Source organism: Variovorax sucrosi (assembly GCF_051216635.1).
Classification (GTDB): domain Bacteria; phylum Pseudomonadota; class Gammaproteobacteria; order Burkholderiales; family Burkholderiaceae_C; genus Variovorax.
Genome location: NZ_JBPJZU010000004.1, coordinates 280513 through 335231 on the forward strand (window position 1 = coordinate 280513; position 54719 = coordinate 335231).

At 68.4% G+C, this 54719-nt stretch carries 55 protein-coding genes (2 of these 55 only partly in view); 21 read left to right on the top strand and 34 right to left on the bottom strand.

Translation table 11 applies throughout. The features are described from left to right. The 3 genes in view from ACSFBE_RS10165 to ACSFBE_RS10175 are tightly spaced (at most 59 nt apart) and all read left to right on the top strand, a layout consistent with a single transcriptional unit that may run on beyond the window. A protein-coding gene (locus ACSFBE_RS10165; RefSeq protein ID WP_435490251.1) for a Bug family tripartite tricarboxylate transporter substrate binding protein crosses the window boundary here: on the top strand, window positions 1–690 show its 3' portion. The gene continues 270 nt to the left of window position 1, outside the view; the window shows 690 of its 960 coding nt (coding positions 271–960); the start codon falls outside the window, past its left edge; it ends in the stop codon at window positions 688–690. A gap of 59 nt (window positions 691–749) precedes the next feature. Next, a complete protein-coding gene (locus ACSFBE_RS10170; protein ID WP_435490252.1) occupies window positions 750–1418 on the top strand; it encodes a glutathione S-transferase family protein in 669 nt (222 codons plus the stop codon). Further along, window positions 1415–2797 carry a phospholipase D-like domain-containing protein gene (locus ACSFBE_RS10175; protein WP_435490253.1) on the top strand — a complete coding sequence of 461 codons (1383 nt, stop codon included), beginning with the start codon at window positions 1415–1417 and terminating at the stop codon, window positions 2795–2797. Before ACSFBE_RS10170 ends, ACSFBE_RS10175 begins: the two co-directional genes overlap by 4 nt. Before the next feature lie 14 nt (window positions 2798–2811). Here ACSFBE_RS10175 and ACSFBE_RS10180 read toward each other — a convergent pair whose 3' ends face one another. Further along, on the bottom strand, window positions 2812–3918 hold the full coding sequence (locus tag ACSFBE_RS10180) for an ROK family protein (RefSeq protein WP_435490254.1): 1107 nt from the start codon (window positions 3916–3918) through the stop codon (window positions 2812–2814). A gap of 156 nt (window positions 3919–4074) precedes the next feature. Here ACSFBE_RS10180 and ACSFBE_RS10185 point away from each other — a divergent pair, with 156 nt between their 5' ends. Continuing rightward, a complete protein-coding gene (locus ACSFBE_RS10185) occupies window positions 4075–5595 on the top strand; it encodes a glycine betaine ABC transporter substrate-binding protein (protein ID WP_435490255.1) in 1521 nt (506 codons plus the stop codon). Here ACSFBE_RS10185 and ACSFBE_RS10190 read toward each other — a convergent pair. The 5 genes from ACSFBE_RS10190 to ACSFBE_RS10210 are packed head-to-tail and all read right to left on the bottom strand — an operon-like array spanning window position 5592 to window position 9891. Then, window positions 5592–5924, bottom strand: coding sequence for a hypothetical protein (locus ACSFBE_RS10190; RefSeq protein WP_435490389.1), 333 nt, complete (start codon window positions 5922–5924; stop codon window positions 5592–5594). The two genes, ACSFBE_RS10185 and ACSFBE_RS10190, sit on opposite strands and share 4 nt — an antisense overlap. A gap of 33 nt (window positions 5925–5957) precedes the next feature. Further along, window positions 5958–6527 carry a cytochrome b/b6 domain-containing protein gene (locus tag ACSFBE_RS10195; protein ID WP_435490256.1) on the bottom strand — a complete coding sequence of 190 codons (570 nt, stop codon included), beginning with the start codon at window positions 6525–6527 and terminating at the stop codon, window positions 5958–5960. 2 nt (window positions 6528–6529) lie between these two features. After that, entirely contained in the window at window positions 6530–6838 is a 309-nt protein-coding gene (locus ACSFBE_RS10200; protein ID WP_435490257.1) for a PepSY domain-containing protein, read from the bottom strand. A gap of 35 nt (window positions 6839–6873) precedes the next feature. Continuing rightward, window positions 6874–7560, bottom strand: coding sequence for a Fe2+-dependent dioxygenase (locus ACSFBE_RS10205; protein ID WP_435490258.1), 687 nt, complete (start codon window positions 7558–7560; stop codon window positions 6874–6876). Window positions 7561–7578: 18 nt separating this feature from the next. Further along, complete coding sequence (locus tag ACSFBE_RS10210) at window positions 7579–9891, bottom strand: TonB-dependent receptor (protein ID WP_435490259.1); 2313 nt, start codon at window positions 9889–9891, stop codon at window positions 7579–7581. A 273-nt stretch (window positions 9892–10164) separates the two neighbouring features. Between ACSFBE_RS10210 and ACSFBE_RS10215 the strand changes: the two genes are divergently transcribed. Together ACSFBE_RS10215 and ACSFBE_RS10220 are read left to right on the top strand one after the other, a co-directional pair. After that, window positions 10165–10635 carry a transcriptional repressor gene (locus ACSFBE_RS10215; RefSeq protein WP_435490260.1) on the top strand — a complete coding sequence of 157 codons (471 nt, stop codon included), beginning with the start codon at window positions 10165–10167 and terminating at the stop codon, window positions 10633–10635. A gap of 98 nt (window positions 10636–10733) precedes the next feature. Then, a complete protein-coding gene (locus ACSFBE_RS10220) occupies window positions 10734–11492 on the top strand; it encodes a hypothetical protein (protein ID WP_435490261.1) in 759 nt (252 codons plus the stop codon). Between the two features lie 22 nt (window positions 11493–11514). Here the strand turns inward: ACSFBE_RS10220 and ACSFBE_RS10225 are convergent, their stop codons facing one another. The 6 genes from ACSFBE_RS10225 to ACSFBE_RS10250 form a co-directional block, all read right to left on the bottom strand. Next, the gene (locus ACSFBE_RS10225) at window positions 11515–12174 is read right to left on the bottom strand and encodes a glutathione S-transferase (RefSeq protein WP_435490262.1); all 660 of its coding nucleotides are present in this window, start codon (window positions 12172–12174) and stop codon (window positions 11515–11517) included. A gap of 88 nt (window positions 12175–12262) precedes the next feature. Then, complete coding sequence (locus ACSFBE_RS10230) at window positions 12263–13699, bottom strand: aldehyde dehydrogenase family protein (protein WP_435490263.1); 1437 nt, start codon at window positions 13697–13699, stop codon at window positions 12263–12265. A gap of 105 nt (window positions 13700–13804) precedes the next feature. After that, on the bottom strand, window positions 13805–14254 hold the full coding sequence (locus ACSFBE_RS10235; RefSeq protein ID WP_435490264.1) for a nuclear transport factor 2 family protein: 450 nt from the start codon (window positions 14252–14254) through the stop codon (window positions 13805–13807). 45 nt (window positions 14255–14299) lie between these two features. Next, the gene (gene kdgD / locus ACSFBE_RS10240) at window positions 14300–15211 is read right to left on the bottom strand and encodes a 5-dehydro-4-deoxyglucarate dehydratase (protein WP_435490041.1); all 912 of its coding nucleotides are present in this window, start codon (window positions 15209–15211) and stop codon (window positions 14300–14302) included. A 40-nt stretch (window positions 15212–15251) separates the two neighbouring features. Beyond that, window positions 15252–16235, bottom strand: coding sequence for a Bug family tripartite tricarboxylate transporter substrate binding protein (locus ACSFBE_RS10245; RefSeq protein ID WP_435490265.1), 984 nt, complete (start codon window positions 16233–16235; stop codon window positions 15252–15254). Between the two features lie 105 nt (window positions 16236–16340). Then, entirely contained in the window at window positions 16341–17123 is a 783-nt protein-coding gene (locus tag ACSFBE_RS10250) for a FadR/GntR family transcriptional regulator (RefSeq protein ID WP_435490266.1), read from the bottom strand. Window positions 17124–17216: 93 nt separating this feature from the next. Here ACSFBE_RS10250 and ACSFBE_RS10255 point away from each other — a divergent pair, with 93 nt between their 5' ends. The 10 genes from ACSFBE_RS10255 to ACSFBE_RS10300 all read left to right on the top strand — a co-directional run bounded on the left by ACSFBE_RS10255 (window position 17217) and on the right by ACSFBE_RS10300 (window position 27522). Then, entirely contained in the window at window positions 17217–18065 is an 849-nt protein-coding gene (locus tag ACSFBE_RS10255; RefSeq protein WP_435490267.1) for an NAD-dependent epimerase/dehydratase family protein, read from the top strand. A 16-nt stretch (window positions 18066–18081) separates the two neighbouring features. Beyond that, entirely contained in the window at window positions 18082–18981 is a 900-nt protein-coding gene (locus ACSFBE_RS10260; RefSeq protein ID WP_435490268.1) for an SMP-30/gluconolactonase/LRE family protein, read from the top strand. 42 nt (window positions 18982–19023) lie between these two features. Beyond that, window positions 19024–20001: a TRAP transporter substrate-binding protein gene (locus tag ACSFBE_RS10265; RefSeq protein WP_435490269.1), complete on the top strand. Its 978-nt coding sequence runs from the start codon at window positions 19024–19026 to the stop codon at window positions 19999–20001. A 135-nt stretch (window positions 20002–20136) separates the two neighbouring features. Further along, on the top strand, window positions 20137–20625 hold the full coding sequence (locus tag ACSFBE_RS10270; protein ID WP_435490270.1) for a TRAP transporter small permease: 489 nt from the start codon (window positions 20137–20139) through the stop codon (window positions 20623–20625). A gap of 5 nt (window positions 20626–20630) precedes the next feature. Then, on the top strand, window positions 20631–21926 hold the full coding sequence (locus ACSFBE_RS10275; protein ID WP_435490271.1) for a TRAP transporter large permease: 1296 nt from the start codon (window positions 20631–20633) through the stop codon (window positions 21924–21926). 22 nt (window positions 21927–21948) lie between these two features. Continuing rightward, on the top strand, window positions 21949–23049 hold the full coding sequence (locus ACSFBE_RS10280) for a lactonase family protein (RefSeq protein WP_435490272.1): 1101 nt from the start codon (window positions 21949–21951) through the stop codon (window positions 23047–23049). A gap of 34 nt (window positions 23050–23083) precedes the next feature. Beyond that, window positions 23084–24673, top strand: coding sequence for a galactarate dehydratase (gene garD / locus ACSFBE_RS10285; protein WP_435490273.1), 1590 nt, complete (start codon window positions 23084–23086; stop codon window positions 24671–24673). 16 nt (window positions 24674–24689) lie between these two features. After that, window positions 24690–25454: an SDR family NAD(P)-dependent oxidoreductase gene (locus ACSFBE_RS10290; RefSeq protein ID WP_435490274.1), complete on the top strand. Its 765-nt coding sequence runs from the start codon at window positions 24690–24692 to the stop codon at window positions 25452–25454. Window positions 25455–25516: 62 nt separating this feature from the next. Then, entirely contained in the window at window positions 25517–26494 is a 978-nt protein-coding gene (locus ACSFBE_RS10295) for a Bug family tripartite tricarboxylate transporter substrate binding protein (RefSeq protein ID WP_435490275.1), read from the top strand. Window positions 26495–26535: 41 nt separating this feature from the next. Then, on the top strand, window positions 26536–27522 hold the full coding sequence (locus tag ACSFBE_RS10300; RefSeq protein WP_435490276.1) for a Bug family tripartite tricarboxylate transporter substrate binding protein: 987 nt from the start codon (window positions 26536–26538) through the stop codon (window positions 27520–27522). Between the two features lie 20 nt (window positions 27523–27542). Here ACSFBE_RS10300 and ACSFBE_RS10305 read toward each other — a convergent pair whose 3' ends face one another. The 4 genes from ACSFBE_RS10305 to ACSFBE_RS10320 form a co-directional block, all read right to left on the bottom strand. Then, on the bottom strand, window positions 27543–27725 hold the full coding sequence (locus ACSFBE_RS10305; RefSeq protein ID WP_435490277.1) for a hypothetical protein: 183 nt from the start codon (window positions 27723–27725) through the stop codon (window positions 27543–27545). Then, the gene (locus ACSFBE_RS10310) at window positions 27722–28909 is read right to left on the bottom strand and encodes a PepSY-associated TM helix domain-containing protein (RefSeq protein WP_435490278.1); all 1188 of its coding nucleotides are present in this window, start codon (window positions 28907–28909) and stop codon (window positions 27722–27724) included. Before ACSFBE_RS10310 ends, ACSFBE_RS10305 begins: the two co-directional genes overlap by 4 nt. Window positions 28910–28947: 38 nt before the next feature. Continuing rightward, the gene (locus ACSFBE_RS10315) at window positions 28948–31032 is read right to left on the bottom strand and encodes a TonB-dependent siderophore receptor (protein ID WP_435490279.1); all 2085 of its coding nucleotides are present in this window, start codon (window positions 31030–31032) and stop codon (window positions 28948–28950) included. A gap of 121 nt (window positions 31033–31153) precedes the next feature. Next, window positions 31154–32461, bottom strand: a complete 1308-nt coding sequence (locus tag ACSFBE_RS10320; RefSeq protein WP_435490280.1) for a hemolysin family protein — start codon at window positions 32459–32461, stop codon at window positions 31154–31156. A 22-nt stretch (window positions 32462–32483) separates the two neighbouring features. On the opposite strand from ACSFBE_RS10320, the gene ACSFBE_RS10325 reads away from it, so the two are divergent. Then, complete coding sequence (locus ACSFBE_RS10325) at window positions 32484–33326, top strand: symmetrical bis(5'-nucleosyl)-tetraphosphatase (RefSeq protein ID WP_435490281.1); 843 nt, start codon at window positions 32484–32486, stop codon at window positions 33324–33326. 3 nt (window positions 33327–33329) lie between these two features. Here the strand turns inward: ACSFBE_RS10325 and ACSFBE_RS10330 are convergent, their stop codons facing one another. The 8 genes from ACSFBE_RS10330 to ACSFBE_RS10365 are packed head-to-tail and all read right to left on the bottom strand — an operon-like array spanning window position 33330 to window position 41378. Beyond that, entirely contained in the window at window positions 33330–34286 is a 957-nt protein-coding gene (locus tag ACSFBE_RS10330) for an ABC transporter substrate-binding protein (protein WP_435490282.1), read from the bottom strand. A gap of 24 nt (window positions 34287–34310) precedes the next feature. Further along, window positions 34311–35489 carry a c-type cytochrome gene (locus ACSFBE_RS10335; protein ID WP_435490283.1) on the bottom strand — a complete coding sequence of 393 codons (1179 nt, stop codon included), beginning with the start codon at window positions 35487–35489 and terminating at the stop codon, window positions 34311–34313. After that, complete coding sequence (locus ACSFBE_RS10340; protein ID WP_435490284.1) at window positions 35486–36292, bottom strand: ABC transporter ATP-binding protein; 807 nt, start codon at window positions 36290–36292, stop codon at window positions 35486–35488. Before ACSFBE_RS10340 ends, ACSFBE_RS10335 begins: the two co-directional genes overlap by 4 nt. Beyond that, window positions 36286–37359 carry an ABC transporter permease gene (locus ACSFBE_RS10345; RefSeq protein WP_435490285.1) on the bottom strand — a complete coding sequence of 358 codons (1074 nt, stop codon included), beginning with the start codon at window positions 37357–37359 and terminating at the stop codon, window positions 36286–36288. Before ACSFBE_RS10345 ends, ACSFBE_RS10340 begins: the two co-directional genes overlap by 7 nt. Continuing rightward, on the bottom strand, window positions 37356–38354 hold the full coding sequence (locus ACSFBE_RS10350) for an ABC transporter substrate-binding protein (protein ID WP_435490286.1): 999 nt from the start codon (window positions 38352–38354) through the stop codon (window positions 37356–37358). Before ACSFBE_RS10350 ends, ACSFBE_RS10345 begins: the two co-directional genes overlap by 4 nt. 20 nt (window positions 38355–38374) lie before the next feature. After that, a complete protein-coding gene (locus ACSFBE_RS10355) occupies window positions 38375–39193 on the bottom strand; it encodes a class II aldolase/adducin family protein (RefSeq protein WP_435490287.1) in 819 nt (272 codons plus the stop codon). Next, window positions 39190–40302: an LLM class flavin-dependent oxidoreductase gene (locus ACSFBE_RS10360; protein ID WP_435490288.1), complete on the bottom strand. Its 1113-nt coding sequence runs from the start codon at window positions 40300–40302 to the stop codon at window positions 39190–39192. The genes ACSFBE_RS10355 and ACSFBE_RS10360 overlap by 4 nt, the downstream gene beginning before the upstream one ends. A 41-nt stretch (window positions 40303–40343) precedes the next feature. Continuing rightward, on the bottom strand, window positions 40344–41378 hold the full coding sequence (locus ACSFBE_RS10365) for an ABC transporter substrate-binding protein (RefSeq protein ID WP_435490289.1): 1035 nt from the start codon (window positions 41376–41378) through the stop codon (window positions 40344–40346). A 140-nt stretch (window positions 41379–41518) separates the two neighbouring features. Here ACSFBE_RS10365 and ACSFBE_RS10370 point away from each other — a divergent pair, with 140 nt between their 5' ends. The 3 genes from ACSFBE_RS10370 to ACSFBE_RS10380 are packed head-to-tail and all read left to right on the top strand — an operon-like array spanning window position 41519 to window position 44638. Beyond that, window positions 41519–42751 (top strand): acyl-CoA dehydrogenase family protein, encoded by a 1233-nt coding sequence (locus ACSFBE_RS10370; protein ID WP_435490290.1) that lies wholly within the window; start codon window positions 41519–41521, stop codon window positions 42749–42751. 10 nt (window positions 42752–42761) lie between these two features. After that, on the top strand, window positions 42762–43376 hold the full coding sequence (locus ACSFBE_RS10375; protein WP_435490291.1) for a cysteine dioxygenase family protein: 615 nt from the start codon (window positions 42762–42764) through the stop codon (window positions 43374–43376). After that, window positions 43373–44638, top strand: a complete 1266-nt coding sequence (locus ACSFBE_RS10380; RefSeq protein ID WP_435490292.1) for a rhodanese-like domain-containing protein — start codon at window positions 43373–43375, stop codon at window positions 44636–44638. The genes ACSFBE_RS10375 and ACSFBE_RS10380 overlap by 4 nt, the downstream gene beginning before the upstream one ends. Window positions 44639–44688: 50 nt before the next feature. Here ACSFBE_RS10380 and ACSFBE_RS10385 read toward each other — a convergent pair whose 3' ends face one another. From ACSFBE_RS10385 to ACSFBE_RS10415, 7 genes are all read right to left on the bottom strand, one after another. Next, window positions 44689–46191 carry a DEAD/DEAH box helicase gene (locus ACSFBE_RS10385; RefSeq protein WP_435490293.1) on the bottom strand — a complete coding sequence of 501 codons (1503 nt, stop codon included), beginning with the start codon at window positions 46189–46191 and terminating at the stop codon, window positions 44689–44691. A gap of 103 nt (window positions 46192–46294) precedes the next feature. Beyond that, window positions 46295–47173 (bottom strand): KPN_02809 family neutral zinc metallopeptidase, encoded by an 879-nt coding sequence (ypfJ, locus tag ACSFBE_RS10390; protein ID WP_435490294.1) that lies wholly within the window; start codon window positions 47171–47173, stop codon window positions 46295–46297. A gap of 53 nt (window positions 47174–47226) precedes the next feature. After that, window positions 47227–47493, bottom strand: a complete 267-nt coding sequence (locus tag ACSFBE_RS10395; protein WP_435490295.1) for a hypothetical protein — start codon at window positions 47491–47493, stop codon at window positions 47227–47229. Window positions 47494–47643: 150 nt separating this feature from the next. After that, window positions 47644–48210, bottom strand: coding sequence for a dCTP deaminase (dcd, locus tag ACSFBE_RS10400; RefSeq protein ID WP_435490296.1), 567 nt, complete (start codon window positions 48208–48210; stop codon window positions 47644–47646). 54 nt (window positions 48211–48264) lie between these two features. Then, the gene (gene guaD / locus ACSFBE_RS10405) at window positions 48265–49557 is read right to left on the bottom strand and encodes a guanine deaminase (RefSeq protein ID WP_435490297.1); all 1293 of its coding nucleotides are present in this window, start codon (window positions 49555–49557) and stop codon (window positions 48265–48267) included. A gap of 76 nt (window positions 49558–49633) precedes the next feature. Then, window positions 49634–50614: an SMP-30/gluconolactonase/LRE family protein gene (locus ACSFBE_RS10410; RefSeq protein WP_435490298.1), complete on the bottom strand. Its 981-nt coding sequence runs from the start codon at window positions 50612–50614 to the stop codon at window positions 49634–49636. Then, window positions 50611–51231 (bottom strand): short chain dehydrogenase, encoded by a 621-nt coding sequence (locus tag ACSFBE_RS10415; protein WP_435490299.1) that lies wholly within the window; start codon window positions 51229–51231, stop codon window positions 50611–50613. Before ACSFBE_RS10415 ends, ACSFBE_RS10410 begins: the two co-directional genes overlap by 4 nt. 104 nt (window positions 51232–51335) lie before the next feature. Here ACSFBE_RS10415 and ACSFBE_RS10420 point away from each other — a divergent pair, with 104 nt between their 5' ends. Continuing rightward, complete coding sequence (locus ACSFBE_RS10420; protein ID WP_435490300.1) at window positions 51336–52217, top strand: LysR family transcriptional regulator; 882 nt, start codon at window positions 51336–51338, stop codon at window positions 52215–52217. Here the strand turns inward: ACSFBE_RS10420 and ACSFBE_RS10425 are convergent. The 3 genes from ACSFBE_RS10425 to ACSFBE_RS10435 form a co-directional block, all read right to left on the bottom strand. Next, on the bottom strand, window positions 52214–53308 hold the full coding sequence (locus ACSFBE_RS10425) for a BMP family ABC transporter substrate-binding protein (protein WP_435490301.1): 1095 nt from the start codon (window positions 53306–53308) through the stop codon (window positions 52214–52216). The genes ACSFBE_RS10420 and ACSFBE_RS10425 overlap by 4 nt on opposite strands. A 72-nt stretch (window positions 53309–53380) precedes the next feature. After that, entirely contained in the window at window positions 53381–54358 is a 978-nt protein-coding gene (locus tag ACSFBE_RS10430; RefSeq protein WP_435490302.1) for a fumarylacetoacetate hydrolase family protein, read from the bottom strand. 8 nt (window positions 54359–54366) lie between these two features. Continuing rightward, window positions 54367–54719, bottom strand: the 3' end of a protein-coding gene (locus ACSFBE_RS10435) for a tripartite tricarboxylate transporter substrate-binding protein (RefSeq protein ID WP_435490303.1). Its footprint extends 646 nt past the window's final position; 353 of the gene's 999 nt are visible here — the last part of the coding sequence; the start codon falls outside the window, past its right edge; its stop codon occupies window positions 54367–54369.

The window sequence follows — 54719 nt, forward strand, 5'->3', positions numbered from 1 at the left end:
ACGACGAACACCACGCAGTCGGCCAACCCGCACCTGCTCAAGAAGCTGAGCTACGACCCCATCAAGGATTTCGCGCCGGTGGCGCTGCTGGCCCGCGGCTATCTGGCCCTGGTGGTCAACCCCCAGGTCAAGGCCAACAACGTGGCCGAGCTGGTGGCCCTCGCCAAGAGCGCACCCGGCAAGCTCAACTACGGTTCGGGCAGTTCGTCGGCGCAGGTCGCGACCGAGCTGTTCCAGCAGGCCACCGGCACCAAGTTCACCTACGTGCCCTACAAGGCCAATCCGCCGGCGGTGCTGGACCTGGTGGGCGGCCAGATTGACCTGATGATCGTCGACCTGACCACCAGCCTGCCGCAGGTGCAGGCCGGCAAGCTGCGCGCTCTGGGCATCAGCAGCAGCACACCGTCTCCGCTGTTCCCAGGCGTGCCGACCATCGCCGCATCGCTGCCGGGCTACGAATTCGGTTACTGGAACGCGCTGTATGCGCCGGCCGGCACGCCGGCACCCGTCGTGCAGCGCCTGAGCGAACTGGTGCGCGATGCCCTTGCGACGCCGTCGGTGCGCCAGGCGATCGAAAAGACCGGGCAGGAGGCCGCCTACGCCCCGCCCGAGCAGCTGGCGAAGTTCCAGCTGGCCGAGCTGGACCGGTGGGGCCGCATCATCAAGGCCGCCGGGATCCAGCCGGAGTAGCCGGGCTTCGCAGTGGGCGGCGGCCCACGCTGGTAAAACACGGGGCAGGAGAAGACCCCATGCAACTGTTCACCGGTCCCCTCAGCATGTTCGGCGCCAAGGCCGAGATCGCAGCGCTCGAGAAGGGCCTGGTGTTCGAGCGCGTGATGGTGCCCTTCGACAAGGACGACCGTTACCAGCCGCGCCACCCCGACGTGCTGCGCATCAACCCCAAGCAGCAGGTGCCGGTGCTGATCGATGGCGCGGTCGAGATCTTCGACTCGACCCAGATCTTCGAGTACCTGGAAGACCTGCGGCCGCAGCCCGCCCTCTGGCCGGCCGGCGCGGCGGCCCGCGCGCAGGCGCGCCGGCTCGAGCACCTGTCCGACGAGGTGTTCTTTCCGAACGTCGTCCGGCTGTTCGGCCTGCAGGATGCGATGCACAGCGCGCCCGCCGTGCAAGCCTGTGCGGCCTGTGCCCGTCACTACGAGGCCATGGATGCGCTGCTGGGCGACCACGATCATCTGGCCGGCGACTACTCCTATGCCGACATCGCGCTGTACATGGCCCACGTGTTCGCAGACCGCAAGGGCGCCGGCATGACCGACGCCACGCCGCGGCTCGTGGCTTGGCGAGAACGCGTCGGGCAACGCCCGGCCGTGCGGGCGGTGGTCGGGCCGATGATGAAGTTCCTCGCCTCGCAGCACCGGCCGGTCCCGCTCTTCCTCCAATCGCACCTCGCCGCGTGAGCCACATCGACGACTGGCTCGACTGGCTGCCTTCGCCCTCGCAGCATCTCCTGGCCGTGGTCTTCGGCCTGCTGGTGTACGTGCTGACCACGCGTGCGCGGCGCGCGCAGCGGGCGCCGACCACCGCCATCGCCTGGGTGATGGGCCTGCTGCTGCTGCCCTATCTCGCGCTGCCGATCTACCTGCTGTTCGGGCAGCGCAAGCTGCGGCCGGTCGGCCTGCCGCGCCCGCCGCGCACGCTGCCGGCCGGCCACTGGGCGGCCGAGCTGATCGAGAGCTTCGGCCTGCCGCCGCCGGGCCGGTGTACGCCGCGCTTCCACGCCGACGGCGCGGCCGCGCGCGATGCGCTGTGGCAGGTGATCGACGCGGCCCGCACGCGCCTGGACGTCTGCACTTTCATCATCGGCGACGACCCGCTGGGCCACGAGGTGGTGGCGCGGCTGGCGAGACGTGCGGCCGAGGGCGTCCGGGTGCGGGTGCTGCTCGACGGCTTCGGCGCCCTTACGCTGCCGCGGCACCACTTCGACGCGCTGTGCGCGGCCGGTGGCCAGGTGGCGGTGTTCCGGCCCTTCTTCGGCCTGCGGCGCAGCGGGCCGCGCAATCTGCGCAACCACCGGAAGTTCGTCATCGCGGACGACCGGTGGCTCTGGTCCGGTGGCCGCAATCTCGCGGGCGAGTACTTCACCGGCAACGCGGCGCATCCCGTGCCCTGGCGCGACCTGTCCTACGACCTGGCCGGCCGCGTCGCAGAGGCCGCGGCGCGGCAGTTCGAGCACGACTGGGCCTCGGTGCGCGGCGATGCGGCGCGCGAGATCGCGACGGCGCACGACACGGCCGAGGACGGTTCGCTGGCGCAGTTCCTGCCGAGCGGTCCCGACCAGACCGAGGACACGGCGCACGCACTGTTGATCGATGCCTGCTTCCGCGCCGAGCACCGCATCCTCGCGATCACGCCCTACTTCGTGCCCGACGACGGGCTGCGCAACGCGCTGCGGCTGGCGGCGCGACGCGGTGTGCAGGTCACCATCGCCATCCCTGCGCAGTCCAACCACCGCCTGGCCGACTTCGTGCGCGCACGCGCCATGCGGGACCTGGCCGCTGCTGGCGTGACCTTCCGGCTGCTGCCCTTCATGGCCCATGCGAAAGCGGTGGTGGTCGACGAGCAACTGGCGATGTGCGGTTCGATCAACCTCGACCTGCGCAGCCTGCTGCTGAACCACGAAGCGGCGGTCGTCTTCTACGGCGCCGGGCCGATCGACTGGCTGGCGCAGTGGATCGAGACCACCGCATCGGCCGGCAGCGCCTATCGCGCGCGCCGGCCCGGCCTGCTGCGCGACCTGGCCGAAGGGCTGCTGCTCACCATCGCCTTCCAGCTCTAGGTGCGCCCCGGTCGTCAGCCCCGTTTGCGCTTGGCGGGCTTGGCGGGCTTGGCGGAAGACACCGGCTTGCTGGTGTAGCTCGCGTTGCCCAGGCCGGTGCCGATGGTGAGCACCGCCCAGTGGTTCACGTCGCGCATGAAGGGCAGCTCGCTCAGCCCCTGCACCACCGCATCGTTGTGCAGGCGCACGGTGGTCGGCGCGCCGCCGATGGTCGGCAGCTTCTTGGACAGCTCGCTGGGCAGATGGAAGGTGTCGCTTTCCCAATCGCCCGGCAGGTTCTGCGTGCCGCGGGCGATCGAGCCGTCGTCGCGGATGCGGCCCGGGCAGGCGATGCCGACGAAGGGCGCCAGGCGGATCTCCTTCGCCGCGCACTCGTCGATGAGCCCTTGCAGCATCTGCGACAGCCGGTCGAGCAGCCCGCGGCGGCTGGGCTTGTCGTCGGCGTGGCGCCACTTCATGCGCTTGACCACCTTCGCCATCGACAGGTCCTCGGCCTTCTTGCGGCGCGTCTTCACGATGCCGCAGCGCAGATTGGTGCCGCCGATGTCGACCGCGAGGATCGCATCGTGCGCGGCCAGCATCTCGGGCGGCACCAGGTGCACCCAGCCGATCAGGCCGCCATCGTCGACCTCGTGCGACAGTCGCGCGATCGGCACCTTGATCTTCATGTGCTGCAGGACCATGGCCGCCTGCAGGATGGTCCGCTCGCCGACGTCGCTCTCCGGGAAGCCCCCACCGATGACGATGCGCTGCACCTTGTCCCACGAGGGCTCGCGCAGGAAGCGGCGCACCACATGCGCCAGTTCTTCGGCGAATTCCTCGATCACGCCGTGCAGCAGGTCCGCGCCTTCGGAGGCCCGCTTGCGGGCGAGCAGGCGGTCCATCTCGCGCTTGCTCAGGTTCTTCGAAGGCACGGCACCGAACGGGTCGTCCTTGCCATTCTGCCGACGGCGGCGACGCCATTGATCAAGCAGTTGGCGAAAGGCGGTCTGGCTGGCGGCGTCGCCGGCGAAGCCGGCCTTGTCGCGCAGTTGAAGGCTGTAGCCGTCGACGGTGACGGACGGGAGTTCGCGGGCGCCATGGGCATCGGCAAGATAAGACGGCACGGGCTTGGGGGCCATGAACGCTTTCGAAGTGAGACGGGAAAGGGGTGAGGCCGCGGGGTCCCACGGGGACTTCAAGACCGTACGACGACTGTCGCCTGCCGCGCCGCGCCGCCGCATCGGCGCGGCGCACGAGCGGCTGTAGGAATGCGGCCTGACCGATACACTGGCCCGATGCCGATGCCGCCTTCGTTCCTGCGCGCCTGGCGCACCGCGCTGCTGCTCGCCTTGCTGCTGATGAACGCGGCCAGTGCTTCGGCGCAGGCCGATGCATTGCGCATCGGTTCCAAGCGCTTCACCGAGTCGTACATCCTGGCCGAGCTGCTGGCCCAGGCCGCGGCACCGCAGCTGCCGACTGCGCCGGTGCTGCGCCAGGGGCTGGGCAACACCGCCATCGTGTACGAAGCCCTGCGCTCGGGCGCGATCGACGTGTATGCCGAATACACCGGCACCATCGCCCTCGAGATCCTGAAGGGCGACGCCTCGATGACACGCGAGGAGATGAATGCGCGCCTGGCGCCGCTGGGCCTGGGTGTGGCGGTGCCACTGGGCTTCAACGACGGCTATGCGCTGGCGATGCGGGCCGCCGATGCCGATCGGCTGCAGATCGCCACCCTCGGTGACCTCGCGCGCCACCCCGAACTGCAGCTGGGCCTGTCGAATGAATTCATCGGCCGCGCCGACGGCTGGCAAGGCCTGGCCGCGCGCTATGGCTTCGCGCAGAAGCCGACCGGCCTCGACCACGGCCTGGCCTACGACGCCATCGCCGCGAGGCAGATCGACGTGATCGACATCTACACCACCGACGCGAAGATCGACCACCTCGGCCTGCGTGTGCTGAAGGACGACCGCGGCTACTTCCCGCGCTACGACGCGCTGCTGCTGTACCGGCTCGACCTGCCGACGCGGCTGCCCGCCGCCTGGGCCGCGCTGCAGGCGCTGCAGGGCCGCATCGACGAACGCGCGATGATCGCCATGAATGCGCGCGCCGAGCTGCAGGGCGCGGCCTTCGACACCATCGCGCGCGATTTCCTGGCCGGTGGCCCGGCGTCGACCGGCCCGCGCGGCTTCATGGCCAAGCTGCTGGGTGACGACCTCGGCCGGCTGGCGCGCCAGCACCTGCTGCTGGTGGCGATCTCGGTCGGCCTGGCCATCGTGCTGGGCGTGCCGCTGGCGGTGGGGGTGTCGGCGCATGCGCGCGCACGCACCCTCGTGCTCGGCCTCGCGGGCCTGATGCAGACCGTGCCCTCGCTCGCGCTGCTGGCGGTGCTGATCTCGTGGCTGGGACGCATCGGCACGGCGCCCGCACTGATGGCGCTGACGCTCTATGCGCTGCTGCCGATCATGCGCAACACGGTGACCGGGCTGGCGGAGGTGCCGCAGGGCCTGCGCCAGGCCGGCACGGCGCTTGGCATGACGCCGGCGCAGGGCATGCAGCTGGTGCTGCTGCCGCTGGCAGCGCCGACGCTGATCGCGGGCGTGCGCACCGCCACCACCATCGCGATCGGCACCGCCACCATCGCGGCCTTCATCGGCGCCGGCGGCTTCGGCGAACGCATCGTGACGGGCCTGGCGCTGAACGATCGGCAATTGCTGCTGGCCGGCGCACTGCCGGCGGCGGCCCTGGCGCTGCTGAGCGAACTGGCCTTCGAAGCGCTGGAGCGGCTGATGCGGCGCCGGCGCGGCACCGGTTAGGGCGGCGGCGTTTCCGACTTGGCGCTGCGGATGCCGGCGATCTGCCCGCGCACGACCTTCCAGAAGTTCTTGCCGTCGTCGAGCAGGCGCCAGGCATTGGACCGGTGCGCGAGCACGCCGACTTCAGGCAGCGCCTCGCGCAGGTTCTTCAGGCCGAGCAGCTTGGTGTACTTGCGCACCGTCGCCGGGCTGTGGATCAGCAGGATCACGCGCCAGCCGTAGTGGCGGCCGATCAGCAGCATGCCGATCGCGCTTTCGAGATCGTTCAACTCGCCCTGGAACCCGTCGACGGCGCGGTCGACCAGGGACATGATCTGTTCATCGGTCATCGCCACGAATTACCTCTCGCTTGGCGGCCGATCTTAGCCGCCAGGCGGAGGCCGCTCGGGCCGTTTCCTGCCGCTCCACATCGCGCCGACGAGGTTCTCGCGATGGCGCCAGCTCATGAAGGCCACGCCGCACAGGTGCAGCGCGATGAGCGCCACCAGGGTCCATGCAGAGATCCGGTGCGTGTGTTCGAGCCAGGCCAGGCCCCAGAAGCGATCGGTCGTGTAGAGGATGCCGGAGACGCACACGACCGCCAGGCAGCCGAGCAGCGCCAGCACCATCCAGCCGCCGAGCGGGTTGTGGCCGAGCAAGCGCGGCGCCTGCCCGCGCAGCAGGCGGCCGGCATAGGCCTGCACCGCGCGAGGACCGCGGACGAAACTCGCGAAGCGCGCATGGGCGCTGCCGGCCCAACCCCAGGCGACGCGCACCACGACCAAGGCCAAGGTGGTGTAGCCAGCCCAGAGGTGCAACGACAGCCGCGCCTCGCCGGCCCACCACGACACGCCCACGGCAGCCGCGAGGCTCCAGTGGACAAGGCGCTGCAGCGGGTCCCAGACGCGCACGGGTTCATGCCGGGTCGAGCGCTGCGCCGGGGCGTCCCGCATGGTCACTCGGGCTGCTTCACCTCGCCGACCTTGGCGAAGGTCTTGGGATGGAAGAAGGCCTCGACGCGACGGCCGCCGGCGTCGAAGCCGTAGACCTCGTAGCAGCCGTTGAAGTTCTTGACCTGCCGCACCTTCCAGCCCTCGGCCGTGAGCTTGCGCTGCAGTTCCATCTGCGGCTTCATCTCCTCCTTGGCCACCGCCTCACAGCGCACGGCGTCGTGGTTGACGATCTGCGCACCGGCCAAGCCGGCGAACACCAGGAGCGACAGCGCGCCGGCAACGCGCAGCTTCGAAAAAATGGTCAGGGTCATGGGGGAAACCTCGGTGCAGAAAGGCAGCGCATTGCTCAGACGTCGAGCCACATGCGCAGCAGGTTGTGGTACGTGCTGGTGAGACCGATCACCCCGGCATCGGTCTCGCCGTAGTGGCTGCGCAGATGGCGCAGGTGGTTGTCCATGTCGAACAGCAGCCGGCGCTGCTCGTCGCTGCGGACCATGCTCTGGATCCAGAAATAGCTCGCCAGACGAAAGCCGCGGGTGACCGGCGTGACCCGGTGCACGCTGGTGCCGGGGTACAGCACCATGTCACCCGCGGCGAGCTTCACCCGCTGTTCGCCATAGGTGTCCTCGATCACGAGTTCGCCGCCGTCGTACTCGGACGGCTCGGCCAGGAAGAGCGTGCACGAGATGTCGGTGCGCACCCGGCCCGCGCCGTTGCGCAAGAAGCGCACGGAACTGTCGACATGGTTGCCGAAGGCGTTGGCCGCCCCGCCATAGCGGTTGAAGAGCGGCGGCGAAATCTGCTTGGGCAGGGCGGCCGAGAAGAAGACCTGGTGCCGTTCGAGCCCGCGCAGCAGCAGTTGCTGCAGCGCACGGGTCTCGTCGCAGTCCTCGCGCAGCTGCTCGTTGTTCTTGGCCTCGGCCGACTGGCTGCCCGCGGTGATTCGGCCGTCGTCCCAGGGGGCGTCGGCCAGAACCTTCCGGGCCTCGCGCAGCTCCTCGGGGGTGAGCACCTGACGGATGTGCAGCAGCATGGCTGGAGGATAGCCCGATCAGAAGCGAACGCCGATGGTGCCGAGCACCTGGCGCTTGGTGCCGAGGATGGTGAAGCCCGGGTACAGCTGATCGCCGTAGGCCTTGTTGCTCAGGTTGTTCACGTTGATCTGCGCGTACACATCGGGGGTGAACTTGTACTCGAACATCGCGTCGGCCACCACGTAGCCCGGCACGCGGGCAGTCGGGGAGGCGGCACCGGTGCCGCCGTTCAGCGGCCGGTTCTCGGTCGCACCGTGCGCGCCCAGCGCCACACGCATCTTCGAGGTGGCCTGGTAGCTGATCCAGACGGCACCCGACTGCTTGGGCGTCAGGCCCACGCGCTGCCCGACCGATGCCTGCGCCGCGGCGGCGCTGCCGGCCTGGTCGATCTTGGCGACCGGCACCCAGGTGTAGGAGGCATAGATCTCCCACTGCGGGCCGAGGCGGCCGACCACGTCGAGCTCGACGCCCGCGGTGTGCCGCTTGCCGGACAGCGTGTAGGCCGAGCCGGCGAAGTCGGCATCGGTGGTGCGCTCGTCGTATTTTTCGGTGCGGAAGATCGCGCCGCGGGTCGACAGCGCACCGCCCAGCCAGTCGAGCTTCGCGCCGAGCTCGAGGTTGCGGCTCTTCTCCGGCGGCGTGTTGGCGTTCTGCGGCGTGACGTACTGGTAGGTGTCGGCCGAGGTATTGAACGAGGTGCCGTACGACAGGTGGTAGGACTGCGTGTCGGTCGGCTGGAACAGCACGCCGCCACGGTAGCTCCACGGCGAGTTCGACAGGTGCGTGCTGGTGATGGTCGACGGCGTGTTGGTCACGCCGGTGCGGTAGGTCAGGTTCTCGAAGTCGCCCGAGAAATGGTCGTAGCGGACGCCGCCGAGCAGCTTCCACTGCGGTGCGACCTGCACCAGATCCTGCAGGTAGACGCCATAGGCCTTGGCGTCGTAGTTGCTCGAGTTGCGCCATTGCGGCGACAGGCCGGTGCCCGTCAGGCCGGCGCCGTCATCGGGCGTGCCGACGCGGGTGAACGGCCGGGTGCCGAGGGTGCTGCCGTTGTTCTGGAAGCGGTTCGCCTCTTCCTTCGAGGCGTCGATGCCGGTCAGCAGCTCGTGCTTCATGCCGAGCGCGTTGAAGGCCTGGCTGTAGTCGCTTTGGGCATAGGTGGCCTTGTAGCGGTCCTTGCGCGGCGTGAGGCCGCTGCGCGTGAGGAAGGTCGACGGGTCGAGCGAGGTGACGGCCCGCGTGCCTGGCGGGCAGGTGCCGGTCGCCGTCGGACGCGCGCCGCAGGCGCCGACCGCCGTGCTCCACTGCGCCCGGTCGAACACGCCGCTGCGCACCTGCGTGCGCAGCTCGCCGCCATTGGCGAAGGCATGCTTCCAGGCACCGTGCACATAGTTCGCCTCGCCATCGGCGAAGTCCGCCGAGGTGCCGTAGTACTTGCCCGGCTTGACCGGTGCCAGGCTGCCGTTGACATAGCGCACGGCCGACATCGGCACGTTGTTGTTCTTCAGATGGAAGGCGCCGACGGTGAACTCGTCGGCGGTGCCCAGGCCCCAGCTGTAGGTGGGCGCGATGCCGTTCTTGTCGATGTCCGCGCCGCCGTTGTCGGCCCGGTTGTACATCGCGTTGATGCGCAGCGCCGAGGTCTCGCCGGTGCGGATGTTGAAGTCGGCGGTGGTGCGGAAGTAGCCGTCGCTGCCCAGGGTGCCAACCACGTCGGTCTGGTCGGCCAGCAGCGGCTTCTTGCTGACCTGGTTGACCACACCGCCGGTCGAGCCGCGGCCGAAGAGCATGGAGGCCGAGCCGCGCATCACCTCGATGCGGTCGAGATTGAAGGTGTCGCGGTCGTACTGCGACGGGTCGCGCATGCCGTCGATCATCAGGTCGCCGGTGCTGGCGATCGGGAAGCCGCGCAGGCGGATGTCCTGGTCGGTGCCGTTCTCGGTCGCGGCGAAGGTGATGCCGGCGGTGTAGTGCAGCGCGTCCTTCAGCGTGTCGAGCTTCACGTCGTCGATCAGCTTCTCGGTCACGACCGTGATCGATTGCGGCACGTCGCGGATGTCCTGCACACCCTTGCCGATGCTGGTCTTCTTGGTCTGGATGCGGTCCTTGCCCTGCGCCTGACCCTCGGCCTCGCCGGTCACGGTCACCGTCCCGAGCGTCCCGCCCGTGGCCGCACTGCCGGTCACCGCCGGCGTCTGCGCCCAGCTGCTGACGGACGCCGCGAGCATCAGGGCACCGAGCGGAAATGCTCGCGCATCCAGCGAACGCGTCGCGGGCGAAGAAGAAACAGGAGCGATGGCCGCGCGCAGGCGGCGAGAGGTTCGAGCCAAGTTGGCCTCCATGAGAACGCGGGCGCGCTGGCGCCGCGGCGGGTGGAAGGCTGGCTACGCGCAGATGCGCACTTGGCTTGCCGGTGTGAATTTCGGAGCGGAGTATAGGGTTTTCGCCATGAAAGTAGCACTTGGTCGTCTACTTTTCGCCACATCTTCGGCGATCTCTAGGACGAAAACCCGGCCACTTTGGCACTTTGCAAAGTAGTACGCTGTCATCCTACTTTCAACGCATTGCGTCCTTCTCCACGTCTCGACAAACGAAGCCGCTCGATGCCTCGACACCCGCCCTCCACGCCCCTGGCCTCGCCGGCCTCGGGCCCTCCCCGCACGGCGGCACTCCCGCCCGCCGGCGATGCGCCTCGGCCGAGGCCGCCGCTCGACTTCGCCGAGCTCGGCGACCTCATCGTTCGCATGCGCGAGCGGGTGCCGGCCGCGAGCAGTCGGCGCATCGGCCAGCACCATGCGGCGGTGTTGCTCACACTACGCGCCCTGCAGGGCGCCGGCGCCGACGTCCATGCGATCTACAAGGCGCTGCTCGACCAGGGCCACGACGTGCCGCTGTCGACGCTGTACCGCGCGCTCAAGGTGCTGGAGGCGGCCGGGATGGTGCAGCGCGAGTGGGTCCCGCACGAGGGCCGGCCGCGCGGCGTGTACGTCGCCGTGGAGGAGCAGGTCGGGGACGCCGCGCCGGCAAAGGTCTGCGCCCACTGCGGTGCCAGCCTTCCCGAGCCGACGCCGTAGACGCCGTAGACGCCGTAGGCGGCGAGCGGCACCGGCCGCGGGCGCGAGCTGCGGGCAGAATCGCGTGCTCCCTCACCGCACACGCCCGACACGCCGCCATGTTCCAGGCCTTTTTGATCGTCAGCCGGGAGGCCATCGAACTGCTGCTGATCGTCCTCGCCCTGCGTGAATGGGCGCGACAGGCCGAACGGCCAGGGCTCGACCCGTGGATCGTCGCCGGCGTGCTCGTCGGCCTGGCGGGTGCGGCGGCCGTCATGGCGACGCTGCCGCCCTCCGGGATGAACGAATGGCTCGACATCGCCCTGACCTGCGGCTTCGGGCTGTCGGTGGCCTTGCTGTCCTGCGGCACCATGGCCTCCATGGCCGGCATCGACCACCATGCGCAGTCCCAGTTCGACGCCTGGTTCGCGCAGCGCGCGGCCGCCGTCCCGGTGATGGTGGTCGTCGCCTTCAGCGCGCTGCGCGAAGCGCTGGAAGCGGCCCTGCTGATCCGCTTCGTCGCCGCCGGCACCAGCGTGCACGACGTGGCCTGGGGGGCGGCACTCGGCCTGCTCGCCAGCGCGCTGATCGCGGCCGCCTGGCAGGTGCTGGCGACCAGCCGCCGAACGCGGTTCGTGTTCCGGCTCACGGCCGTGCTCCTGTTCGTGCTCGGCGTGCAGATGATGCTGGAGGCGGTGACCGAGGTGCTGCTGCGCGGCGTCGGCGGCCCGCAGACGATCCGCATCGGTCATGCCCTCCAGCCCTATGTCGAGAACGGCCAGCGCTACTGGCTGCTCTGCGCCGCCCTGGCCGTGATTCCGCTGGTCGTCTGGGCGCGCGCCTGGTGGCGGCAGGCCGGCAGCACGCAGCGGCGCTGACCCGGGCCGCGAGGCAGTGCCCTCAGGTGTCGTCGGGAAAGACGAGGACCGGGTCGCCCGGCCGCCACGGCGCGAGTTTCGGCATCGCCCGCGCCCAGAGGGGCGCGGCGCTCAGGGCGCCGAGCCAGGCACCGAGCGCCGGCCAGGCCGCAATGCCCCACCCGCTGGGGTCGACCTGTGCAAACTGCCGCACGAAGGGCGCGATGGCCATGTCGGCCAGCGCAGGCGCCGGACCGAAGAGATGCGCCGACGCCTGCAGCCGCGCTTCGAGCCCATCGAGGAAACCGCCCGCCTCGCTGCGGTGGTGCAGCGGGTCGGCGCCGTCGAAGCGGTTCGGATACTTGTAGCGGTCGAGATGGTGCTTGAAGGCGCCATCGCACTGTGCAACGAGCGCCAGCATGTCGTCGAGCGTGCCGCTGGCGGGTGCAAGCCAGCGCAGGGGATCCTGCTGCGCCAGCGCCCAGCGCATGATCTGCAGGCTCTCGTCGATCACCGATCCGTCGACCTCGACCAGCACCGGCACGGTCGCCTTGGGCGATGCCTCCCGCAGGGCGGTCGGCTTGTCGCGCAGCACCACTTCGCGCAGTTCGCAGCGGATGCCCGCGGCCAGCAAGGCGAAGCGCGCCCGCATGGCGAAGGGGCAACGGCGGAAGGAATAGAGGATGGGCAGCACGGGACGCACGGGAGCAGACCCGCCCGATGGTAGACGCCCATGAAAAACGCCCGCCGTGCGGACTGCACGGCGGGCGTCGGGCGAAGCGCGAACGCGCTCAGGCCAGCGTGTAGGCCGTCTTCACCGTGGTGAAGAACTCCTGCGCGTACTTGCCCTGCTCGCGCGGGCCGTAGCTGGAGCCCTTGCGACCGCCGAAGGGCACGTGGTAGTCCACGCCCGCGGTCGGCAGGTTGACCATCACCATGCCGGCCTGGCTGTGGCGCTTGAAGTGGGTCGCGTACTTCAGGCTGGTGGTCGCGATGCCGGCCGACAGGCCGAACTCGGTGTCGTTGGCCGTGGCGAGCGCTTCTTCGTAGTCCTTCACGCGGATCACGCTGGCCACCGGGCCGAACACCTCTTCGCGGTTGATGCGGGCCGTCTTGTCGGTGTCGACCAGCAGCGCCGGCGACATGTAGAAACCGTCGGTGTCGAGCTTCAGGCGCTGGCCGCCGGCGGCCAGCGTGCCACCCTCGTTCTGGCCGATCTGCACGTACTCCAGGTCCTGGTCGAGCTGGCTCTGGCTCGAGACCGGACCGACGTCGGTGCCGGCCGCCAGTGCGTCGCCGACCTTGATCTTCTCCATGCGGACCTTCATCGCCTCGATGAACTTCGGGTAGATGCCGTCGGTCACGATCAGGCGGCTCGACGCGGTGCAACGCTGGCCGGTCGAATAGAAAGCACTCTGCACGCTCAGCTCCACCGCCTGCGCCAGGTCGGCGTCGTCCAGGATGACCTGCGGGTTCTTGCCGCCCATCTCGAGCTGCACCTTCTTGTGGCTCTTCACGCACTGCACCGCGATGTTGCGGCCAACGCCGACCGAGCCGGTGAAGCTGATCGCATGGATGCCGGGGTGCTCGACCATCGCATTGCCGATCAAGCTGCCGCGGCCCATCACCAGGTTGAAGACGCCGGCCGGAATGCCCGAGCGGCTGATGATCTCGGCCAGCGCCCAGGCCGAGCCCGGCACCAGGTCGGCGGGCTTGAGCACCACGCAGTTGCCGAAGGCCAGCGCCGGCGCGATCTTCCAGGCGGGAATCGCGATCGGGAAGTTCCACGGCGTGATCAGCCCGACGACACCGACCGGCTCGCGCGTGATCTCGACGCCGATGTTCGGGCGCACCGACGGAATGATCTCGCCCGACAGGCGCAGGCATTCGCCGGCGAAGAACTTGAAGATCTGGCCGGCGCGGGTGGCTTCGCCGATGCCCTCTGCCTTGGTCTTGCCTTCTTCACGCGACAGCAGCGTGCCCAGCTCTTCGCGGCGCGCGAGGATCTCGGTGCCGATCTTGTCCAGCGCGTCGGAGCGCGCCTGGATGCTGCCGGTGGCCCAGGCGGGAAAGGCGGCGGTGGCGGCAGCCACGGCGGCATCGACCTGGCTGGCGTCGCCCTGTGCGTACTCGGCGATGGTGTCGCCCAGGTTGGACGGGTTCAGGTTGGGGCTGTAGCTGTTGCCCTTCTTCCATTCGCCGCCGATCAGGTTGTCGTGTTGTTGCATGTCGATTCCTTGTGCTGAGAAGTGAGAAAGCCGAAGCGCCTGCGCTTCGGCCTGTGAGGAAAGGGTTCGCCTAGGTTAACGCGTCGGCCTGTCGGCCGGCGCGGCTCATTGCGGCGGGCGCACCGCCTGGCGGGCCAGCAGCTTCCAGTCGGCGCCCTGCTTCTGCCAGACGCCCAGGATCTTGATGCTGACCTTGCCGGGCTTGCCCGAATCGTTGGTGTCGGCGGTGAGCGTGTGGCGCACGATCGCCACGTTGTCGACCAGCTTGATGGTCTGGTCGGTGATCGCGATCGTCACGAAGTCCGACTTGCGGTCCATCAGGTCGCCGATGAAGCTGGCCTTGGTGTCGACCTTGCCGCCCGAATGGCCGTAGCTGAGATCGTCGGCCACCAGCGCATTGAGCGCCTCCGGCGTCGGGTCGATCATCGCCAGGCGCAGCTTCTCGGCGGCAGCCGCCACGGCCGGCGCATCGGCCGCATGGCTGCCGCGCGACATGCCGGCGCAGCCAGCGAGTGCCACGGCGGCGGCAGCGATGAGGATCAGTGTCTTCAGCATTTTCTTGTCTCCTGTTGTTGTGAAATCTTCGTGCTGCCTGCTTGCTTACTGCGGGCCGAGCTTGTCGATCAGCGCCTTGAGCATTTCCATCTCGTCGGGCTTCAGGTCCGTCAGCGGCGGGCGCACCGGGCCGGCGTCGTGGCCGACGATCTTGGCGCCCGCCTTCACGATGCTCACCGCATAGCCCTGCATGCGGTTGCGCAGCTCCAGGTACGGCATGAAGAAGTCCTTGAGCAGGCGGTGCTGCGTGGCCATGTCGTCGTCGCGCACGGCTTCGTAGAACTGCACCGCGGTCTTCGGGATGAAGTTGAAGACGGCCGACGAGTACACCGGCGTGCCCATCGCCTTGTAGGCGGCGGCGTAGACCTCGGCCGTGGGCAGGCCGCCCAGGTAGGCGAAGCGGTCGCCCATGCGCTGGTAGATCGCGACCATGGTCTCGATGTCGCCGATGCCGTCCTTGAAGCCCACCAGGTTCGGGTTGCGTTCGGCCAGGCCAGCCAGCGTCTCGGGCTTGAAGCGCGTCGAGCCGCGGTTGTAGATGATCACGCCGAAGTCCACGCTCTTGCAGACCGCCTCGACGTGCGCGGCCAGGCCTTCCTGGCCGGCTTCGGTCAGGTAGTGCGGCAGCAGCAGGATGCCGTGCGCGCCGGCCTTTTCGGCAGCCTGGGCGCACTCGATGGCGAAGCGCGTCGGGCCGCCGGTGCCGGCAATGATCGGCACCACGCCGCGGCAGGTGTCGACCGCGGTCTTGATGATGCCGGGGTATTCCGCGCCGGTCAGCGAGAAGAATTCGCCGGTGCCGCCTGCCGCGAACAGTGCGCTCGCGCCGTACGGGGCGAGCCATTCGAGACGCTGCTCGTAGCTCTTCTTGTTGAAGTCGCCGTTGGCGTCGAAGTCGGTCAGCGGGAACGACAGCAGGCCGGAGCCCATGATGGATTTGAGTTCTTGGGGATTCATCACACGTCCTGTGAATTGAGAGAGAAAAAGAGGAAGCCGGTCAATCCAGCTTGATGTTGGCGTCGGTGACGACCTTGGCCCAGCGCGCGCGTTCCTTGTTGAAGAACTGCTCTTCCTCGGCCGGTGCCATGGTCACCACTTCGGCGCCCTGCCCTGCGAGGCGCGAACGGATGTCGGCCGCGCGGATGACGGTGATCAGTTCCTTGTTCAGGCGCTGCACGATCGCGTCGGGCGTGCCCTTGGCCACGCGCACGCCTTGCCAGGTGCCCGACTCGAAGCCCGGAACGCCTTGCTCGGCGATGGTCGGCACGTCGCCGATCAGCGGCATGCGCGTGCCCTTCGAGACGGCCAGCACCTTCAGCTTGCCGCCCTGCACCTGCGGCAGCGTGGCGAGCATGCCGTTCATCAGGATCTGCGTCTGGCCGGCGACCGTGTCCTGGATCGCCTGGACGCCGCCCTTGTACGGCACGTAGGTCCACTTGGCGCCGCTGGCGCGTTCGAGCGCCACGCCGGCCAGGTGCGGCGCACTGCCGGTGGCAGTCACGGCGAAGTTCAGATCACCGGTCTTCGACAGCGCGATGAGTTCCTTGAGGTTGTTCGCCTTCACCGACGGATGCACCACCAGCAGATGCGGCGAGTACGCCAGCATGGTCACGCCGCGCAGGTCCTTGGACGGGTCGAAGGGCAGCTTGGTGTAGACCGACGGGCTGATCGCGAGTGCACCGACGTCGCACAGCAGCAGCGTGTAGCCGTCGGGGTTCGACTTGGCGACGAAGTCGGCACCGAGATTGCCGTTGGCACCCGGCTTGTTCTCCACGATCACGGGCTGCTTGAATGCTTCCGACAGCGACTGGCTGATGGCGCGGGCAATGATGTCCGACGAACCACCCGGCGGGTACGGCACGATGATCTTGATGGGCTTGGTCGGCTGCCAGGCAGCCTGGGCCATGGCGGCCAGAGGCGCGGCGAGCGCGAGCGTGGCGAGGCAGGCGGAGCCGACGAGTCGGCGGCGAGCAATAGACATAGGCATCTCCGTTGTTTTGAAAGGCGATCTCACCCGCAAGCAGCGAAGTGATCAGTCATCGTACAACTCAAGGAATGACTTGTCCAGCATTCCCCCGTCAGAAAGTCAGCCGCGGGCCGCCTCGTCGGCCGCTTGGTCCGCGCGCCGCGCCGCCTCTTGCGCCAGCCGCAGGCGTTCTCGGCTGTTGGTCAGATGGATGCGCATTGCCGCGCGGGCCGATTCGGCGTCGCGCCGGGCAATCGCCGCATAGATCTCCTCGTGCTCGCGATTGACGCGGCTGAGGTAGGCGCCGCTGCGATCGGCGGTGCGGATGGCATTGATGCGGGTGCGCGGGATGATCGTGGTGCCCAGGTGGCTCATGATGTCCGCGAAGTACGGGTTGCCGGTGGACTGCGCGATCTGCAGATGGAAGCGGAAGTCCGGCGCCACCGTGTCCCCGGCCACTGCGACGTTGCTCTCGAAGTCGTCCAGCGCCTGGCGCATCGCCTGCAGCTGCTCTTCGGTGCGGCGGGTGGCGGCCAACCCGGCCGACTCGGTTTCGAGGCTGATGCGCAGTTCGAGCACGGCCAGCACATCGACCGAGGTGGCGATGTCGCCGGCGTCCAGCCGGAACACGCCGCTGGCGCGCTGCTGCAGCACGAAGGTGCCCACGCCGTGGTGGGTCTCGACCAGGCCGGCGGCCTGCAGCTTCGACAGCGCCTCGCGCACCACCGTGCGGCTCACGCCGAAGGCCTGCATGATTTCGGATTCGGTCGGCAGCTTGTCGCCCGGGCGCAGGACACCATCGCGAATGCGCACGCCGAAGTCGTCGACCAGGCTGTGCGCCAAGCCTCGCCCCCGCGGCCGCGGACGGGCCGCATAAGCCACGGATGCGGGCGCTTCGGGCATGGTGGGAACTTCTGTTGACAGGCGAGCCATGCGCTGATGATAATCTTCCGAGAAGTTGTACGACAACAGATAACTTACCTGAGACAGGTTCCGATGAGTGCTTCCGCCCCCGCTGCCACCCCGCAGCCCTCCCCGTCGTCGCTGCGTGTCCATCGCCTGCTGCTCACCGGCGCCGCCGGCGGGCTGGGCAAGGTGCTTCGCGAACGGCTGCAACCTTACGCCGAAGTGATCCGGCTGTCGGACATCGGCAGCATGGCGCCGGCCGCGGGACCGCGCGAAGAAGTGTTGCCCTGCGATCTGGCAGACAAGCAGGCCGTCGATGCCCTCGTCGCCGGCTGCGACGCCATCGTGCATCTGGGCGGTGTGTCGGTGGAACGCCCTTTCGAGGAAATCCTCGAAGCCAACATCAAGGGCATCTTCCATCTCTACGAAGCCGCCCGCCGCCATGGCGTGAAGCGCGTGGTGTTCGCCAGCTCCAACCATGTGATCGGCTTCTACAAGCAGGACGAGCACATCGACGCCAGCGCCGCGCGCCGGCCCGATGGCTACTACGGCCTGTCGAAGTCCTTCGGTGAAGACGTGGCCCAGTTCTATTTCGATCGCTACGGCATCGAAACGGTCAGCGTCCGCATCGGCTCGTCCTTCCCCGAGCCGCTCAACCGCCGGATGATGAGCACCTGGCTGAGCTACCGCGACCTGACGACGCTGATCGAGAAGTCGCTGTTCACGCCGGACGTGAAGCACACGGTGGTCTACGGCATGTCGGCCAACCGCGACGTCTGGTGGGACAACAGCGCGGCCGCCCATCTGGGCTTCGTGCCGCAGGACAGTTCGGAGGTCTTCCGCGACAAGGTGGAGCAGCAGCCACCCGTGGTGCCGACCGACCCGAACGCGATCTACCAGGGCGGTGCGTTCACCGCTCAGGGCCCCTTCGGCGACTGAGCCGGCGGCGCGCACCATGCAAGCCGAACTCATTCTCGATGCGCGCAACGGCACCGGCGAAAGCCCGGTCTGGCTGGCGGCAGAACAGGCGCTCTACTGGGTCGACATTCCGGCAAAGCAATTGCACCGCCATGTGCCGGCCACCGGCGCCCACACCGCATGGACCGGCGACGAAATGCTCGCCTGCGTCGCGCCCCGTGCCGGCCATCCCGGCCAGTGGATCGCCGGGATGGAAAGCGGCCTCTTCGCCATTGCCACGAAGGACGACGGCACCCTGGCCGCGACGCCCATCGCACGCGTTGCCCATGCCGCGCACGGCATGCGCTTCAACGACGGCCGCTGCGACCGCCAGGGCCGCTTCTGGGCCGGCACGATGCTCATGGACATGGCGGCAGCCCGCACCGTCGGACGTGTCTACCGCTACCAGAGCGATGTGAACGAGGAAGCCGCGCTGCGCGTCCAGTTCGACGAGATGATCGTGCCCAACGGCATGGCCTTCAGCCCCGACGGCCGCACCATGTACCTGTCGGACTCACACCCCGACGTGCAGGCCATCTGGGCCTTCGACTACGACACCGCCACCGGCACGCCGCACAACCGGCGCCTCTTCGTCGACATGAAGCCGCTGCCGGGCCGGCCCGACGGTGCCGCGGTCGACGTTGACGGCTGCTACTGGATCTGCGGCAACGATGCCGGTCTGGTGCACCGCTTCACACCCGACGGTCGGCTCGACCAATCGCTCGAAGTGCCGGTCAAGAAGCCGGCCATGTGCGCCTTCGGTGGCCCGCAGCTCGACACGCTCTACGTCACATCGATCCGACCGGGCGGCGACCTGTCCGACCAGCCGCTGGCCGGCGGCGTGTTCGCGTTGCGGCCCGGCGTCCAGGGCATCGCCGAGCCGGCCTGCCAATTCTGATTTCTGCAAATTTCGACAACCACCACCCGTAGAGGAAGACAAATGAGACTGCAACGCACACTGATCGCGCTGGCCGCCTGTGCCACCGCCGCACTGACCGGCTTCGGCGCCCAGGCGACCGAGTTCCGCTCCGCCGACATCCATCCCGACGACTACCCGACCGTGACCGCGGTCAAGTTCATGGGCGAGCGCCTGAAAGAACTGTCAGGCGGCAAGCACACCATCAAGGTCTTCAACAACAGCGCCCTGGGTAACGAGAAGGACACCATCGAGCAGACCAAGATCGGCGCCCTGTCGATGGTCCGCGTGAACATCGCGCCGATGAACAACATCTGCGCCGAGACGCAGGTACCAACCATGCCCTTCCTGTTCCGCTCGGTCGACCACCTGCACAAGGTGCTGGACGGCCCGATCGGCGAAGAGATCTTGAAGAGCTGCGAAAAGCAGGGCTTCGTCGGCCTGGCCTATTACGACAGCGGCGCGCGCTCGATGTTCACCGCCAAGAAGCCGGTGCGCAGCTTCGCCGACATGAAGGGCCTGAAGGTCCGCGTGCAGCAGTCCGACCTGTGGGTGTCGATGCTCGAAGCCATGGGTGCCAACGCCACGCCGATGCCCATGGGCGAGGTCTACACCGGCCTGAAGACCGGCCTGATCGACGCCGCCGAGAACAACTACCCGACCTACGAAAGCGCGCGCGCCTTCGAAGTGGCGAAGTACTACAGCAAGACCGAGCACTCGATGGCACCTGAAATGCTCCTGTTCTCCAAGCGCGTGTGGGACAAGCTCACGCCGCAGGAACAGGGCTGGGTCCGTCAGGCTGCCAAGGAATCGGTGCCCTACATGCGCAAGCAATGGGAAGCCCGCGAGATCAAGTCGCTCGCCACCGTCAAGGCCGGCGGCGCGGAGATCATCGACGTCGACAAGGCGCCGTTCCAGGCCGCGATGAAGCCGGTGTACGACAAGTTCATCACCGACGCGAAGCTCAAGGACCTCGTCAAGCGGGTCCAGGACACCAAATAAAGCTCGCCCCCCAGGCTTCGCGCACTTCGTGTCGCTTGGCCAACCCCCTACCGGGGGCAACACCAGCGGGCCGGCGGAGCCGGACCCGCGGTGTTTAACGAACAGAGCGGCGCTCTCTTTTTCGCATCGAAAGTTATGTACACCAAACTTTGCCGCACGCTCGCGCGTGCCTGCATGTGGCTGGGCATCTTCGGACTCGTCGCAGTGATCTGCGCCGTGAGCTGGCAGGTGTTCGGCCGCTACGTCATGAACAACACGCCCACCTGGGCCGAGAGCCTGGCGCTGCTGCTGGTCATCTACGTCACGATGTTCGGCGTTGCCGTCGGCGTGCGCGACGCGGGCCACATCGGGCTCGAATCCTTCCTCGTTCTGGCGCCCGACTGGCTGCGCCTGAAGATGGAATACCTCATCCATGCACTGATCCTGATCTTCGGCGCCACGATGGCCTGGAACTGCGCGTCGCTCGCCGAATCGGTGTGGGACTACCGCCTGCCCACGCTGTGGATTTCGGAGGGCTGGAAGTACGTGCCAGCCGCCATCTCCGGCGTGCTGATCGTCATGTTCTCGATCGAACACATCATCGCTTTGGCCCAAGGCCGCGAAGTCGAACCCGCCTGGGGCTGAAGCCAATGACCATTCCTCTGTTGATCCTGTGCGTGTCGTTCACGCTCTTCCTGCTGCTGGGCGTGCCGGTGGCGTTCTCGATCGGCCTCTCCGCGCTCGCCACCCTCGCCTACGAAGGCCTGCCGCTGGCGGTCGGCTTCCAGCAGATGACGTCCGGCATGGGCATCTTCTCGTTTCTGGCGATTCCCTTCTTCATCTTCGCGGGTGAGCTGATGCTCTATGGCGGCATCGCCGACCGCATCGTCGACTTCGCGCGCAACCTGGTCGGCCACGTCCGCGGCGGCCTGGGCATGTCGAACGTGGTGGCCTGCACGCTGTTCGGCGGCGTCTCGGGCTCGCCGGTGGCCGACGTCTCGGCCATGGGCGCCGTGATGATTCCGATGATGAAGAAAGAGGGCTACCACGCGGACTACGCCGTCAACGTGACGACCCACGCGGCCCTCGTCGGCGCGCTGATGCCGACCAGCCACAACCTGATCATCTATTCGCTCGCCGCAGGCGGCAAGGTGTCGATCGCGGCGCTGATCCTGGCCGCCCTGCTGCCGGCGTTGATCCTCACCATCAGCAACCTCACGGCCGCCTACCTGGTGGCGGTGAAGCGCGGTTACCCCGCCGGCACCTTCCCGGGCTGGGCCATCGTGGCGCGCTCCTTCGCCGCGGCGCTGCCGGGCCTGTTCATCGTCGTGCTGATCCTCGGCGGGATTCTCTCGGGCATCTTCACCGCGACCGAATCGGCGGCCGTGGCGGTGCTCTATGCGCTGGCATTGACGATCTTCCTGTACCGCACGCTGAAGTGGGAACACTTCGTGAAAGCGGCCTCGAAGGCGGTGCGCACCACCGGCGTGATCCTGCTGCTGATCGGCATCTCGAGCACCTTCGGCTACCTCATCAGCCTGTACGGCGTGGCCGAACTCACCGGGCAGATGCTGTCGCAGATCACCAGCACGCCCTGGATGATCTTCCTCATGATCAACGTCATCCTGTTCGTGCTCGGCACCTTCCTGGACATGGCCGCGACGATCTTGCTGTGCACGCCGATCTTCCTGCCGATCGCGCAGCAGTACGGCATGACCTCGGTGCAGTTCGGCATCGTGATGCTGATCAATTGCGCGCTCGGCCTGAACACCCCGCCGGTCGGCACCACGCAGTTCGTGGGTTGCGCCATCGGTGGCGTGTCGGTCGGCACGGTGATGAAGACCATCTGGCCCTTCTACGGCGCGCTGATCTTCGCGCTCGGCCTGGTGACCTTCGTGCCGGCCTTCTCGACCTGGCTGCCTGGCCTCTTCATGTCGGTGAAGTAACCCTGAATCAAGGAGTGCGAACATGGTGTCTATTCATCGAAACGTGTCGCTGCGCAGGATCGCAGCCGCCATCGGTGCAGCGCTCCTGCTGCTGAACGGTGCTGCATCGGCGGCCACCTGGGTCTACGTGTCCAACGCCGACAGCCAGGACGTGTCGGTGTTCGCGCTCGACCGCGCGGCCGCCACGCTCACGCCGGTCGAGACGGTGCCCCTCGGCGGCATGGCCATGCCGATGGCCTTCTCGCCCGACAAGCGCGTTCTCTATGTCGCGCTGCGCTCGCAGCCCTTCCGCGTTGTGAGCCTGGCCATCGACCCGGCCAGCGGCAAGCTGCGCAAGCTGGGCGAGGCGCCGCTGGCCGACAGCATGGCCAACATCGACACCGACGCCACCGGGCGCTGGCTGTTCGCGGCCTCCTACGGCGGCCACAAGATCACGGTCAACAGCATCGGCAAGGACGGGGCCGTGGGCGCCGTACAGCAGCTCATCGCGACCGCACCGAATGCCCACGCGATCCACGCGGACGCCGCCAACCGCTACGTCTTCGCCACCAGCCTGGGCGGCGACAACCTCTCGAGCTGGCGCTTCGACGCCGAGACCGGTCGGCTCAGCGCCAACGACCCGCCGCTGACCCCGGTGACGCCCGAGAAGTCCGGCCCGCGCCACTTCGTCTGGGACAAGGCGCAGCGCTACATGTATGTGCTCGACGAGCTCGGCGCCGGTGTGCATGTGATGGCCTACGACGCCACCCGCGGCACGCTGCGTGCCATTCAACGCACCACCACGCTGCCCGCGGGCTTCACCGGCAAGCCCTGGGCCGCCGACCTGCACCTGTCGCCCGACGGCCGCACGCTGTATGCGTCGGAGCGCACGTCGAGCACGCTGTCGAGCTTCCGCGTCGACGCGGCCACCGGCCAGCTCGAGCCGCTGGGCCAGGTGCCGACCGAGAAGACGCCGCGCGGCTTCGCCATCGACGCCTCCGGCCGCTTCCTGATTGCCGCGGGGCAGGAGTCGCACAGCGTCTCGCTGCACCCGATCGATCCCGCGACCGGGTTGCCCGGCACGCCCACGCGCGTGCCGGCGGGCAAGAACCCGAACTGGGTCGAGATCGTCGACCTGCCTTGACCTCCCGCATGCCGCCTCCCGAATCGCCAAGACCATGAACGCGCCCCACGCCCTCGCGCCCCACACCATCCGCATGCATGCGGCCGACAACGTCGCCATCGTCGCGAACGACGGTGGCCTGCCGGCCGGCACCGTGCTCGCTTCCGGCCTCGCCCTGGTCGACAAGGTGCCGCAGGCGCACAAGGTCGCGCTCGAAGACATTCCCGAAGGCGGCGTGGTGCGCCGCTACAACGTGCCGATCGGCTATGCGCTGAAGCCGATTCCGGCCGGCAGCTGGGTCCACGAGCGCCTGCTGCAGATGCCCGCGGCGCGCGGGCTCGAAGGCCTGCCGATCGCCACCGTGCAAGCACCCGAGATGCCGCCGCTGGAGGGCTACACCTTCGAGGGCTACCGCAACCTCGACGGCTCGGTGGGCACGCGCAACATCCTGGCCATCACGCAGACGGTGCAGTGCGTGGCCGGCGTGGTCGACTTCGCGGTGCAACGCATCAAGGCCGAGCTGCTGCCCAAGTACCCGAACGTCGACGACGTGGTGGGCCTGTCGCACAGCTACGGCTGCGGCGTGGCCATCGATGCACCCGACGCGATCATCCCGATCCGCACGCTGCGCAACATCAGCCTCAACCCGAACTTCGGCGGCGAGGTGATGGTGATCAGCCTGGGCTGTGAAAAGCTTCAACCCGAGCGCCTGCTGCCGCCGGGTTCGATCCCCCTGGTCGACGAGCGCAACGTGGCCGACGTCGGTGCCAGCGCCGAGAGCCTGCTCGACGTGGTCTGCCTGCAGGACGACGCGCACGTCGGCTTCATGTCGATGATCGATTCGATCATGACGCAGGCCGAGGAACACCTCGAACGCCTCAACGCGCGCCAGCGCGAGACGGTGCCCGCCAGCGAGCTGGTGGTCGGCGTGCAGTGCGGCGGCAGCGACGCCTTCTCGGGCGTGACCGCCAACCCGGCCGTCGGCTTCTGCACCGACCTGCTGGTGCGCGCCGGCGCCACCGTCATGTTCTCGGAAGTGACCGAGGTGCGCGACGGCATCGACCAGCTGACTGCGCGCGCCACCACGCCGGCCGTGGCCGAAGCGATGATCCGCGAGATGGCCTGGTACGACGCCTACCTCGACAAGGGCCGCGTCGACCGCAGCGCCAACACCACGCCCGGCAACAAGAAGGGCGGCCTCTCGAACATCGTCGAGAAGGCCATGGGCTCGATCGTCAAGAGCGGCAGCGCGCCGATTTCCGGCGTGGTCTCGCCGGGCGAGAAGGCGAAGCAGAAGGGCCTGCTCTACGCCGCCACCCCGGCCAGCGACTTCATCTGCGGCACGCTGCAGCTGGCCGCGGGCATGAACCTGCATGTCTTCACTACGGGCCGCGGCACGCCTTACGGGCTGGCCGAGGTGCCGGTCATCAAGGTGGCGACGCGCAGCGACCTGGCGCGCCGTTGGCACGACCTGATGGACATCAACGCGGGCCGAATCGCCGAGGGCGAGGTGAGCATCGAGGACGTGGGCTGGGAGATGTTCCGGCTCATGCTCGAGGTGGCCAGCGGCCGCAAGAAGACCTGGGCCGAGCACTGGAAGCTGCACAACGCGCTGGTGCTGTTCAACCCAGCCCCCGTGACCTGAATCAAGGAACACAACGATGGAAGACCTTCAAGGAAAAACCGCACTCGTCACCGGTGCCAGCACCGGCATCGGTGCCGCGGTGGCCATCGCCTACGCCGCCCGCGGCATGCGCGTCGCGGTGCACTACAACCAGTCGGCCGGGCCGGCACAAACGGTCGTCGACACGATCGTGAAGGCCGGCGGCGACGCCTTCGCCATCCAGGGCGACGTGCGCGACACCGCGGCCATCAGCCGCATCGTGCGCGAGACGCGTGCGCGGCTGGGCGGCATCGATGTGCTGGTCAACAACGCAGGCAGCCTGGTCAAGCGGGTGCCGATCGCCGAGTTCGACGACGCGCTCTTCGACGAGGTGATGCACATCAATGCCCGCTCGACGCTGGCTTTCTGCCGCGAGGTGGTGCCGCTCATGCGCGAGCGTGGCAACGGCGGCTGCATCATCAACGTGTCGTCGGTCGCCGCACGAACCGGCGGCGGTCCCGGCGCCTACCTGTATGCCGGCTCGAAGGGCTTCGTCAGCACCGCGACGCACGGCCTTGCGAAGGAACTCGCGCCCGACGGCATCCGCGTCAATGCGGTGGCGCCCGGCGTGATCCTGACACCTTTTCAGGACCGTTTCTCGACACCGGCCCTGCTCGAATCCTTCAGGGCCTCGATTCCGATGGGCCGGATCGGCGAACCAGACGACTGCACCGGCGCCTTCCTCTATCTCGCCTCGAAGCAACTGTCGGGCTACGTCACCGGCCAGGTGATCGAGGTGAACGGAGGTCAGTACATGCCCTGACCCGGCGCTGCGAATCGCTCGCCCTTCCTCCTGTTCAAGACCTATAAAAGAGACAAAGATTCATGAGAAAAGCATTCCTGCGCGGCGCTGCTGCGCTGTCGATCGCCACCACGCTGGCGATGGGCCTCGCACCGGCCGCTTCCGCCCAGAGCAGCAACTTTCCGAACCGCAGCATCGAACTGCTGGTGCCCTACCAGCCGGGCGGCGGCACCGATGGCCTGGCACGTGCCTTTGCCGAGGCCAGCCGCAAGCACATCGACCAGAGCATCGTGATCGTCAACCGGCCGGGCGCCGGTGGCGCCATCGGCTGGACCGAGGTCATCAATGCCAAGCCCGATGGCTACAAGCTGGCGGTGCTCACGGTGGAATTGCTGACGCTGCCGCACCTGGGCCTGGCGAAGTTCAACTACGACGATTTCCAGCCGATCGCCCAGCTCAACGCCGATCCGGCCGCAATCACGGTGAAGGCCGACGCGCCCTGGAACACCGTCGAGGAATTCCTCGCCGCGGCGAAGAAGTCGCCAGAGGGCGTTCGCGTGGGCAATTCGGGCAACGGCTCGATCTGGCACCTGGCTGCCGCCGCGCTCGAAGACAAGACCGGCACCAAATTCAGCCACATCCCCTTCCAGGGCGCCGCGCCCGCGGTACTGGCACTGCTTGGCGGCCACATCGAAGCGGTCGCGGTCAGCCCGGCCGAAGTGACGACGCATGTGCAAGGCGGCAAATTGAAGGTGCTGATGGTGATGGCCGACAAGCGCGTGAAGGGCTTCGAGAAGGTGCCCACCGCCAAGGAGCGCGGCATCGACCTCTCCATCGGCACCTGGCGTGGGCTGGGCGCGCCGAAGAACACGCCACCCGAGGTGATGGCGCGCCTGCGCGAAATCACGGCCAAGACGGCGGCCGAGCCGCTCATGCACGAGGTGATGGACAAGCAGAACCTGGGCTACGTCTACACCGACGGCACCGTCTTCAAGGAGACGCTGGCCAAGGACAACGCCTACTTCAAGGCGCTGATCGCCAAGCTCAACCTGAAGCCCTGAGCCCGGCTTCGCATCCCCAATACGCATCCACGGAGACCACCATGCAACGCCGCACCCTGATCCAGACCGCCATCGCCGGCCTCGCCGCCAGCGCCCTGCCCACCTTCGCGCAGGGCACCTGGCCCACCGGCAAGGCCATCACCTACCTGGTGCCCTTCCCGGCCGGCGGCACCACCGACGTACTCGGCCGCCTCATCAGCCAGAAGCTGGGCGCGGTGCTCGGCACCAGCGTCGTCATCGACAACCGCGGCGGTGCCGGCGGCAGCGTCGGCTCGGAGATCGCCTCGCGCGCAGCACCCGACGGCTTCACCATGCTGGGCGGCACCGTCAGCTCGCACGCGATCAATGTGAGCCTGTATCCGAAGATCGGCTACGACCCGATCAAGTCCTTCGCGCCGGTGACGCTGATCGGCACCAACCCGGTCGTGCTGGTCGTCAACGCCGCGAGCCCCTACAAGACGCTCAAGGACGTGCTCGAGGCGAGCAAGACCAAGCCCGGCGGCCTCTCGTCGGCCTCGGCCGGCACCGGCACCTCGCAGCATCTGTCGATGGAACTGCTGGCCTACAAGTCGGGCGTGAAATTCACGCACGTGCCCTACAAGGGCAGCGGTCCGGCGATTCAGGACGTGATCGGCGGCCAGGTCGACATGATGTTCGACACCACCGTGGTGGCGGGGCCGCACATCCAGAGCGGCAAGCTGCGCGCCATTGCCGTGACCTCGGCCAAGCGCCTGGCGTCGATGCCGAACGTCCCCACGGTGGCCGAATCCGGCGTCAAGGGCCTGGGTGATTTCGAGGTGGTGTCCTGGCAAGCCATCTTCGTGCCCGCCGGCACACCGGCGCCGGTCGTCGAGCGCTTGCACACCGAGATCCGCACGATCCTCGCGCAGCCCGAGATGCAGGAGAAGATGAAGGGCTTCGGCATGGAGCCCGCCGACATGTCCACCACGCAGATCGCCGCGTTTCAGAAGGCGGAGGTCGAGAAGTGGGCGCAGGTGATCAAGGCGGCGAACATCAAGGTCGACTGAGACCCCGCGCCGGCGTGTCGCTAGGGTGAGCGCCGCCAGCCGAACCAGGCGCACACCGCGACAGGGATGCCGAGCGTGAACCACGCCAGCATGTCCCCGCCGCCACCGTCGCTGAACAGCGCGGAGATCAGGCCCACGGTGGTGAGCAGGCCCATCACCAGCGGCCAGCCCCACAGGCGCCAGAAGGTATGGCGCGGCTTCATGGGCGGGCCTCCGTCATCGCGGCGACCGGCTGCGCGCCGGCGGCACCACTCGCAACGCCCGCCTCCGCCTTTGCCTTCGGCACGGGCACGCTGTTGCCGCGCTTGAGCCACAGGTACAGCCCGCTGCCCAGCACGATGATGGTGGCGATGTCGAGCAGCGCCCACAGGATCTGCATCGGCATGCCGCCGTAGTCGCCGAAGTGCAGCGGCTGCGACACCAGCAAGGCCGTCAGGTACCAGGGCAGCTTGGGCGCGGCCGTGACCTCGGTGGTCTTCGCGTCCACCAGCACCGGCTGCAGCAGCTTCGAGGTGAAGGGCTCGTTGCCTTTGAGGAACACCGTGGTGTGGTGCGGGCTCGAGAAGGCCGTGCCGGGGAAGGCGATGAACGACAGCTTGCTCTTGGGTGACTGCGCATAGGCCGCATCGAGCGACTTCTGCACCGAACCCCGCTCGGCCACGGGCGTGACCGGCTGGCCTTGGTACGGCGCCAGCAGTGCGCTGAGCTGGTCGTACTGCCAGTACTTGATCACCAGGTCGGCCCAGGTGTTGATCATCCCGGTGCCGCCGACCACGAAGGCCCACACCAGCGTCACGACGCCCAGCAGGTTGTGCAGGTCGAGCCACTTCAGGCGTGGACGCTTGTCGCGGCGCACCGTACCGAAGTCGAGCTTGCGCATGAAGGGCGAATACAGCACCACGCCCGAAACGATGGCCACCAGCAGCAGCAGGCCCATGAAACCGAGGAAGAGCTTGCCCGGCAGGCCGGCGAACAGGTCGACGTGCAGCTTGAACATCACGTACATGAAGCCTTCGTCGAACTTGGGCTGCGCCAGCACCTCGGCCGTGCGCGCATCGACCGCCACCGACTTGAAGTCGTCGGTGGGCGCGGGCGTCGGCGTGAGCGTGACGAACCACAGGCCGTCGTCGTCCTCGGGCTGCGAGACGAACTGCACCACGCGGTCGGGATGCTTCGACTTGGCGACCTCGAGCACGCGGTCGAGGCTGGCACGCGGCGTGTTCGCCGGCATCTTCGGCGCCTCGACCTCGGTGCCCAGCAGGTGGCCGATCTCGTGATGGAAGATCAGCGGCAGCCCCGTGATGCACAGCAGCAGCATGAACACGATGCAGACCAGGCTGCTCCATTTGTGGACCCAGGCCCAGGTCTTGATCTTTCGGCTGTTCATCGTGGTGTTCGTCTTTTGATTTCTTCAGGGGGCGGCGGTCAGAAGCGATAGGTCGCGCTCGCGACCACTTCACGGCCCTTGCCGTACCAGCAGTCGCCACGAGACAGGCAGGTGCTGAAGTACACCTTGTCGGTCGCGTTGTTGATGTTCAGCGCATAGCGCCATTGGGCGGTTTCGTAGGCCAGCACGAAGTCGAGCAATGCGACGCTCGGGATGCGAGGGCCGTAACCGCCGAAGGACGTGTCTCGGAAGTTGCCCATGTAGCGCACGCCCGCGCCGGCCGAGAAGCCCGGCAGGCCGGCGATGGCGAAGCGGTACTTGGTCCACAGGCTGGCCTGGTGCTTCGGCATGCCTTCGATCTGCGCATCGAGGTCGATGAAGTTGTAGTGCGCGATGACGTCCAGGTCGCGGCTGATCGAGCCCTTGGCTTCGAGTTCGACGCCCTTGTTCCGGGTCTCGCCCAGTTGGTTGAAGGTGTTGGGCTCCGGCTCGACGATCTGGTTCTTCTCGCGCAGGTCGTAGACCGCCGCACTGAAGGCCATGGCACGCGCCTTGGGCTCGTACTTGATGCCGGCCTCCCACTGTTCGCCGCGCAGCGGCCTGAAGCTCTGGCCCATGCGGGCCGACTGCGGCGTGAACGACTCGGTGTAGCTCACGTAGGGCGACCAACCCGAAGGCATCGCATACATCACGGCGAAGCGTTGGGTGTTGGCGCTGGTCTTCTCGTCCTCGCTGCCCTCCACGCCCGACACGGCGCGGTCGTGGCGCAGGCCGGCCAGGAAGATCCAGTGGTTCCACTTGATCTGGTCCTGCAGGTACAGGCCGCTGTTGCGCTGCGTGGTGCGCGGCAGCGCGAAGCGCTCGGGGTCGACGAGGTTGCCGTACACCGGCGCGTAGGCGTCGATCACACTCACGTCGTAGCCGCCCGACACGTTCTCGCGCTGGCGCGAGAAATCGGCACCGACCAGCAGGGTGTGCTGGACGTCGCCCGTGGTGAAGTGGCCTTCGAGGTGGTTGTCGACCGTGGCGATGCGGTTGCGTGTGAGCGAGCTGTCGGTGATGCGGCCGAGCAGGCGCTTGTTCACCGGGTCCTGGCCCCAACCGCCCGTGATGGTGAAGAAGTCGCCGTACGCGTAGCGGTTGTCGTTCTCGTTGTGCGCGACGCGGAAGTTTTGGCGCACGGTCCAGGCGTCGTTGAACTTGTGTTCGAACAGCCAGCCGAAACTCTTGCGCTCGCTGTCGTAGTAGTCGCTGGGCTCACCGATGAAACGGCTCGAGGGAATGCGGCCGTTCGGGTTCGACAAAATCGTGCCTTCCCAGGGCAGGAACTGCGAGCTCGTCCCGCTCTTGTCCTTCTGGTACATGGCCTGCAAGGTGAGCGAGGTGGCGGCGCTCGGGCGCCAGGTGAGCGATGGTGCGAGCAGGCTGCGGTCGTCGGGCACGTGATCGACCTGCGTGTCCGACTTGCGCTGCAGCGCGACGAGTCGGTAGGACCAGTCGCCGTCGGCCGTCAGCGCACCGGTCAGGTCGGCCTGGATCTGCTTGCGGCCCCAGTTGCCGAACTGCACGCCGACCTCGCGCTGCGTCTCGGTCAAGGGCCGCTTGCTCACCATGTTGAGCACACCGGCGGCCGTGCCCGAGCCGAAGAGCATGCCGGCCGGACCGCGCAGGACTTCCAGGCGCTCGAGGGCGTAGGGCTCGGTGCGGGTCGTGCTGGTGTAGTAGCCGTAAGCCTGGCGCAGGCCGTCGAGGTAGACGCTCGGTTCGCTGCCGCGGATGCGCACGGAGTCGGTCCGCGCGTCGAGCCCGTAGGCATCGGAGCGCACGCCCGCGGCGTAACCCAGCGCGTCCTGCAGGCTGGTGGCGCCCTGGTCGACGAGCTGGTCGCGCGTGACGACGGTGACGGCCTGGGGCGTCTCCGACAGCGGCGTGTCGGTCTTGGTCGCCGTGACGGCGTTCTTCGCGCGGTAACCCACCACCGGCGAGGTCGCGGATTCGCTTTCCGCGCTCGCGTCGACGCGCACTTCGGGAAGGGTCTGGGCTGCGGCCTGCACGGCCAGGAGGCCGAACGCAAGGGAAACGGCCGAGCGGCGGCCGAACGGCGAAGTGGCTGGCATCGTCATGAGATTGTGGAATGAGAAAGATTCTCATTCTATTCAACCTCACGACCCCCTTGTCAACGCCGTTCACACGGCGCGTGGGGGCACTCGACGGGCCTGGCCCTTCAGGGACTGGAACTCGGGGTCATGCACGGTCGGGCTCAGCGCCCGGATGCGCCACCACGCGGTCGATGCGGCGGCCGTCGAGCGCGACGACCTCGAAGATCCAGCCCGCGCATTCGATGCGCTCGCCGACGGCGGGCAACTGGCCCGACACCGCCATGAGCAGACCGGCCACGGTGTTGTAGCGGCCGCGCTCTTCCTCGGGCAGTTCCCGGATGCCGAGGCGCGCACGCAACTCCGACACCGGCATCAGGCCGTCGAGCTCCCAGGCGCCGTCCTCGCACTGGCGCGCCCAGGCGTCGGTCGTGGCGTTGGGCTGCAGTTCGCCGGTGATGGCTTCGAGCATGTCGCGCGGCGTCATCAGGCCCTGCACCACGCCGTACTCGTCGACCACGAAGACCAGACGCCCGCCGCGCACCCGGAACTGCTCCAGCAGTTCCATGCCCGTCAGCGTCTCGGGCACGAACAGCGCGGGTTGCGCCACGCTGTCGATCGTGCCCTCGTGCTGCGGCCCCAGCCGCAGCAGGTGCGCAACGCTGATGACACCGAGCACGTCGTCGAGCGAATTGCGACACACCGGGTACCACGAATGCACCAGGTTCAACGCACCGGCCGCCGCCACCTTCTGCAGGCTCGATGCGACGGTGTCGGTGGCATCCAGCCACTCGATGTCGGCCCGCGGCACCATCAGCGAACTGAGGCGGCGGTCGTCGAGGTGGAACACGTTGCGCACCATCTGGTGCTCGTGCATCTCGATGACGCCGGCATCGACGCCCTCCTCCAGGCTGGCGGAAATTTCCTCTTCGGTCACCGTGCGCGCTGCGTTGGAATCGATGCGCAGCAGCTTGAGCATCATCGCGGTGGCGCCCGACAGCAGCAGCACGAAAGGCTTGGTCCCGGTCGCCAGCGCGCGCATCGGCCGCGACACGAAGCGCGCCACCGGCTCCGGATACAGCTGGCCGATGCGCTTGGGCACCAGCTCGCCGAAGAGGATGGTGAAGAAGGTGATGCAGGTCACCACGATGGCGGTGGACGCCACGCTCGCACTGCCTGCGCCCATGCCCGCGCCTTCCATCCACACCGCCAGAGGCGCCGCGAAGGCGGCCTCGCCCACGATGCCGCTGAGCATGCCGATGGAGGTGATGCCGATCTGAACGCTCGACAGGAACTGGGTGGGGTCCTCCATCAGCTTGAGCGCAGCTTCGGCGCCGGTGTCCCCCGTTTCGGCCAACGCCGCGAGGCGCGCGCGACGGCTGGTGGAAAGGGCCATTTCGGACATTGCGAACAACGCGTTGAGCGTGGTCAGCAAGGCCAGCAAGAAGACATCCATGAACGGGGGAGAGAATGGGAACATGGCACTTTACTTGATCGGTGACGTGCAGGGCTGCGACGACGCCCTGCAGCACCTGCTCGACCACATCGACTTCTCCCCGAGCCGCGACACGCTCGTGCTGCTCGGCGACCTCGTCAACCGCGGGCCCGATTCGGCCGGCGTGCTGCGCCGCATGCAGCGGCTGGGCGGCGCGGCGCGCAGCCTGCTGGGCAACCACGACCTGCACCTGCTGGGCGTGGCGCACGGCGCCCGCAAGTCCGGGCGCAAGGACACGCTCGACGGCGTCCTCGACGCGCCCGACCGCGACGCGCTGATCGACTGGCTGCGTCAGCAGTCGATGGCGCTGCATCAGACCGTCGGCGGGCGCGATCTGCTGATGGTGCATGCCGGCGTGCTGCCGCAATGGAGCATCGGCGAGACGCTGGTGCTGGCGGCCGAGGTCGAGTCGGTGCTGCGCGGCCCGACGCTCGGCGAATTCGTGCGCACGATGTACGGCAACGAGCCCGCGCAATGGAACGACGCGCTCATCGGCACTGCGCGGCTGCGCGCCATCGTCAACGGCCTGACGCGGCTGCGTTTCTGCACCGCCGATGGCGTGATGGACTTCGACACCAAGGACAGTGCCGACGCGCCGCCCGCCGGCTACATGCCGTGGTTCGACGTGCCGGACCGCCGCGCGGCCGCCGCGACCATCGCCTTCGGTCACTGGTCGACGCTGGGCTGGATCGCACGGCCGGGCCTGATCTCGACCGACACCGGCTGCGTCTGGGGCGGCTGCCTCAGCGCGGCGCGCATCGGCGACACGCTCGACGCCATCGAGCATGTCGAGGTGCGCTGCGACGGGGCGCAGAAACCGGGCTGACCGTCAGCCTGCGACGAGAGCGAAGCCGGTGTCGAAGGTGCTCTTCACGTCGAGCGGCTGCTTGATCAGCCCGACCTGCCGGTAGAAGTCCGCCGTGCCCTGCTGGTCGGCAACGACCTGGGCGTCGATCGGCACCCACTTCTGCTGTCGGCGCGCGAACTGCAGCTTCGCGGCCTCCGGCGGGATGCCGATGATGCGGGCCAGCGCGGCCGAATAGGTGTCGACGTTGCGATTCGACCAGTCCTGCGCACGCACCACGCGCTGCAAGAAGTCCTGCAGCACCGGGCGCTTCGATGCGATCGCCGCGTCGGTCGCTGCCAGGTAGCTCAGCCCCGGCAGCAGGTCGCGCCCACTCACCAGCACGCGCGCATGGCCGCTCACCTCGGCGAGTGCAGTGTAAGGCTCCCAGGTCGCCCAGGCATCGACCGAGCCCTGCGTGAGCGCGAGCTTGGCATCGGCCGGCGCGAGGAAGCGGATGTTCACGTCCTCCGGCTTCAGGCCGGCGCGCGTGATCGCCTTGAGCGTGACGTAGTGGCCGATCGAGCCGCGGTTGGTGGCGACGCTCTTGCCCTTCAGGTCAGCCGCGTTCTTCAGCGTCGAATCGGGCCGCACCAGCACCGCCGTGCCGTAGGCGTCGGATCGATTGGCGCCGATTGCCTTGACGCGCGTGCCAGCGGCCAGCGCGAAGATCAGCGGCGCATCGCCGATCGGCCCGGAGTCGACCGCGCCCGCGTTGAGCGCTTCGGCGAGCGGCGCCGCGGCCGGGAATTCCGACCACTGGATGTCGTAGCCAACGCCTTCGAGCGCGCCGGCGGCTTCGAGCAAGGCACGCAGGCCGCCCTTCTGGTCGCCGGCCTTGAGCAACGGGCGCGCCTGCGCGAGGCCGATGGCAGGCAGCGCCAGCGCCGCACTGGCACCGAGCGTGCGGACGACGAATTGGCGACGGGAAATGGGGGACATGGTTTCTCCTTTGGAACGAGTGATTCAGTGGACGAAGCCGCCCTTGACGTAGCGCACCGGCTGCGCGTCCATGCGGGCGATCAGCGCGCCCAGCCCATCGGCAACAACGACGGGCTGTGCCGGACGCGGCGCGGCGTCGGTGCGGCACAGCAGGTCGTCGTCCGACCAGCCGGCCTGGCCGGGACGGCTGCGCGCGCGCAGCCAGCCGTCGCGGTCGGCGATCAGCGTGGTGCCGGCCAGCGATGAGGCACCGGTGACCAAAGCGAAGGCGGCCCAGGCGTCGGTGGCCTCGGACGCGTCGACCACGCAGCCGGCGCCATCGCGTGACGCGGCCTGCGCGTCCGGCGCGAGCCGCACGGTCACGAGCCGTGGGTCTTCGAGCGGCGCCTGCTTGTCGGCGGGTGCGTCGTCCTGCGCCACGATGCGCACGCGCTGCCCGCGCCAGCTCGCGAGGCGACGTGGCGATTGGCCTTCGCAGCGCACCACGACATCGGGCAGCGCCGCAGGCAATGCCCAGACGCCGGTCGTGCGCAAGGTCTCGCCCGCCGCCTGCGCCTTCATGAAATCGATCAGTGCCCAGGCCTCGTCGACGCGCAAGCGTTCGCCGAAGGCCGGCATGCTGGTCGCACCGTCACGGCCGCGCATGCCGTGCATCACGTGCCACAGCAGATCGCCGTCCGCACGCCGCCACAGCAGCGAGCCCGCGAGGTTCGGCGGTGACATCGAGCGACCATTGGCCAGCACCCCCTGCCCGCGCCCGTCCGCACCATGGCAACCCACGCAGTGCTGCGCATAGAGCGTGCGACCCTGCGCGATCGACTGCACGGTGAAACCGCTCGGCGAACGATGGAAGCTCGCGGGCGTTGCCGGCACCCAGAGGACACGTGCATCCGGCCAGGGCGCAACCAGCAGCAGCAAGGGGACGGCGACGAGCACCCCCACCCGCCGGCGTCGCCAGACCCAGGCCAGCAGCAACAGGACGACGACCAGCGCGATGACGGCCAGGCTGCCGGCGAGCCGCCGCGCCTGGCCCAGGTCGATCAGCAGGTTCTCGCCGGAGAGCTTCAACGCCCACGGCCACGCCGGTTGCCCGTGGGCCGCACCGGCCAGGCCCAGCGCCGCGAGCGCCTGCAGCACCGCGACCTGCGCGCCTTGCAGCAGCCCGATCAGCGCGTTGAGCCAGCCGTCGTCCGCCCCCGTCACCAGGTCGCGTCCAGCCCGAGATGCCGCAACGCTTCGTGCCGCAGTTGCGCCAGCCGCGGATGCCCGCGATGCCGCGGGTACGGCAGGTCGACCACCAGCTCCGCCGCGATGCGCGCGGGGCGGTCGCTCAGCACGATCACGCGGTTGGCGAGAAACAGCGCCTCTTCCACGTCGTGCGTCACCAGCAGCGCCGAGAAGCCGGCGCGCTGCCACAGGTTGACCAGCTCGCTCTGCATCGCGATGCGCGTGAGCGAATCGAGCTTGCCGAGCGGCTCGTCGAGCACCAGCAACTGCGGGTCGTTGACCAGCGCACGCGCCAGCGCCACGCGCTGCGCCATGCCGCCCGAGAGCTGGTGCGGAAAGCTCTTGGCGAAATCGGTGAGGCCGACCAGCGCCAGCGCATCGTCGACACGCGAGCGCTGCGTCTTCAGCAGCCCACGCGCCTGCAGGCCCAGCGCGACGTTGTCCCAGACCGTGCGCCACGGGTACAGCGTCGGGTCCTGGAACACGACGATGCGCGACGGGTCGGGCCGGGTGATGGGCTCGCCGTCCTGCGCGATGCGGCCGGTGGTGGCCGGCTCCAGCCCGGCGACCAGCCGCAGCAGCGTCGACTTGCCGCAGCCGCTGGGGCCGAGCAGCGCGACGAACTCGCCGGGCTGCACCTGCAGGTCGATGCCGTCGAGCACCTGCAGCACGCCGCCCTGCTGCTTGAACCAGTGGCTGACGCCTTCGATGTCGATGCGCGCGCCGCCCGGCGCGGTGGCCGCTTCGCTCGCGACGGATGCCGATGCGACGCTCACCATTTCACCGTCCCCTTCTGCCAGGACAGCGCGCGGTCGCGCACGGTGAACAGCAGCGTGATCAGCCCCGAGCACAGCACCGCCATCACCAGCAGCGCCGCGTACATGTTGGCGTAGGCGGCCCAGCCTTGCGCCCACTGCAGGTACCAGCCCAGGCCGGCCTTCACGCCCATCATCTCGGCCGTCACCAGCACGGAGAACGAAGCGCCCAGGCCCATGAAGAGACCGACGAAGACCTGCGGCAGTGCGGCGGGAATCGCCACGCGCAGCACGAGGAACCATTCCGATGCACCGAGCGTGCGCGCCACGTCGTAGTAGCTCTTGTTGACCGAGGCCACGCCCGACCAGGTGAGCACCGCCACCGGGAAGAAGGTCGCGAGCCCGACCAGGAACACCGCCGCCGCATAGCTCGACGGCGCAAAGAAGAAGGCCAACGGCAGCAGCGCCGACGCGGGCACGGGCCCGAGGAAGCGCAGCACCGGATGCACCCAGTAGCCCGCGATGCGCGACCAGCCGATCCACACGCCCGTGCCGAAGCCCACCAGCGCCCCGAGCACGAAACCGTGGGCCAGCAGCCGCAGCGAATGCGCGGTCGACAGGCCCAGCCGCGCCCAGTCTTCGTAGGCCACGTCGATCAGGCTCTGCGGCGGCGCGAAGAAGGGTGGCGGCAGCGCGCCGAGTTTGGCCGTCAGCGTTTCCCACAGCGCAAGCAGCAGCGGCGCGGCGATGAGCCATTGGCCTGCCGGACGCAGCGTTCGGCCGACGCGGCCTGCATGCGAACCGAGCAATGCGACACCCAACAGCACCAGGCCCACGACCAGCGCGACGATGCCGAGCTCGGTCGTGAAGGCCCAGTCGCTGAAGCCGACTTCCTTGTTCGGCCAGGTGAGCGTGAGCGCGCCGAAGGCGAACCAGGCCAGGGCCGCGACGATGCCGGTGCGCCAGAGGCCGGTGGCGACGACGTCCTGCAGCGATGCGGGAACGGCCGTGGCGGTTGCTACGGGCGACCGAGCCGGCAACGGCGCCGCTCGTTCGACACGTCTACCGAAAAGCTGATCGGCGGTCGTCATGCCAGCACGTCCACCGACACGTGGTTCGCCAGCTTCACCGGATCGGTCGACGCCTTGAGCACGCCCACCGACCGGAAGTCGCGCGCATAGAACTCGACCTCGTCGCGCAGGCTCTTGCCCGTCGGGTGATGCCCGTGCGTGAGCGTGCCCAGCAGCGCCTGCAGGTCTTCCACCGGCACCTTGGGCGAGTACTTGGCGAAGAGCTTGGCCGACTCGTTGGGGTTCTCGGCGACGAAGTCCGACGCCTGCACGATCGATCGCACCAGCGCGGCCACCGTCGGCTTGTCCTTGCGCACCAGCTCGCCGCGGGCACCGACGATGCAGCAGACCTTGTCCTTGTATTCGCCCGACAGGTTCGACGCGAGCTCGACGTAGCGGCCCTTGTTGCGCTTCTCGATCAGGTAGAGCGTCGGGTCGCCATCGGCAATCGCCTGGATCTCGCCCTTGTTCACCGCGATGTCGAGCAGGTCGGCCGGGTACTGGCGCCAGGTCACGTCCTTGTCGGCGTCGATGCCGTTCTTCTTCAAGAGGATCGAGAAGAAGTTCTTGCCCGGGCTCGCGATGTCCGAGACGCCGATGGTCGTGCCCTTGAGCTTCTGCAGGTCGGTGATGCCGGCTTCCTTCACCCCCACCAGCCGCACGCAGCCGCCGTGCGAGCTGCCGACGATCTTCACGTCGAAGCCCGACTCCAGCGGCTTGAGCCAGCGGTGGATCATGCCGACCGCGGCATCGGCCTTGGCCGTCGCGAGCGACTCCAGTAACTGGTCCGTCGAGCCGGTGTAGTTGATCAGGTCGACCTGCAGGCCGTTCTTCTCGAAGTAGCCGCGCTCCTGCGCCACCACCACGGGCGACAGGCAGAAGGCCGTGGCGTTCCAGGCGAAGGTGAGCTTGCGCGGCTGCGACCAGGCACGCGAGGCGAGGAGGCCGCTGGAGGCGACGATGGCGGCCGCGCTGCTGGCGCGCAGCACGCTGCGGCGGGACAGGGAATGGATCATGGGTTCTCCGCAGGTCGTGGTCAGTCGAGCAGTTCGGGTTCGGCTTCGACGAGGCCTTCGTACAGGCTCTCGAAGGAATGCAGCGCGCCCTCGGGGCCGCCGATCTGGCCGTGCGTATGCCGCGCGGTCGCCTCGTCGATGGGCTGCGGCGCGCCGGCGGCTTCGGCCAGCAACTGCGTGTGGCAGGCGTTGTCGAGCGCGATGTACCACCAGGCGGCGGCCTCGACCGTCGGGCCGGCGGTCAGGATGCCGTGGTTCTTCAGGATCGCACCCTTGCCGTCGCCCAGGGCTTCTGCGATGCGCTCGCCTTCGCTGCCGTCCACCACCATGCCGGTGAAGTCGTCGAACAGCGCGACATCGCCGTGGAACACGCAGCTGTCCTGCGTCAGCGTGTCGAGCTTTCGGCCGAGCGTCGACCAGGCCTTGCCGTAGGTCGAGTGCGTGTGGGCCGCCGCGATGATCGTCGGGTTGTGCTCGTGGATGGCCGCATGGATCGCGAAGGCGGCCTTGTTGAGCGGCCGGTCGCCGATCACGGTCTCGCCCTTCGCGTTGACCAGCAGCAGGTCCGACACCTTGATGCGCGAGAAGTGCACGCCCAGCGGGTTGACCCAGAAGTGGTCGGTCAGCTCGGGGTCGCGCGCCGTGATGTGGCCGGCCAGGCCCTGCGCGAAGCCGAAGCGTGCGAACAGGCGGAAGGCGCCCGCCAGCCGCTCCTGGCGATGGCGGCGCTCGGCCTCGACGCTGGTACGGCGCGGCGGCGTGTCGAACCAGAACTTCTGCTTGGGGTTCGGATTCAGCTTCAACTGCGAAGCCCGGTCGATCGACAGAACGGCGCTCATGCGGCTTTCCTCTTCGCAGCGATACGCTGGGCCACCAGCGCGTGCGTGCGCGGGATCAGTTCGCGGCCGAAGTCGGTCGCGTCTTCCAGCGGGTCGAAACCGCGGATGAGGAAGGTGGTCACGCCCAGGTCGTAGTAGTCGAGCAGCGCGTCGGCCACCTGCTCGGGCGTACCGACCAATGCGGTGCTGTTGGAGCGTCCACCGATCTCCTGCGCGACGGCGGTCCACAGCAGCTTGTCGAGCCGCGTGCCCTTTTCCGCCGCGGCCAGCAGGCGCTTGGCGCCTTCGCTTTGCTGCGGCCCACCGCGGCCGAAGCCCTGCACCACGCGCAGGCGCTTCGTCTCGGCCAGGATGGCGTCGGCGCGGGCCCAAGCCTTCGCCTCGGTCTCGGCCAGGATCGGCCGGAACGACACCGAGAAGCGCACGCTGCGCCCGTGCTTGGCGGCCTCGGCCCGCACGCGGCCGGTGAGCTCGCGCACCTGGTCGAGCGACTCGCCCCACAGCGCGTACACGTCCGCATGCTTGCCCGCCACGGGAATGGCGGCCGCAGATGCACCGCCGAAGTACACCGGCACGTGCGGCTTGCCATTCAATGTCTGCGCCGGCTTGACCTCCGAGAAGGCCTTCTCGGCGTGGTAGTGCGCGCCCTGGTGGTCGAAGGGCTTGTCGGCCGTCCACACCTTGCGCAGCACCTCGAGGTATTCGTCGGTGCGTGCGTAGCGCTGGTCGTGATCGAGCCAGTCGCCGTCGCGCCGCTGCTCCTCGTCGGAGCCGCCCGAGATGTAGTGCACCGCCAGCCGGCCGCCGCTGAACTGGTCGAGCGACGCGAACTGCCGCGCCGCCAGCGTGGGCGACACGAAGCCGGGCCGATGCGCCAGCATGAAGTGGATGCGCTCGGTGACTGACGCGGCGTAGGCGACGGTCAGCGTCGCGTCGGGGCCGGTCGAATGGTGCGGCACCAGGATGCGGTCGAAGCCGGCCGCTTCGTGCGCCTGGGCGAAGGCCCGCACGTAGTCGCGGTCGATCGCCGGGCCTTTGGCCGCGTGGATCTCCGAGACCTTCTGGGTCTGGATCATGCCGATGAATTCGATGGGGCTGTCGTGGCTCATGGGGGTCCTCGTTCGATGGTTCTTGGAAATGATCAAAAGGATCAGGCAGCCGACAAGCCGCGCGCGCCGGCGGCCAGCGCGCGGTCGAAGCTGCGGTCCCAGAAGGGCGCGACCTTGGCGGGCCCGTCGAGCACGCCCAGACGCTGGAAGGTGTCGGCCACGTCCTGGTGACTGCGCACGATGGCCTCGGTCACCGGGCCGAGTGCGTAGTCGTCGCTGCGGCCGTTGAAGAGCTCGACCAGGTCGCCCACCGGTACGCGGGTTTCGGCCGACTGCGCCTTCGCATAGGCGAGGTAGTTGCGGTTGGCCCAGGCGTAGGCGCGCTGCACGCGCAGCAGGTAGTCGGTGATGGCCGCGTGGCGGCGCAGGTCGTCGATGGCGCGCGGGTTGGCGTAGACGGGAAAGTTGCCCGACAGGTAGCCCTTGCCGGTCTTGATGGTGCGCGCGCCGTACCGGGTGCGCGCGATCTGGCCGTTGTAGCCGTAGATGGCCCAGGCATCGAGGTCGCCTCGCGCGAAGGCCGAGAGGCCGTCGGCCGGTGTGAGGTTCACCGCCTGGATGTCGTCGAAGCTGAGCCCCGCTTCGGCCAGCTGCTTGCTCAGGAAATAGTGCGACGTGGTCGCGCGCACATAGCCCACGCGCTTGCCCTTGAGGTCGGCGATCTTCTGGACGGGCGCGTCCTTGCGCGCCAGCGTGACCTGGTTGTTCAGGTCCTCGTGCGAGGCGGCGATGAAGCGCACGTTGGCCTTCTGCCGCGCGGCGAAGGTCGCCGGGATCTCGCTGCCCGAGCCGATGTCGAGCGCATCGGCGTTGAGGGCCTCGATGTGCAGCACGCCGTTGTTGAGCTCGCGCCAGTCGATCTTGTAGGGTGTGTTCGCCTCACCCGCCGCCTGCAGCAGCGCGCGCCACACCCCCTTGTAGACAGCGACGCGCAAGGTCAGGCCCGAGAGGTCGGTGGCGGGCGATGCCGGCGGGGCGGCGTGCGTGGCGAACGGCAGGCTGGCGCCGATCGCCGTGGCGGCGGCGCCCTGCAACCAGGTGCGGCGCGACCAGGCGTCGGATGTTCGGGATGGCATGGGCAAGGCTCCGGGAGTTCGATGGATGACAGGAGCGAGACCGTAAGCCGCGGGCGACCGAATCCCAACGCAGAAAAACGCACATCGATAGGTGAGAAACTTTGTTGGCCAGCAAGGTGCCGGGGCCTACCGTGGCGGCCATGAGTTCCATTGCCCCGCCCCGGCCTGCGCCCGTCGCCACGACCCTCCCTCCATCGGCCAATCCCCGCCAGCCCATCGACGGTGCCCTGCTGGCCCAGCTCAGCGAACAGTTCGCCGCGACGGCGGCCGACCATGACCGCGCAGGCCGCTTCCCGCACGACAATTTCGCGACGCTTCAGCGCCACGGCCTGGTCGGGCTCACGGTGCCGGTCGTTCACGGCGGACGCGGCGCCACGCTGGCCGAGGCGCGCCGCGTGATCGGCGCCGTGGCGCGCGGCGAGCCGGCGACGGCACTGATCCTCACCATGACCTACCTGCAGCACCAGGCGATCGGCCGCGCCGACAGCCGCTGGCCGCGCCACCTGCGCGAGCGCGTGGCGCGCGACACGGCGGCGCACGGCGCACTCATCAACGCCCTGCGCGTGGAACCCGCGCTGGGCTCGCCGGCACGCGGCGGCCTGCCGGGCACCGTGGGCACGCGCACGGCGGAAGGCTGGACGATCAATGGCCACAAGCTCTACACGACCGGCATCGAGGGCCTGCGCTGGCTGTCGGTGTGGGGCCGCACGGACGACCCGGTGCCGCAGGTCGGCATCTTCCTGGTGCCGCGCGATGCGCCCGGCATTCGCGTGATCGAGAGCTGGGACCACCTGGGGCTGCGCGCGTCGGGCAGCCACGAGGTGGTGTTCGAGGACGCGAAGATCCCGCTCGACCACGCGGTCGACCTGCGCGCACCGGAGGCATGGATTCCCGGCAACGGCAGCGCGGCGGACATCGACGCCTACGCCCAGCAGCAGGCCTGGATGGTCGTGCTGCTCGGGTCGCTCTACGATGCCGTCGCGCACGCGGCGGAGGCCTGGCTGATCGGTTTCCTGCAGGCGCGCGCTCCCGGCAGCCTCGGCGCGCCGCTGGCCAGCCTGCCGCGGGTACAGGAGCAGGTCGGCGAGATCCAGGCGCTGCTGCGCACCAACCGCGTGCTGCTGGACCACGCCAGCGCCGAGGTCGATGCCGGCCGCACGCCGTCGGCCACCGACAGCGGCCTGTTGAAGTACGACGTGACGGCGAACGCGATCCGCGCGGTCGAGATCGCCCTGCAACTGAGCGGCAACCACGGCCTGTCGCGCCAGAACCCGCTGGAGCGCCACCACCGCGACGTGCTGTGCAGCCGCATCCACACGCCGCAGAACGACGCAGTGCTGGTGGCGGCGGGCAAGGCGGCGCTGAAGTCGTGAGAATCGGCGGATGACGTCCACGATCGAGACCTCCCCCCTCGCACCGCTGCGCGATTTCGTGACGGCCTTCGGCAGGTTGCTCGACGGCCAGCCCGACGAGCCGCGCATCCTCACCGAAGGCGGTGCCCTGCTGCGCACGCTGGTCGCCCGCGACGACTGGCTGCCCGAGGCCTTCGCACAGCCGCACCCGACCTACTACCAGCAGCACCTGCTGCATGCCGACTCGACCGAGCGCTTCTCGGTCGTCAGCTTCGTCTGGGGGCCGGGCCAGGCCACGCCGGTGCACGACCACACGGTGTGGGGCCTGATCGGCATGCTGCGCGGCGCGGAGGAAAGCCAGGCCTACGTCGAACACGACGGCCGTGCGGTGCCGCAGGGCGGGCCGGTGCGGCTCGCGCCCGGCGACGTCGAGGCGGTGTCCCCCACCGCCGGCGACGTGCACCGCGTGCGCAACGTATTCGACGACCGCGTGTCGGTCAGCATCCACGTCTACGGCGCCAACATCGGCGCGGTGCGGCGCCACACCTACCCGGCCGAAGGCGGGCGCAAGCCCTTCGTGTCCGGCTATTCGAACACCCTGCTTCCCAACCTGTGGGACCGCTCCGCCGAGCTGCGCAACGCATGACCCTCGCGACCTCCTCGACTTTCTCCACGCTGTCCTTCGCCGACGTCCGCCGGCACCTGCTGGCCCGCGACGAGATCGCGCTCATCGACCTGCGCGAGGAACACCCGTTCGCGCAGGCGCACCCGCTGTGGGCGGCGAACCTGCCGCTCGCGCTGATCGAACGCGATGCGGCGCGACGCATTCCGCGACGCGACACGTTGATCGTGCTGTATGGCGAGCAGGACGGCGTCGACCGCGTGCCGGCCGCGGCCGACCGCTTCGCGGCGCTGGGCTACACGAACGTCCATGCGCTCGAAGGCGGGCTCGAAGGCTGGCGCGCCGCCGGCGGCGAGCTGTTCCGTGACGTCAACGTGCCGAGCAAGTCCTTCGGCGAGCTGGTCGAGCACGAACGGCACACGCCCTCGCTGTCGGCGCAGGAAGTGAAGGCGCTGATCGACGCGAAGGCCGACGTGGTGGTGCTCGACGCCCGCCGCTTCGACGAGTACCGCACCATGAGCATCCCGACCGCCACCAGCGTGCCCGGCGCCGAGCTGGTGCTGCGTGCCCGCGCGCTCGCGCCGGACCCGAAGACGCAGGTCATCGTCAATTGCGCCGGCCGCACGCGCAGCATCATCGGCACCCAGTCGCTGGTGAACGCCGGCCTGCCGAACCCAGTGGCGGCCCTGCGCAACGGCACCATCGGCTGGAAGCTGGCCGGCCAGGTGCTCGACACCGGCGCGACGCGCCAGGCGCCCGAAGTCAGTGCCGACCACCGTGCCGAGGCGCAGGCCGCGGCCCGCGCCGTGGCCGAACGCGCCGGCGTGCGCTGGGTTGCGCTGGATGCACTCGCCACGCTCGAATCGCCCGCGCGCACCGTCTATCGCTGCGACGTGCGCACGCCCGAGGAATACGCCGCCGGTCATCTGCCCGGCTTCGCCAGCGCGCCCGGCGGACAGCTGGTGCAGGAAACCGACCACCACGTGCCGGTGCGCGGCGCACGCATCGTGCTGGCCGACGACGACGGCGTGCGGGCTTCGATGACGGCCTCGTGGCTCGCTCAGATGGGCTGGGAGGTGGTCGTGGTCGATCCGGTGGCACCCGCCAGCGCGTTGAGCGAAACCGGTGCGCCATCGGTTGCTCACACGGTGGGTGCGCAGCGTTATCGCCGCCCTTATGAAGGCACGGACGCGTCGCCGGAGGCCATGCAGGCCTACCTCGATTGGGAATTCGGCCTGGTCGAGCAACTGGCGCGCGACGGCACGCATCACTTCAAGGTCATCTGAAAACACAACGGGCCCCGAGGGGCCCGTCGTTCATTCAGCACAAGCGCGGATCAGCTCGGCTCGCTGCTCTTGAACAGCGCGGCCACCTTGCGCTTGGGCTTGATGTTGCTCGAGATGCCGCGTGCGGGTCCGCCCTTGGCGGTGCTTTCCCATGTGGGGGCGGCTTCGCGCTCGGGTGCCTCGTAGGGCTGCTCGAAGAAGGGGTCCCGCGAGGCAGACGGCGCACGGTGCGGACGGCCACCGCCGCGCGGCGAGCGCGTATCGGCCGCACGCTGCTCGCGCGACGGCTCGGCGCGCTCACGCGGCGCTTCCAGCGTGTCGAGCACCTCGCGCGTATCGCCGGCCTCGGCCTCGCCCTCTTCGCGCCAATGGCGGCGACCGTCGTTGATGCGGCCACGCGGGCGGTCTTCCTCGAACTCCATCGGCTCGAGCTCGATCTTTGTCTTGATCAGCTTTTCGATGTCCGCGACCAGGCGGGCGTCGTTGCCGCCGCTTGCAAAGCTCACCGCCAGGCCCGAAGCGCCGGCACGGCCGGTGCGGCCGATGCGGTGCACATAGTCTTCGGCGTTGAACGGGATGTCGAAGTTGAACACCGCCGGCACGTCCTTGATGTCCAGGCCACGGGCCGCGACGTCGGTGCACACCAAGAGGTCGACTTCGCCCTTCTTGAAGGCATCGAGCGCCTTCAGGCGTTCGTCCTGGCTCTTGTCGCCGTGCAGTGCGGTGGTCTTGAGACCCTCACGTTCCAGCGAACGCGCCAGCCGGGCACAGCCCAGCTTGCTGTTGACGAAGACGAAGGCCTGCGTGATGCCACGCTGCTGGACAATCTGCTTGAGCGCGCGGCGCTTGTCATCGTCGCTCACGCTGAAGAAGCGCTGCTCGACGGTCGACGCGGTTTCGTTCGGCCGCGCCACCTCGATCGTCACCGGGTCCTGCAGGTAGCTCGCCGACAGACGCTTGATCTCTGGCGAGAAGGTGGCCGAGAACAGCAGCGTGGTGCGCTGCTTGGGCAGGTGGCTCAGGATGCGCTGCAGGTCGGGCAGGAAGCCGATGTCCAGCATGCGGTCGGCCTCGTCGAGCACCACGTACTCGACCTGGTTGAGCACCGCGTTCTTGGCTTCGATGTGGTCAAGCAGGCGGCCGGGCGTGGCGACCAGCACCTCGACGCCCTTTTTCAACTCCAGCGTCTGCGGCTTCATGTCCATGCCGCCGAACACCACGGCGCAACGCAGGTTGGTGTACTTGGCGTACAGCTTGACCTGCTGGGCGACCTGGTCGGCCAACTCGCGCGTGGGCAGCAGCACCAGCGCACGCACCGGGTGCCGCGCGGGCGAGGTCGAACTGTTCTCGTGCTTGAGCATCCGCTGCAGCAGGGGCAGCGAGAAGGCGGCCGTCTTGCCGGTACCGGTCTGGGCGGCGCCCATGACGTCCTGCCCGGACAACACGACCGGAATGGCCTGCTCCTGGATCGGCGTCATGGTCTCGTAGCCCATTTCGGCCACGGCGCGCGCCAGCGGTTCTGCCAGCGAAAGATTGGAAAAGGAGCTTGTCATGAAGCCGGCTATTGTCGCACCGCGGCAAAAGACGGCAATGACAGTGCGGTGACCGGCCGAATTGCTATCGATTCAAGAGCAGCCCGAGGCCGCTGCGTCGACGCTACAACTGGTTGGCGCTGAAGGTGTCGCAAGCCTTCATGTTGCCGGTCTTGTAGCCGGTGCCGAACCAGCGTTGGCGCTGCGCGCTGGTGCCATGGGTGAAACTGTCGGGCACTATCGCTCGGCCCGCGGAACGCTGGAGCGCATCGTCGCCGATCTTCTGCGCCGCATTCATCGCCGCCTCGATGTCGCCCGGATCGAGCCACTGCTTGGACTGCTGCGAATGGTGCGCCCACACGCCGGCGAAGCAGTCGGCCTGCAGTTCGACCCGCACGCTGATCGCGTTGTTCTGCGTCTGGCTGAGACGCCCGCGCATGCCGTCGACCTTCGCCGTGATGCCGAGTTCGTCCTGCACGTGGTGGCCGACCTCGTGCGCGATCACGTAGGCCTGGGCGAACTCGCCGGGAGCGCCGAGCTCGCGCTTGAGCGTGTCGAAGAAACCCAGATCGATGTAGACCTTCTTGTCGCCGGGGCAGTAGAAGGGCCCCATGGCCGACTGGCCGGTGCCGCAGGCGGTCGGTGTGGCGCCGCGGAACAGCACCAGGCGCGGTGCCTGATAAGTGCCGCCGCTCTGCTGGAACGCCTGGGTCCAGACGACCTCGGTGTTCTTGAGCACGGTGGAAACGAAAGCCGCTTCGCGGTCATCGGGCGGCGGCTTCTGCGCCGGGCCCTGCTGCTGCACCTGCGGGGCACCGCCCTCGCCGCTGAGCAGGCCGAGAACGGTGAGCGGGTTGATGCCGAAGATCCAGCCTGCAATCAGTGCCACGGCCACCGTGCCGATGCCGACGCTGCGCCCGCCGATCGGGAAGCCACCACCGCCCCCTCCACCGCTGCGGCGGTCTTCGACGTTGTCCGACTGTTCGTTGCCTTCCCACCTCATGACGCTCTCCTTGGCAATCGCCTGCGTGGCGGCCGTCGCGCGATCGTACGCGTTCAGCGCGCGCTGGCGAGGCCGACCGTCATCAAACCGTTACCAGAGGCATCGACGCCCGGTGCGTCCTTGGACGATGCCACGGCGGTCGTGCGGCCGGGCGTGCGTTCCGCCGCGTCGCGCACCTCGGCGCGCAGCACCTGCGAACGGGTGACCATCACCATGGCGGTCATCTGCGCCAGCATGATCGATAGCAGCGCCGCGGCCAGCAGCCAGCGGTACGGCGTCATGGGGCGCTCTGCGCCCGGGGATTCTGTGGGGTTCGACATCGGCTCCTCCTCGGCATCGCACGGCGTGTGCGATTGGGTGGGGATGGTGCCGTGCGCCGCCGCGGCTAGCCGGGTTGGAGAGCGCGAGCTGTTGTAGGACCAGAGCCGGGCAGCGAATCGGACGCCGCCCGGCAGCCCGGCGGCAGGCGCTCAGGCCTTCGGCAGCGTCACACCGCTCTGCCCCTGGTACTTGCCCCCGCGGTCCTTGTAGCTGACTTCGCAGACCTCGTCGCTCTCGAAGAACAGCACCTGGGCGCAGCCTTCGCCCGCGTAGATCTTGGCCGGCAGCGGCGTGGTGTTGCTGAACTCGAGCGTCACGTAGCCTTCCCATTCGGGCTCGAAGGGGGTGACGTTGACGATGATGCCGCAGCGGGCATAGGTGCTCTTGCCCAGGCAGATGGTCAGCACGTTGCGCGGAATGCGGAAGTACTCGACGGTGCGCGCCAGCGCGAAGCTGTTGGGCGGGATGATGCAGTAGTCGCCCTGCATGTCGACGAAGCTCTTCTCGTCAAAGTTTTTCGGGTCGACCACCGTGCTGTGAATGTTGGTGAAGACCTTGAATTCGGGCGCGCAGCGGATGTCGTAGCCGTAGCTCGACGTGCCGTAGCTGATGATCTTGTGGCCGTCGCGCTCGCGGATCTGGCCGGGCTCGAAGGGCTCGATCATGCCGGTCTGCTCGGCCATGCGCCGAATCCACTTGTCGCTCTTGATGGTCATGTCAGGGTCCTTCCTCGGGGCCGCCATTCTAGGCAGCCCACGCCGCCCGCCCCATCAGCCCGGCAGCGCCTGCGAGATCACCGTGCGCTCGATCAACCGATCGTCGCCCAGCACGATCATCGCGAACAGCAGTTCTTCCAGGTTGGCCGCCAGCCCGGTCTTGCGCGCCAGCAGCGGCGTGGCCTTGGGGTCGATCACCACGAAGTCGGCCTCGCAACCCGGCTGCAGGTTGCCGATCACGCCCGCCAACCCCAATGCCTCGGCTGCGCCGCCGGTGTGCCGCCACCAGAGTTCGGACGGCGCGATGCTGATGCCCGGCTTGGTCTGGCCTTCGCGGCCGACGTAGTAGGCGGCCATCATGGTCGCGAAGGGGCTGAAGCTGGTGCCGCCGCCCACATCGCTCGCCAGGCCGTAGCGGTAGCCGATGCGGTCGGCGCCTTCGAAGTCGAAGAAGCCGCTGCCCAGGAACAGGTTGCTGGTCGGGCTCACGGCCGTGGCCGTCTGCGTGGCGCGCATCAGACGGCGGTCGTCGTCGTCGAAGTGGATGCAGTGCGCGTACACGGCGCGCTCGCGCATCAAGCCGAAGCCGTGGTAGACCTCCAGATACGAACGCGCATGCGGGAACAGTTCACGCGCCCAGGTCACCTCGTCCTTGTTCTCGGCGACGTGCGAATGGATCCAGGTGTCGGGGTACTTCGCCGCCAGTTCGCCGGCGCCGCGCAGCTGCGCGTCGGTGCTCGTCGGCGCGAAGCGCGGCGTGATGGCGTAGCCCAGGCGATCGACGCCGTGCCATTGCTGGATGAGCGACTCAGTGTCGATCAGGCTCTGCGCCGTCTCGTCGCGCACGCCGTCGGGCGAATGGCGGTCCTGCAGCACCTTGCCGGTGATCATGCGCAGCTGCCGCTTCTGCGCCGCTTCGAAAAAGGCCTGCACCGACGCGACGTGCGAGGTCGCGAAGGTCAGCGACGTGGTCACGCCGTTGCGCAGCAGTTCGTCGAAGAACACTTCGGCGACCGCCGCCGAATGCGCGGCCTCGGCGAAGCGGCTCTCAGCCGGAAAGGTGTAGTTCTCCAGCCAGGGCAGCAGCCCGTCGGCCGGCGCGCCGATGATGTCGGTCTGCGGAAAGTGGATGTGCATGTCCACGAAGCCCGGCGCCAGAATGCGGCCCGGCCAGTGCGTGACGACCGCATCGGGATGCTTCGGCGCCACGGCGGCGTGGGGGCCCGCATCGACCACGCGCTGGCGGCCAGTGGCATCGGGCGCGACGACCAGCAGGCCGTCTTCGTCGAACAGGGGACGACCGGCGTCGTCGAATCGCAGGAGGGAGGCGCGGTAGGCTTTTTTCATCGTGGCTGCGGAGGGTAATCCAGCCCCGCGTCGCCGCAATTTCCATGCGCATATGAATGCTATTGCCGAAATGTACTCACCGCGGCGGCAGCGCGCGCGACTGGATGTCGAAGGGCACGCCGGCCGGCACGGGCGGGTCACCGTCCTTGCGACGGGTCAGCAGCCCGTACTTCGACTCGATGAAATAGACGCGGTCGCCCCGCACGGCGCCAGACGACGGGTCGTTGAGCCCCGTCACCACGGTATGCAAACCGAGCTTCGTGCCGTCGATGCGCGCCACGGTGATCTGTCCGCCATACGGCCCGCCACCGAAGGCATTGCTCTCGAACAGCACCAGCCGGCCGGGCTTCCAGGCGCGGATCGCATCGACGTTCTTCATCGTGCGCGGTGCCTCGATGCGCGTGACCTCGCCAGCCTGTCCGTCAGCGCCGAGACCGATGCGCAGCAGGTGAGGCGTCGCGGCCACCAGGCTCACGTAGACATCGCGCCCATCGATGGCAATGCCGTTCGGGCCCTTGTACGGCCCTTCTCCGGCCAACGCCGGGTCTTCCTTCCAGACCGTGAGCGCAGTGGCGCCAGGCGCAAGCCGCAGCACGCGCGGATGAAAGGAATCCGTCACATAGAGATTGCCCCGTGCGTCCTGCACCAGATCGTTGCAATAGCCCTCGTCGGGCATCGCATAGCTCGCGCGCGGCGCACCGGTGGCCAGGTCGTAGCGCTTGAGCGCGCTCGGCGTCTGCGGCACGGTGGTGAAGCCGCTGTTGCCCGAGCAGACCCACAGGGCCTGGTGTTGGGTGTCCACCAGCACGCCCTGACCGTTCGCCAGTCCGTTGCTGCCTGGCTTCACCAGCACTTCGGCCTTCGGCGCCACACCGGGCTTCAGCCGAGCGACCGCGCCCTGGCGCCAGCTGCTGACGTAAAGCGTGCCGTTCGAGCCGATGGCCACGCTCTCCGGGTACCAGTCTTCGGGCAGCGCCTGTACGACAGGCGGTGCGGCGATGGCCGCCGTCGTGGCGAGCGCGAGCAGCGCGCCGACCCGCCGGATTCGCCTGCTCATTGCCACACGCGAAACACACGCCCCGTCAGCGGTCCTTCGATGCTGCGCACGTAGGCCAGCGCCACGCGCGCGGCCGGCACGGTTTCAACGCCGGGAAAGAACGCGCCATACGCGGCCAATGATTCGGTCAGCAAGGTCGGACTCACCGCATTGATGCGCAGGCCACGCGACAGCTCGATCGCTGCGCCTTTCACGAAACCCTCGACAGCCGCATTCACGGCGGCCGCATTCACGGCGGCCGCATTGCCTCCCCCGCGAACCGGGTCGTCGGCCGCGACGCCGGTGGTCAAGGTGATCGAGCCACCGTCATGCAACACATGCTGGCCAAGCAACGCGAGCCGCACCTGGCCCAGCAGCTTTTCCTGCAGGCCGACATTGAAGTTCGCCGGCGTCATCTCGACCAGCGGCCCGAAGAACAGGCCACCCGCCGCCGAGACGATCGCATCGACACGCCCGACCGTCGCATACAGCGCATCGACGCTGGCGTCGCTCGTGATGTCAACGTGCAGGTCGCCGCGCGTACGGCCCACACGCACCACCTCGTGCCCGCGTGCGGCCAGCACCTGTGCCACCGCGCTGCCAACAGCGCCTGTCGCGCCCACAACAAGAACCTTCATGGAGAACCCCGCCAAAGTGAATTAGGAAGCGGCCATTGTTTTGCGAACCATCGGTTCGATAAATTACCATCTGGTTCGGTCATTCGAAACCAAGAGTTATCAATATGGACAAGCTCCGCGCCATGGAAGTCTTCGTCGCCACGGTCGACGCGGGCAGCTTCGCCGCTGCGGCGGAGGCGCTCGACCTGTCGGCGGTGATGGTCGGCAAGCACATTCGCGCGCTCGAAGCGCAGCTGGGGGCGCGCCTGCTGGAGCGAACCACGCGCCGCCACGCGCTCACCGAGATCGGCACGGCCTACCTGGAACGCTGCCGCGACGTGTTGGCCAGCGTGCACATGGCCGACGGCGTGGCCGAATCGCTGCGCGCCATGCCACAGGGCGTGCTGCGGGTCACCGCGCCGGTGGCCTATGGCGCGCACCGGCTCACGCCGGTGATCGGCGACTACATCGCCACCTATCCGCAGGTGAAGGTGGACCTGGTGCTCAACGACCGCGTGGTCGACCTGGCCGAAGAGGGTTTCGACTGCGGCATCCGCTCCGGGGCGGCGGTCGACGAACGGCTTATCGCGCGTCCGCTCGCGTTGTCGCGCATGTTCGTGGCTGCCAGCCCGGCCTGGGTCGCGCAACACGGACAGCCCCGACATCCATCAGACCTCGAAGCCTTCCCGCTGCTGGGCTTTGCCACCTGGGGCCCAAACCATTCATGGCGCTTCACGCGCGACGGCCAGACCGTGCATGTGCCGGTACGCGGGCCGCTCACCACCAACAACGGGCAAGCGTTGCTGGCTGCCGCCATGGCAGGCGTGGGGGTGATCGTGCAGGCCGATGCGTTGCTCGGCCCCGCCCTGGCCTCGGGCCAGGTGGTTCAGCTGCTGCCCGACTGGGCGCTGCCGACGCGCCAGGTGCACATCATTCGATTGCCCGAAGCGCGGCCCAGCGCCAAGCTGCGCACCTTCGTCGACTTCGTGGTCGAACGGCTCGGCTAGCGCGCCACGCGCCCCTGCACGCCCTCGGCGAGCCAGTTCATCTTCAGGATCTGGTCGTCGGTGAGCGCACTGCCCTTGGCGATCACGACATGGCCTTCGTTGTCGCGCACGTCGGCGGCCACGGCGGCGAAGGGCCGCAGCTTGCCGGCGGCGATGTCCTGCTGGCGCGCCAGCACCTCGTCCTGCACCGTCCTGGGCACCTTCGGGCCGAAGTCGCCGACGCGGATCATCCCCTCCTTCACCCCACCCCACACGGTGCCGGGCTTCCAGCTGCCGTCGAGCACCGCGCGGGCGCGCTGCGTGTAGTAGCCGCCCCACTGGTGCGTGACCGCGACGATCTGCGCGTCGGGCGCGACCTTGCGCATGTCGGAGTGGTAGGCCACGGCCAGCTTGCCGCGCTCCTGCGCCGCCGCCATCACCGCCGTCGAGCCGGTGTGGAAGGCGATCACGTCGACGTCCTGGTTGAACAGCGTCATCGCCGCATCGCGTTCCTTCGGCGGATCGAACCAGGCGTCGAGCCACACGACCAAAACCCGCGCCTTCGGGTCGACCGAGCGCATGCCCAGCGTGAAGGCGTTGATGCCCTGCAGCACCTCGGGGATCGGGAAGCCCGCGACGTAGCCGGCCACGTGCGTCTTCGTCATGCGACCCGCGGCAACACCGGCCAGGTAGCGGCCTTCGTAGTAGCGCGCATTGGCGGCCGCGACGTTGGGCGTGGTCTTGTAGCCGGTGACCGATTCGAACTTCACGTCCGGGAAGTCCTTCGCCACCTTCAGGGTCGGCTCCATGTAGCCGAAGCTGGGCGTGAAGATGAGCTTGTTGCCCTGCTGGGCGAGGTCGCGGATCACGCGTTCGGCGTCGGCGCCCTCGGGCACGTTCTCGACGAAGGTGGTCTTCACCTTGGCGCCCAGCGCGGCCTCGACGGCCTTGCGGCCCTCATCGTGCTGGTGCACCCAGCCGGCGTCGGCCAACGGCGCCACATAGACGAAGCCGATCTTCAGCGGTGGCGTGACCGCCGCGGCGGGTTGTGAAAACGCGGGAGACGAAAAGCAACAGGCAGCCGCGAGCGCGGCCACGAGGTTTTTGTACATGGTGTTCCTCGACATGGCCCCGGTGAAATAAAAACGCGCTGCAGCCGGGACGCCTGCAACGCGGGGCGTATTTTAAGGCGCCGCGATGCCCTCGCCTTTTGCAGCCCGCTCGCCCTTCGCGCGCTGCAGGTTGTCCTTGAAGCACTCCGGTACGCGCTCGTCGAAGCCCAGCGCGACGCGTCGCACCTCCGGCGTGTCGGTCGGTGCATGGCCTACGCCCAGCGCGCTGGCGCGCGGCGCATCGATGGCGACCACCGTGCCTTCGACCCGGCCGATGCCGGTGATCTCGCAGGCCACCACGTCGCCTGCATCGACCGAGCGCGAATGGCAGGGCGTTCCCATCAGGATCACGTCGCCGGGCACCAGCGTGATGTGGCGTGCGATGTCGGCGATCACGTAGTGCGGGCCCCAGATGGTCTCGTCGCCGATGGCCGCCTCCTGCACGACCAGGCCGTTGACCGTTGTTCGCAAGGTCTGCGCGAACAGGTCGACGCCGCGCACGATGCCGGGGCCGATGGGCAGCAGCGTGTCGGCACCTTTCACGCGCAGCATCGAGCCCTGGTCGGTGTCGCGAAAATCCTGCAGGCCCATGTCGAGCGCGGGACAGAAGCCTTCGATGAAATCCCAGGCCTCGTCGGGCGTCACGTTGCGGCAGGTCTTGCCGATGACCACCGCGTACTCGCCCTCGTAGTTGAGGTACTTCACATCGGCGGGCTTCAGGATCTGCCCGCCGTGGCCGTTGAGCGCCGTCGGCGGCTTGGTGAAGTAGGTCGGCGTCTCGGTCGGCTTCGGCTTGTTGCGCGTCTCGAAACTTCGCGAGCTGTACGAGATGTGCACCGCGATGATCTTGCTGGGCGACACCGGCGGGAGGTAGCTCTGCACATCGGCATCGAGCAATCGTCCGTCGTCGAGCCGCAGCTTGCCCGCGTCGGGACCCTCTTCCACCACCGTGCCCCAGAAGGCGCTGCCGCCGACCAGCACGCGGCGACGCTCGACGCGCGGGCCGCGCATCACGGCCGGCAGTTCGTTGAGCGGAAACTCGAAGTTCATGATCGTCCTCAGGACAGCGGCGAGAAGCCGGTGGATTTGATGGTGGGGCCCCAGAAGTCGTAGTCCGCCTTCAGGCGTCGACCGAGTTCTTCCGGACTGCTGCCGACGGGGTGGATCGCGTAGGCGGCGAATTTCTCGACCAAATCGGTCTGCAGCAGTGCTTCACGCACGGCGGCGCTCAGGCGATCGGCGACCGGCGCTGGCGTTTTGGCGGGCGCGAACATGCCGATCCATTCACTGACCTGGATGGTGGCGATGCCCTGCTCCGAGAACGTGGGGACCTGCGGCGAGAAGCGCGAGCGCTGACGGCCCGATGTGGCAAGCATGCGCAGCTTTCCGTCGTGCAGGTAAGCGGCGAACT

Bases quoted from the DNA above. Each gene is read 5' to 3' on its own strand.
- ACSFBE_RS10170 (WP_435490252.1), top strand. From the start codon at position 750: ATGCAACTGTTCACCGGTCCCCTCAGCATGTTCGGCGCCAAGGCCGAG.
- ACSFBE_RS10180 (WP_435490254.1), bottom strand. From the start codon at position 3,918: ATGGCCCCCAAGCCCGTGCCGTCTTATCTTGCCGATGCCCATGGCGCC.
- ACSFBE_RS10185 (WP_435490255.1), top strand. From the start codon at position 4,075: ATGCCGATGCCGCCTTCGTTCCTGCGCGCCTGGCGCACCGCGCTGCTG.
- ACSFBE_RS10190 (WP_435490389.1), bottom strand. From the start codon at position 5,924: ATGACCGATGAACAGATCATGTCCCTGGTCGACCGCGCCGTCGACGGG.
- ACSFBE_RS10195 (WP_435490256.1), bottom strand. From the start codon at position 6,527: ATGCGGGACGCCCCGGCGCAGCGCTCGACCCGGCATGAACCCGTGCGC.
- ACSFBE_RS10200 (WP_435490257.1), bottom strand. From the start codon at position 6,838: ATGACCCTGACCATTTTTTCGAAGCTGCGCGTTGCCGGCGCGCTGTCG.
- ACSFBE_RS10205 (WP_435490258.1), bottom strand. From the start codon at position 7,560: ATGCTGCTGCACATCCGTCAGGTGCTCACCCCCGAGGAGCTGCGCGAG.
- ACSFBE_RS10215 (WP_435490260.1), top strand. From the start codon at position 10,165: ATGCCTCGACACCCGCCCTCCACGCCCCTGGCCTCGCCGGCCTCGGGC.
- ACSFBE_RS10220 (WP_435490261.1), top strand. From the start codon at position 10,734: ATGTTCCAGGCCTTTTTGATCGTCAGCCGGGAGGCCATCGAACTGCTG.
- ACSFBE_RS10230 (WP_435490263.1), bottom strand. From the start codon at position 13,699: ATGCAACAACACGACAACCTGATCGGCGGCGAATGGAAGAAGGGCAAC.
- ACSFBE_RS10235 (WP_435490264.1), bottom strand. From the start codon at position 14,254: ATGCTGAAGACACTGATCCTCATCGCTGCCGCCGCCGTGGCACTCGCT.
- kdgD (WP_435490041.1), bottom strand. From the start codon at position 15,211: ATGAATCCCCAAGAACTCAAATCCATCATGGGCTCCGGCCTGCTGTCG.
- ACSFBE_RS10245 (WP_435490265.1), bottom strand. From the start codon at position 16,235: ATGTCTATTGCTCGCCGCCGACTCGTCGGCTCCGCCTGCCTCGCCACG.
- ACSFBE_RS10250 (WP_435490266.1), bottom strand. From the start codon at position 17,123: ATGCCCGAAGCGCCCGCATCCGTGGCTTATGCGGCCCGTCCGCGGCCG.
- ACSFBE_RS10255 (WP_435490267.1), top strand. From the start codon at position 17,217: ATGAGTGCTTCCGCCCCCGCTGCCACCCCGCAGCCCTCCCCGTCGTCG.
- ACSFBE_RS10260 (WP_435490268.1), top strand. From the start codon at position 18,082: ATGCAAGCCGAACTCATTCTCGATGCGCGCAACGGCACCGGCGAAAGC.
- ACSFBE_RS10265 (WP_435490269.1), top strand. From the start codon at position 19,024: ATGAGACTGCAACGCACACTGATCGCGCTGGCCGCCTGTGCCACCGCC.
- ACSFBE_RS10270 (WP_435490270.1), top strand. From the start codon at position 20,137: ATGTACACCAAACTTTGCCGCACGCTCGCGCGTGCCTGCATGTGGCTG.
- ACSFBE_RS10275 (WP_435490271.1), top strand. From the start codon at position 20,631: ATGACCATTCCTCTGTTGATCCTGTGCGTGTCGTTCACGCTCTTCCTG.
- ACSFBE_RS10280 (WP_435490272.1), top strand. From the start codon at position 21,949: ATGGTGTCTATTCATCGAAACGTGTCGCTGCGCAGGATCGCAGCCGCC.
- garD (WP_435490273.1), top strand. From the start codon at position 23,084: ATGAACGCGCCCCACGCCCTCGCGCCCCACACCATCCGCATGCATGCG.
- ACSFBE_RS10290 (WP_435490274.1), top strand. From the start codon at position 24,690: ATGGAAGACCTTCAAGGAAAAACCGCACTCGTCACCGGTGCCAGCACC.
- ACSFBE_RS10295 (WP_435490275.1), top strand. From the start codon at position 25,517: ATGAGAAAAGCATTCCTGCGCGGCGCTGCTGCGCTGTCGATCGCCACC.
- ACSFBE_RS10300 (WP_435490276.1), top strand. From the start codon at position 26,536: ATGCAACGCCGCACCCTGATCCAGACCGCCATCGCCGGCCTCGCCGCC.
- ACSFBE_RS10305 (WP_435490277.1), bottom strand. From the start codon at position 27,725: ATGAAGCCGCGCCATACCTTCTGGCGCCTGTGGGGCTGGCCGCTGGTG.
- ACSFBE_RS10310 (WP_435490278.1), bottom strand. From the start codon at position 28,909: ATGAACAGCCGAAAGATCAAGACCTGGGCCTGGGTCCACAAATGGAGC.
- ACSFBE_RS10315 (WP_435490279.1), bottom strand. From the start codon at position 31,032: ATGACGATGCCAGCCACTTCGCCGTTCGGCCGCCGCTCGGCCGTTTCC.
- ACSFBE_RS10320 (WP_435490280.1), bottom strand. From the start codon at position 32,461: ATGGATGTCTTCTTGCTGGCCTTGCTGACCACGCTCAACGCGTTGTTC.
- ACSFBE_RS10325 (WP_435490281.1), top strand. From the start codon at position 32,484: ATGGCACTTTACTTGATCGGTGACGTGCAGGGCTGCGACGACGCCCTG.
- ACSFBE_RS10330 (WP_435490282.1), bottom strand. From the start codon at position 34,286: ATGTCCCCCATTTCCCGTCGCCAATTCGTCGTCCGCACGCTCGGTGCC.
- ACSFBE_RS10340 (WP_435490284.1), bottom strand. From the start codon at position 36,292: ATGGTGAGCGTCGCATCGGCATCCGTCGCGAGCGAAGCGGCCACCGCG.
- ACSFBE_RS10345 (WP_435490285.1), bottom strand. From the start codon at position 37,359: ATGACGACCGCCGATCAGCTTTTCGGTAGACGTGTCGAACGAGCGGCG.
- ACSFBE_RS10350 (WP_435490286.1), bottom strand. From the start codon at position 38,354: ATGATCCATTCCCTGTCCCGCCGCAGCGTGCTGCGCGCCAGCAGCGCG.
- ACSFBE_RS10355 (WP_435490287.1), bottom strand. From the start codon at position 39,193: ATGAGCGCCGTTCTGTCGATCGACCGGGCTTCGCAGTTGAAGCTGAAT.
- ACSFBE_RS10360 (WP_435490288.1), bottom strand. From the start codon at position 40,302: ATGAGCCACGACAGCCCCATCGAATTCATCGGCATGATCCAGACCCAG.
- ACSFBE_RS10365 (WP_435490289.1), bottom strand. From the start codon at position 41,378: ATGCCATCCCGAACATCCGACGCCTGGTCGCGCCGCACCTGGTTGCAG.
- ACSFBE_RS10370 (WP_435490290.1), top strand. From the start codon at position 41,519: ATGAGTTCCATTGCCCCGCCCCGGCCTGCGCCCGTCGCCACGACCCTC.
- ACSFBE_RS10375 (WP_435490291.1), top strand. From the start codon at position 42,762: ATGACGTCCACGATCGAGACCTCCCCCCTCGCACCGCTGCGCGATTTC.
- ACSFBE_RS10380 (WP_435490292.1), top strand. From the start codon at position 43,373: ATGACCCTCGCGACCTCCTCGACTTTCTCCACGCTGTCCTTCGCCGAC.
- ACSFBE_RS10385 (WP_435490293.1), bottom strand. From the start codon at position 46,191: ATGACAAGCTCCTTTTCCAATCTTTCGCTGGCAGAACCGCTGGCGCGC.
- ypfJ (WP_435490294.1), bottom strand. From the start codon at position 47,173: ATGAGGTGGGAAGGCAACGAACAGTCGGACAACGTCGAAGACCGCCGC.
- ACSFBE_RS10395 (WP_435490295.1), bottom strand. From the start codon at position 47,493: ATGTCGAACCCCACAGAATCCCCGGGCGCAGAGCGCCCCATGACGCCG.
- dcd (WP_435490296.1), bottom strand. From the start codon at position 48,210: ATGACCATCAAGAGCGACAAGTGGATTCGGCGCATGGCCGAGCAGACC.
- guaD (WP_435490297.1), bottom strand. From the start codon at position 49,557: ATGAAAAAAGCCTACCGCGCCTCCCTCCTGCGATTCGACGACGCCGGT.
- ACSFBE_RS10410 (WP_435490298.1), bottom strand. From the start codon at position 50,614: ATGAGCAGGCGAATCCGGCGGGTCGGCGCGCTGCTCGCGCTCGCCACG.
- ACSFBE_RS10415 (WP_435490299.1), bottom strand. From the start codon at position 51,231: ATGAAGGTTCTTGTTGTGGGCGCGACAGGCGCTGTTGGCAGCGCGGTG.
- ACSFBE_RS10420 (WP_435490300.1), top strand. From the start codon at position 51,336: ATGGACAAGCTCCGCGCCATGGAAGTCTTCGTCGCCACGGTCGACGCG.
- ACSFBE_RS10425 (WP_435490301.1), bottom strand. From the start codon at position 53,308: ATGTACAAAAACCTCGTGGCCGCGCTCGCGGCTGCCTGTTGCTTTTCG.
- ACSFBE_RS10430 (WP_435490302.1), bottom strand. From the start codon at position 54,358: ATGAACTTCGAGTTTCCGCTCAACGAACTGCCGGCCGTGATGCGCGGC.